The organism is Paractinoplanes tereljensis, from assembly GCF_016862435.1.
GTDB lineage: Bacteria > Actinomycetota > Actinomycetes > Mycobacteriales > Micromonosporaceae > Actinoplanes > Actinoplanes tereljensis.
On sequence record NZ_BOMY01000016.1, the window covers coordinates 171052 to 227876 of the forward strand.

General features: G+C 69.4%; 51 protein-coding genes, 1 pseudogene and 2 riboswitches. Of the genes and pseudogenes, 26 read left to right on the forward strand and 26 right to left on the reverse strand.

Annotated features, from left to right (window positions below; genetic code table 11):
* Positions 1–35 precede the first annotated feature (35 nt).
* The 3 genes from Ate02nite_RS12290 to pseI are packed head-to-tail and all read left to right on the forward strand — an operon-like array spanning position 36 to position 2563.
* The gene (locus tag Ate02nite_RS12290; RefSeq protein ID WP_203804126.1) at positions 36–1082 is read left to right on the forward strand and encodes a glycosyltransferase family 2 protein; all 1047 of its coding nucleotides are present in this window, start codon (positions 36–38) and stop codon (positions 1080–1082) included.
* Between the two features lie 4 nt (positions 1083–1086).
* Positions 1087–1542: a GNAT family N-acetyltransferase gene (locus Ate02nite_RS12295; RefSeq protein ID WP_203804128.1), complete on the forward strand. Its 456-nt coding sequence runs from the start codon at positions 1087–1089 to the stop codon at positions 1540–1542.
* Complete coding sequence (pseI, locus tag Ate02nite_RS12300; RefSeq protein WP_203804154.1) at positions 1535–2563, forward strand: pseudaminic acid synthase; 1029 nt, start codon at positions 1535–1537, stop codon at positions 2561–2563. The genes Ate02nite_RS12295 and pseI overlap by 8 nt, the downstream gene beginning before the upstream one ends.
* A gap of 32 nt (positions 2564–2595) precedes the next feature.
* Here pseI and Ate02nite_RS12305 read toward each other — a convergent pair whose 3' ends face one another.
* From Ate02nite_RS12305 to Ate02nite_RS12345, 9 genes are all read right to left on the reverse strand, one after another.
* Positions 2596–4410 carry a class I SAM-dependent methyltransferase gene (locus Ate02nite_RS12305; protein ID WP_203804157.1) on the reverse strand — a complete coding sequence of 605 codons (1815 nt, stop codon included), beginning with the start codon at positions 4408–4410 and terminating at the stop codon, positions 2596–2598.
* 357 nt (positions 4411–4767) lie between these two features.
* Positions 4768–6912: an MMPL family transporter gene (locus Ate02nite_RS12310; RefSeq protein WP_203804160.1), complete on the reverse strand. Its 2145-nt coding sequence runs from the start codon at positions 6910–6912 to the stop codon at positions 4768–4770.
* A 71-nt stretch (positions 6913–6983) separates the two neighbouring features.
* Entirely contained in the window at positions 6984–7628 is a 645-nt protein-coding gene (locus tag Ate02nite_RS12315) for a LuxR C-terminal-related transcriptional regulator (protein ID WP_203804163.1), read from the reverse strand.
* Between the two features lie 12 nt (positions 7629–7640).
* Positions 7641–8945 (reverse strand): sensor histidine kinase, encoded by a 1305-nt coding sequence (locus Ate02nite_RS12320; protein ID WP_203804166.1) that lies wholly within the window; start codon positions 8943–8945, stop codon positions 7641–7643.
* Positions 8946–9035: 90 nt separating this feature from the next.
* On the reverse strand, positions 9036–10220 hold the full coding sequence (locus Ate02nite_RS12325; RefSeq protein ID WP_203804440.1) for an acyl-CoA reductase: 1185 nt from the start codon (positions 10218–10220) through the stop codon (positions 9036–9038).
* Positions 10220–11254 carry a LuxE/PaaK family acyltransferase gene (locus Ate02nite_RS12330; protein WP_203804169.1) on the reverse strand — a complete coding sequence of 345 codons (1035 nt, stop codon included), beginning with the start codon at positions 11252–11254 and terminating at the stop codon, positions 10220–10222. Before Ate02nite_RS12330 ends, Ate02nite_RS12325 begins: the two co-directional genes overlap by 1 nt.
* A complete protein-coding gene (locus Ate02nite_RS12335; protein ID WP_203804172.1) occupies positions 11251–12477 on the reverse strand; it encodes an AMP-binding protein in 1227 nt (408 codons plus the stop codon). The genes Ate02nite_RS12330 and Ate02nite_RS12335 overlap by 4 nt, the downstream gene beginning before the upstream one ends.
* Positions 12474–13208: an SDR family NAD(P)-dependent oxidoreductase gene (locus Ate02nite_RS12340; protein ID WP_203804174.1), complete on the reverse strand. Its 735-nt coding sequence runs from the start codon at positions 13206–13208 to the stop codon at positions 12474–12476. The genes Ate02nite_RS12335 and Ate02nite_RS12340 overlap by 4 nt, the downstream gene beginning before the upstream one ends.
* Positions 13201–13446, reverse strand: a complete 246-nt coding sequence (locus tag Ate02nite_RS12345; RefSeq protein WP_203804176.1) for an acyl carrier protein — start codon at positions 13444–13446, stop codon at positions 13201–13203. The genes Ate02nite_RS12340 and Ate02nite_RS12345 overlap by 8 nt, the downstream gene beginning before the upstream one ends.
* 187 nt (positions 13447–13633) lie before the next feature.
* Between Ate02nite_RS12345 and pseB the strand changes: the two genes are divergently transcribed.
* From pseB to Ate02nite_RS12365, 4 genes are read left to right on the forward strand one after another with little or no spacing between them, the layout of a single operon-like run.
* Positions 13634–14620 carry a UDP-N-acetylglucosamine 4,6-dehydratase (inverting) gene (gene pseB / locus Ate02nite_RS12350; RefSeq protein WP_239147338.1) on the forward strand — a complete coding sequence of 329 codons (987 nt, stop codon included), beginning with the start codon at positions 13634–13636 and terminating at the stop codon, positions 14618–14620.
* Entirely contained in the window at positions 14620–15744 is a 1125-nt protein-coding gene (locus Ate02nite_RS12355; protein ID WP_203804178.1) for a DegT/DnrJ/EryC1/StrS family aminotransferase, read from the forward strand. The genes pseB and Ate02nite_RS12355 overlap by 1 nt, the downstream gene beginning before the upstream one ends.
* A 3-nt stretch (positions 15745–15747) precedes the next feature.
* Positions 15748–16473 carry a cytidylyltransferase domain-containing protein gene (locus Ate02nite_RS12360; RefSeq protein WP_203804180.1) on the forward strand — a complete coding sequence of 242 codons (726 nt, stop codon included), beginning with the start codon at positions 15748–15750 and terminating at the stop codon, positions 16471–16473.
* Positions 16470–17480: a PseG/SpsG family protein gene (locus Ate02nite_RS12365; protein ID WP_203804182.1), complete on the forward strand. Its 1011-nt coding sequence runs from the start codon at positions 16470–16472 to the stop codon at positions 17478–17480. The genes Ate02nite_RS12360 and Ate02nite_RS12365 overlap by 4 nt, the downstream gene beginning before the upstream one ends.
* Here Ate02nite_RS12365 and Ate02nite_RS12370 read toward each other — a convergent pair.
* The gene (locus Ate02nite_RS12370; protein ID WP_203804184.1) at positions 17467–18480 is read right to left on the reverse strand and encodes an NADPH:quinone reductase; all 1014 of its coding nucleotides are present in this window, start codon (positions 18478–18480) and stop codon (positions 17467–17469) included. The two genes, Ate02nite_RS12365 and Ate02nite_RS12370, sit on opposite strands and share 14 nt — an antisense overlap.
* 88 nt (positions 18481–18568) lie before the next feature.
* On the opposite strand from Ate02nite_RS12370, the gene Ate02nite_RS12375 reads away from it, so the two are divergent.
* The gene (locus Ate02nite_RS12375; RefSeq protein ID WP_203804196.1) at positions 18569–19324 is read left to right on the forward strand and encodes a hypothetical protein; all 756 of its coding nucleotides are present in this window, start codon (positions 18569–18571) and stop codon (positions 19322–19324) included.
* Between the two features lie 91 nt (positions 19325–19415).
* Here the strand turns inward: Ate02nite_RS12375 and Ate02nite_RS12380 are convergent, their stop codons facing one another.
* Complete coding sequence (locus Ate02nite_RS12380) at positions 19416–19679, reverse strand: helix-turn-helix domain-containing protein (RefSeq protein WP_203804198.1); 264 nt, start codon at positions 19677–19679, stop codon at positions 19416–19418.
* Between the two features lie 164 nt (positions 19680–19843).
* On the opposite strand from Ate02nite_RS12380, the gene Ate02nite_RS12385 reads away from it, so the two are divergent.
* Positions 19844–20335 carry a response regulator transcription factor gene (locus tag Ate02nite_RS12385; protein WP_203804200.1) on the forward strand — a complete coding sequence of 164 codons (492 nt, stop codon included), beginning with the start codon at positions 19844–19846 and terminating at the stop codon, positions 20333–20335.
* Positions 20336–20354: 19 nt separating this feature from the next.
* Positions 20355–21833: a DHA2 family efflux MFS transporter permease subunit gene (locus tag Ate02nite_RS12390; protein WP_203804207.1), complete on the forward strand. Its 1479-nt coding sequence runs from the start codon at positions 20355–20357 to the stop codon at positions 21831–21833.
* On the opposite strand, the gene Ate02nite_RS12395 is transcribed toward Ate02nite_RS12390, so the two are convergent.
* On the reverse strand, positions 21817–22848 hold the full coding sequence (locus Ate02nite_RS12395; RefSeq protein WP_203804209.1) for a S66 family peptidase: 1032 nt from the start codon (positions 22846–22848) through the stop codon (positions 21817–21819). The genes Ate02nite_RS12390 and Ate02nite_RS12395 overlap by 17 nt on opposite strands.
* Positions 22849–22855: 7 nt before the next feature.
* Positions 22856–23479, reverse strand: a complete 624-nt coding sequence (locus Ate02nite_RS12400) for a helix-turn-helix transcriptional regulator (protein WP_203804211.1) — start codon at positions 23477–23479, stop codon at positions 22856–22858.
* A gap of 228 nt (positions 23480–23707) precedes the next feature.
* On the opposite strand from Ate02nite_RS12400, the gene Ate02nite_RS12405 reads away from it, so the two are divergent.
* From Ate02nite_RS12405 to Ate02nite_RS12430, 6 genes are all read left to right on the forward strand, one after another.
* Entirely contained in the window at positions 23708–26998 is a 3291-nt protein-coding gene (locus tag Ate02nite_RS12405) for an ATP-binding protein (protein ID WP_203804212.1), read from the forward strand.
* Positions 26999–27114: 116 nt separating this feature from the next.
* Entirely contained in the window at positions 27115–28191 is a 1077-nt protein-coding gene (locus Ate02nite_RS12410) for an ABC transporter substrate-binding protein (protein ID WP_203804214.1), read from the forward strand.
* A 104-nt stretch (positions 28192–28295) separates the two neighbouring features.
* Complete coding sequence (locus tag Ate02nite_RS12415) at positions 28296–31013, forward strand: AbfB domain-containing protein (RefSeq protein WP_203804228.1); 2718 nt, start codon at positions 28296–28298, stop codon at positions 31011–31013.
* A 2-nt stretch (positions 31014–31015) separates the two neighbouring features.
* The gene (locus tag Ate02nite_RS12420; RefSeq protein WP_203804230.1) at positions 31016–32515 is read left to right on the forward strand and encodes a sugar ABC transporter ATP-binding protein; all 1500 of its coding nucleotides are present in this window, start codon (positions 31016–31018) and stop codon (positions 32513–32515) included.
* On the forward strand, positions 32512–33465 hold the full coding sequence (locus Ate02nite_RS12425) for an ABC transporter permease (RefSeq protein ID WP_203804232.1): 954 nt from the start codon (positions 32512–32514) through the stop codon (positions 33463–33465). The genes Ate02nite_RS12420 and Ate02nite_RS12425 overlap by 4 nt, the downstream gene beginning before the upstream one ends.
* Before the next feature lie 2 nt (positions 33466–33467).
* A complete protein-coding gene (locus Ate02nite_RS12430) occupies positions 33468–34463 on the forward strand; it encodes an ABC transporter permease (protein ID WP_203804446.1) in 996 nt (331 codons plus the stop codon).
* On the opposite strand, the gene Ate02nite_RS12435 is transcribed toward Ate02nite_RS12430, so the two are convergent.
* The 3 genes from Ate02nite_RS12435 to Ate02nite_RS12445 all read right to left on the reverse strand — a co-directional run bounded on the left by Ate02nite_RS12435 (position 34460) and on the right by Ate02nite_RS12445 (position 36986).
* On the reverse strand, positions 34460–35173 hold the full coding sequence (locus tag Ate02nite_RS12435) for a zf-HC2 domain-containing protein (protein ID WP_203804234.1): 714 nt from the start codon (positions 35171–35173) through the stop codon (positions 34460–34462). The genes Ate02nite_RS12430 and Ate02nite_RS12435 overlap by 4 nt on opposite strands.
* Positions 35170–35691, reverse strand: coding sequence for a sigma-70 family RNA polymerase sigma factor (locus tag Ate02nite_RS12440; RefSeq protein WP_203804237.1), 522 nt, complete (start codon positions 35689–35691; stop codon positions 35170–35172). Before Ate02nite_RS12440 ends, Ate02nite_RS12435 begins: the two co-directional genes overlap by 4 nt.
* A 143-nt stretch (positions 35692–35834) precedes the next feature.
* Complete coding sequence (locus Ate02nite_RS12445) at positions 35835–36986, reverse strand: neprosin family prolyl endopeptidase (RefSeq protein WP_239147339.1); 1152 nt, start codon at positions 36984–36986, stop codon at positions 35835–35837.
* A gap of 278 nt (positions 36987–37264) precedes the next feature.
* Here Ate02nite_RS12445 and Ate02nite_RS12450 point away from each other — a divergent pair, with 278 nt between their 5' ends.
* The 3 genes from Ate02nite_RS12450 (at position 37265) to Ate02nite_RS12460 (ending at position 39031) form a co-directional block, all read left to right on the forward strand.
* Complete coding sequence (locus tag Ate02nite_RS12450) at positions 37265–37861, forward strand: CorA family divalent cation transporter (protein WP_239147340.1); 597 nt, start codon at positions 37265–37267, stop codon at positions 37859–37861.
* Positions 37862–38171: 310 nt separating this feature from the next.
* Positions 38172–38648: a cysteine dioxygenase gene (locus Ate02nite_RS12455; RefSeq protein ID WP_239147341.1), complete on the forward strand. Its 477-nt coding sequence runs from the start codon at positions 38172–38174 to the stop codon at positions 38646–38648.
* Positions 38642–39031: a rhodanese-like domain-containing protein gene (locus tag Ate02nite_RS12460; protein ID WP_203804243.1), complete on the forward strand. Its 390-nt coding sequence runs from the start codon at positions 38642–38644 to the stop codon at positions 39029–39031. Before Ate02nite_RS12455 ends, Ate02nite_RS12460 begins: the two co-directional genes overlap by 7 nt.
* Here Ate02nite_RS12460 and Ate02nite_RS12465 read toward each other — a convergent pair.
* Positions 39028–40698 carry an MFS transporter gene (locus tag Ate02nite_RS12465; RefSeq protein ID WP_239147343.1) on the reverse strand — a complete coding sequence of 557 codons (1671 nt, stop codon included), beginning with the start codon at positions 40696–40698 and terminating at the stop codon, positions 39028–39030. The two genes, Ate02nite_RS12460 and Ate02nite_RS12465, sit on opposite strands and share 4 nt — an antisense overlap.
* 51 nt (positions 40699–40749) lie before the next feature.
* On the opposite strand from Ate02nite_RS12465, the gene Ate02nite_RS12470 reads away from it, so the two are divergent.
* From Ate02nite_RS12470 to Ate02nite_RS12480, 3 genes and pseudogenes are all read left to right on the forward strand, one after another.
* Complete coding sequence (locus Ate02nite_RS12470; RefSeq protein WP_203804246.1) at positions 40750–41445, forward strand: TetR/AcrR family transcriptional regulator; 696 nt, start codon at positions 40750–40752, stop codon at positions 41443–41445.
* A 70-nt stretch (positions 41446–41515) separates the two neighbouring features.
* Positions 41516–43060: a GGDEF domain-containing protein gene (locus Ate02nite_RS12475; protein WP_203804249.1), complete on the forward strand. Its 1545-nt coding sequence runs from the start codon at positions 41516–41518 to the stop codon at positions 43058–43060.
* A 57-nt stretch (positions 43061–43117) separates the two neighbouring features.
* A pseudogene (locus tag Ate02nite_RS12480) lies at positions 43118–43210 on the forward strand (helix-turn-helix domain-containing protein); the annotation flags it as partial.
* A 268-nt stretch (positions 43211–43478) separates the two neighbouring features.
* On the opposite strand, the gene Ate02nite_RS12485 reads toward Ate02nite_RS12480, so the two are convergent.
* From Ate02nite_RS12485 to Ate02nite_RS12500, 4 genes are read right to left on the reverse strand one after another with little or no spacing between them, the layout of a single operon-like run.
* Complete coding sequence (locus tag Ate02nite_RS12485) at positions 43479–44027, reverse strand: hypothetical protein (RefSeq protein ID WP_203804251.1); 549 nt, start codon at positions 44025–44027, stop codon at positions 43479–43481.
* A gap of 23 nt (positions 44028–44050) precedes the next feature.
* On the reverse strand, positions 44051–45145 hold the full coding sequence (locus tag Ate02nite_RS12490; RefSeq protein WP_203804254.1) for an AAA family ATPase: 1095 nt from the start codon (positions 45143–45145) through the stop codon (positions 44051–44053).
* Entirely contained in the window at positions 45142–45759 is a 618-nt protein-coding gene (gene pnuC, locus Ate02nite_RS12495; protein WP_203804257.1) for a nicotinamide riboside transporter PnuC, read from the reverse strand. The genes Ate02nite_RS12490 and pnuC overlap by 4 nt, the downstream gene beginning before the upstream one ends.
* 19 nt (positions 45760–45778) lie before the next feature.
* A complete protein-coding gene (locus Ate02nite_RS12500) occupies positions 45779–46777 on the reverse strand; it encodes a LacI family DNA-binding transcriptional regulator (protein WP_203804260.1) in 999 nt (332 codons plus the stop codon).
* Between the two features lie 73 nt (positions 46778–46850).
* On the opposite strand from Ate02nite_RS12500, the gene Ate02nite_RS12505 reads away from it, so the two are divergent.
* Entirely contained in the window at positions 46851–48083 is a 1233-nt protein-coding gene (locus tag Ate02nite_RS12505; protein ID WP_203804262.1) for an MFS transporter, read from the forward strand.
* Here the strand turns inward: Ate02nite_RS12505 and Ate02nite_RS12510 are convergent.
* Together Ate02nite_RS12510 and Ate02nite_RS12515 are read right to left on the reverse strand one after the other, a co-directional pair.
* Positions 48080–48409, reverse strand: a complete 330-nt coding sequence (locus Ate02nite_RS12510; RefSeq protein ID WP_203804263.1) for an Atu4866 domain-containing protein — start codon at positions 48407–48409, stop codon at positions 48080–48082. The two genes, Ate02nite_RS12505 and Ate02nite_RS12510, sit on opposite strands and share 4 nt — an antisense overlap.
* An 82-nt stretch (positions 48410–48491) precedes the next feature.
* Positions 48492–49091 (reverse strand): TetR/AcrR family transcriptional regulator, encoded by a 600-nt coding sequence (locus Ate02nite_RS12515; protein WP_203804265.1) that lies wholly within the window; start codon positions 49089–49091, stop codon positions 48492–48494.
* Between the two features lie 181 nt (positions 49092–49272).
* On the opposite strand from Ate02nite_RS12515, the gene Ate02nite_RS12520 reads away from it, so the two are divergent.
* Positions 49273–50169, forward strand: coding sequence for an ABC transporter permease (locus Ate02nite_RS12520; RefSeq protein ID WP_203804268.1), 897 nt, complete (start codon positions 49273–49275; stop codon positions 50167–50169).
* The gene (locus Ate02nite_RS12525; RefSeq protein ID WP_203804270.1) at positions 50162–50938 is read left to right on the forward strand and encodes an ABC transporter ATP-binding protein; all 777 of its coding nucleotides are present in this window, start codon (positions 50162–50164) and stop codon (positions 50936–50938) included. The genes Ate02nite_RS12520 and Ate02nite_RS12525 overlap by 8 nt, the downstream gene beginning before the upstream one ends.
* 104 nt (positions 50939–51042) lie before the next feature.
* On the opposite strand, the gene Ate02nite_RS12530 is transcribed toward Ate02nite_RS12525, so the two are convergent.
* Positions 51043–52014 carry a coiled-coil domain-containing protein gene (locus tag Ate02nite_RS12530; protein ID WP_239147344.1) on the reverse strand — a complete coding sequence of 324 codons (972 nt, stop codon included), beginning with the start codon at positions 52012–52014 and terminating at the stop codon, positions 51043–51045.
* Between the two features lie 34 nt (positions 52015–52048).
* Positions 52049–52184: riboswitch (cyclic di-AMP (ydaO/yuaA leader) on the reverse strand.
* Positions 52185–52388: 204 nt separating this feature from the next.
* Positions 52389–52521, forward strand: a riboswitch (cyclic di-AMP (ydaO/yuaA leader).
* A gap of 5 nt (positions 52522–52526) precedes the next feature.
* Here Ate02nite_RS12530 and Ate02nite_RS12535 point away from each other — a divergent pair.
* Positions 52527–53564 (forward strand): coiled-coil domain-containing protein, encoded by a 1038-nt coding sequence (locus Ate02nite_RS12535; RefSeq protein ID WP_203804274.1) that lies wholly within the window; start codon positions 52527–52529, stop codon positions 53562–53564.
* A 42-nt stretch (positions 53565–53606) separates the two neighbouring features.
* Here the strand turns inward: Ate02nite_RS12535 and Ate02nite_RS12540 are convergent, their stop codons facing one another.
* On the reverse strand, positions 53607–55973 hold the full coding sequence (locus tag Ate02nite_RS12540) for a glycoside hydrolase family 65 protein (protein WP_203804277.1): 2367 nt from the start codon (positions 55971–55973) through the stop codon (positions 53607–53609).
* A gap of 61 nt (positions 55974–56034) precedes the next feature.
* Complete coding sequence (locus Ate02nite_RS12545; RefSeq protein WP_203804294.1) at positions 56035–56775, reverse strand: HAD family hydrolase; 741 nt, start codon at positions 56773–56775, stop codon at positions 56035–56037.
* Positions 56776–56825 lie beyond the last annotated feature (50 nt).

Consider the following 56825-nt stretch of genomic DNA (forward strand, 5'->3'; position numbering starts at 1 on the left):
GCTGGGATTTCACGCGTGTAAACAAACGTGGGCGTATGCCCGCTTCACTGAGCATTGTCGTACCGGTGTACGCGGTCGAGGGCTACCTGCACCAGTGCCTCGACTCCCTGCACGCGGGGTTGACGGCCGACGAACGCGCCCGGGTCGAGGTCATCGCGATCGACGACGCTTCCCCGGACCGCTGCGGCCAGATGCTCGACGACTATGCGAAAACCCATCCGGGCGTACGCGTTGAGCACCTGTCCGCCAACGTGGGCCTGGGCCTGGCCCGCAACGCCGGTCTCGCCGCCGCCACCGGCGACTACGTCTGGTTCGTGGACAGCGACGACTGGCTGCCGCCCGGCTCGGTGCGCGCGGTCCTGACGGCGCTGGACGACGAGAAGCCCGACGTACTGCTCATCGACCACCTGCGGATGCAGGACGGCCGGCCGAAGACCGACACCAGCTCGCACCTGCTGGCCGGGGAGCCGACGCTGGAGCGGATGCTCGGCGTGCAGCACACCGCCTGGAACCGGATCGTCGGGCGGCAGTTCCTGCTGCGCCACGGCCTGCGGTTCGGCCCGGGATGGTACGAGGACGTCTCGTTCAGCCACCCGGTGCTGCTGGCCGCCGATCGGATCGCCGCGCTGAACCGGGTCTGCTACCACTACCGCATCGGCCGCCCGGGCGCGATCACGTCAACCCGCAGCCACCGGCACTTCGAGGCGTTCGAGCAGTACGAACTCCTGCAGGAGTGGATGGACGAGCACCGGGTCGACCCGGCCATCCGCCGGCGCCTGTTCACCCTGATGACCAACCACCTGCTGGTGGTGGCCGGCAACGACGGCCGGATGCACCCGGGTCACCGGCGGCGCTTCTTCCACCGGGCGGCCGCGCTGCACCGGCGGCACCGCCCGGCCGGCTATCACCCGCAAAGCATCAAGCACCGGCTGGTCGCACTCGATGCGTACGGTCTGTACGCGCTGCTCCGGGCCGGTTACCGGCTGGCCGGGCTGCGGACCGGCAACCCCGAACGGACACGCCCGGTTTCCCCGGAAGCTGTCTCTCCGTCATACCGGGCACAGCCCGCGTCCATAATTTGAGGTTGTGCTTCGACCCGCGGCGTACGCCGAACGAGATCTGATCCTCCCCTGGCGTAACCATCCGTCGGTTCGTGCGGTCAGCATGACCACGCACGAGATCCGCCCGGAGGAACACGCGGCCTGGTGGGAGAAGAACTGGCCGGGCGTCCTGATTTACGAGGATGAGGGCGTTCCGGCCGGGGTTGTGATCTTCAATGGGGAAACCTGGTCCTTCTATCTCGACGGCGAAGGCCTCGGCCGGCGGATGCTGCCGGCCTGGATGCGCCTGGAGAAGGAAGCCATCGAGTACGCCTTCGGCACGCTCGGCCTCGAGCGCCTCGACGGCGAAACACTCGAGGAGAACAAGCAGGTCCTGGCACTGCACCGGCGCTTCGGCTTCCGGGAAGTCCGTCGATACGAGCGCTCCGTCGACGGCGTCATGAAGACCGTCGTGGTGACGGAGAGAGGCAAAGATGACTAAGTTCGGGCCCGACAAGCGGCCATACATCGTTGCGGAGATGTCCGGCAACCACAACGGCTCGCTCGACCGGGCGCTGGCGCTGGTCGACGTGGCGGCAGAGGCCGGAGCCGACGCGATCAAGATCCAGACCTATACGGCCGAGACGATGACCGTGGACGTGAAACACCCCCGGTTCCAGATCTCGAAGGGCCACGAGCTCTGGGGCGGCGAATACCTCTACCAGCTGTACGAGCGGGCGCACACGCCGTGGGAGTGGCATCAGCCGATCTTCGAGCGGGCCCGCGAGCACGGCATCGAGGCGTTCTCCAGCCCGTTCGACCGCACCGCGGTGGAGCTGCTGGAGAAGCTGGACGCGCCGATGTACAAGATCGCGTCCTCCGAGATCACCGACCTGCCGCTGATCCGGCTCTGCGCGAGCACCGGCAAGCCGGTGATCATCTCGACCGGCATGGCCTCGGTGCGCGAGATCGCGGCCGCGGTCGAGGCCGCCCAGGGCGCCGGCGCCACCGACGTGACCGTGCTGAGCTGCACCGCTTCCTACCCGGCTCCGCCCGAGGAGACCAACCTGCGCCGCATCCCGGTGCTGGCTCAGATGCTCGAGGTGCCGATCGGTCTCAGCGACCACACGCTGGGCATCGGCGTGCCGGTCGCGGCGGTCGCGTTCGGCGCCTGCCTGATCGAGAAGCACATCACGCTGGACCGCGCGGACGGCGGCGTCGACTCGGCGTTCTCGCTGAACCCGGTCGAGCTGAAGCTGCTCCGCGAGGAGTCGGAGCGGGCCTGGCAGGCGCTCGGCACCACGCACATCGGCCCGACCGAGCACGAGAAGGAGGGCCTGCGTTTCCGCCGTTCGCTCTACGTCGTCGCGGACGTCAAGGCCGGCGACCGGGTCACCCCGGAGAACGTACGCTCGATCCGCCCGACCGGCGGCCTGGAGCCCGACTCGATCGGCCTGGCCCTCGGCCGCGCCTTCACCACCGACGCACCCAAGGGCACGCCGCTGACCTGGGACCTGATCTAGTTGGTAGGAGGGGGGCGTCGCCCCCCTCCTAATTAGCTGCCGGCTTTGCGTTCGCGGCGCTTGCGGAGCAACTTGCGGCCGTCGCGCCCCACCATCCGGTACGCCTCCCGCGCCGCCAGGATGGTCTTGCCGGCCGGGCCGCTCCGATAGAACTGGATCTCCCGGTCCATCTTGCTGAGCGCGTTGTCCCGGGACTGGATGATCTGCTCGGTCCACTCCATCAGCGCGAGCAGGTGACTGGCCTGGTAGCGCTGCCGCCACAGCGCCTCGGACAGCTCCCGGAAACCCTCGATGTCGACCGGCGCGGTGCCCGGCGTGACCGCGAGCAGTTGCAGCCGGAGCGCCTGCTGGGCGGCCAGGCTCAGCTCGAAGTCGGCGGCCTCCCGCAGCACGTGGAGGTCGACCGCGGCCCGAACCTCGGTGTCCGAGATGCCCCGGCCCACCATGCCGAGCATGGTCGCGGTCAGGTCGACGGCGCTCGAACTGATCGGCCACGGGTGCGGCTGCCCCGAGGTGATCAGCTGGACCGCGAACTCCCAGAGCGCCCGGACCAGCGCGGTGTCCAGCGACACCGGCTCGATCGGCTCCCACCGGGTGGGCAGCAGCGTCACCCCTTCCGGGGTGACGAACACGTCGGCGAGACCGGCCAGCGCGACCGGCCCGGACAGCGTGCCGTCGGTGGCCTGTTCGGCCAGCCACGACGCGAATTGGGCCAGCTCGCTGCGCAGCTCGACCAGGTCGGCGGTCGCGCACAGGTGCAGCAGCCGCTCCTCGAGCACGTAACCGGAGTCGGCACCGGGGGCGTTCGGCTCGGCGACGCGGCGCAGGCCGTCGCGTTCGATCGGCTCACCGAGGGCCGCCAGCACCTCGGTGCCGGCGGTGCTCACCTCATAGGCGAAAGTGCCGCGCACGTCGCCCACCAGAAGCTCGCTGCCGGGGATGGCCGGCGCGGCGCTGGCGCCCGGCCGGCGTGCGATGACCAGCCAGGACGGCGCGATCGTGCCTTCGGCCCCGGCCCGCAGGGCCCGCTTGACCAGCCGGCGCGGGTCGCTGAGGACCGCGCGGCCGCGGAAACCGAGGGCGAAGGCCTGGGCGAGGGCCGTGCCCAGCCGCGGGCGCAGCGGCGAACTGACGTTGCCGAGCAGGGCCGGCCCGACCAGGACGGTCGGCGCGGCCGGCTCGGGGAACGCGGCGTAGGTGACGTCGACGATCAGACCGGCGGCGGTCAGGCGGTCGGCCAGCTGCTCGCTCGAGGCCGGGCGGTGCGGGTCGTGTTCGTCCAACGGGTACCACGCCGCGTCGTCGGCCTCGCGGGCGCCGGGCTGGAGCTGGACGGTGTGGTGCACGCCGAGGTGGTTGTCGTGCGCGAGCAGCAGCACCCCGTCGGGGCGAACCGCCTCGGCGAGCCGGTCGAGCAGCTCACCCGCGGACATCTGGTCGCCCTCGGACGAGTTCAGCCGCTCGACGCCGTCGGCCGCCACGACCAGGTTGAACTTCTCCTCCGGGTCGAGCTTCACCAGAGTGCCGGCCAGCACGGTGACCTTCGGGTGCTCGCGGGCCGCGTTTTCGGCGTCGCCGAGCGAGCGGATCAGCCAGGAGACCGTCGCACCGCTGTCGGTCAGCGCCGCGACCAGGTCGTCGGCGTGCGGTCCGGCGACCAGGACCCGGCGGCCGGGGCCGGCGAATTGTCCGGCCAGGTGACGCAGGAGGGCCCCGCGCACGGGGCCCTGGTCCGTCCAGGCGAACATCTCGCCGCCGACGCGCCGCAGGTTGGACACCTGCGGGGCGGCGAGGGCGGCGGCGAAGTCCGTGCCCTGGGTGGGGACCAGAGCAGCGGTGTCCGACATGCTTCTGCCTCTCTGTCTGAAGGGGCGAGACAGCCCCCACATAACAATTACGCTTCCGCCCCGAATGACGCCCGTCAGGTCGACGCGGAAACGTACCACCCAAGGGTTAATTTTGGCCGAACCGCAGATTTAATGGCTTTTGTCGATTGCCGGATCTGTCCGTTTGCCCACCCACTTACAGTGGACGCTCAGCAATATGAATAATCCTCGTAAGCGAGCGCGGGTCGACCCTCCCCCAGGGCCGACCGTCGTTCGGGTCGGGGTCAGACGCCGCCATGCCTGCCCCGATCGCACCAAGCCGACCCGGCGCGGGATATACCCCCATCTCGCGCCGGGTCGGTCTTAGGTCCCTTGGGTTCAGACCCCCGCGAGCGCACGCTCCCGGTCGGGGGTGGCCGCCGGCGGCGGCTCGTGGGCGATCTGCGGCAGCCAGCCCAGCCAGCGCGGCAGCCACCAGTTGCGCTCGCCGAGCAGGGCCATCACGGCCGGCAGCAGCACCGCCCGGATGATCGTCGCGTCCAGCAGGACCGCCGCCGCCAGGCCGATGCCCAGCTGCTTGGTCGAGGCCAGCGGCAGCGTCGCGAACAGTGCGAACACCGCCACCATCACCACCGCCGCGCTGGTGATGACGCCGGCCGTGCGGCCGATGCCCTCGCGCACCGCGTCCCGGGTCGACAGCCCCCGGTCGTGCCCCTCGCGAATCCGGCTCAGCACGAAGACGTGGTAGTCCATCGACAGGCCGAACAAAATGATGAAGAGGAAGAGCGGCATCCAGTTGGTGATCCCCGGCGAGGCCTGGAACTGCAGCTGCTTCTCGAAGTGGCCGTACTGGAAGACCCAGACCAGCATGCCGTACGCGGCCGCCACCGAGAGCAGGTTGAGCACCACGCCGGTGATCGCCACCACCACCGAACGGAACGACACCAGCAAGAGCAGGAAAGCCAGGCCGAGTACGAAGCCGAACACCCACGGCATGCTCTTGTCGAGCCGCGCGTTGAAGTCGGCGTCCCCCGCCCGTTCCCCGGTGACCAGGGCGTCCGGGCCGAAGGTCGCCGGCACCACCTGCTTGCGCAGCACGTCGAGCGCGTCGTCGCCGACCAGCCCGAGCGAGACGACGGTTACCGTGCCGGCCGGGTTGACCCTGGTCTCGACCGGGCCGGTGAGCTTCCCGCCGCTGTTCCCGACCGCCTTGGTGAAGGTCGCCAACTGCGCCTTGGGCACCGCGGCCGGCACCACCACCTCGGCCGGTGACGTCTTGCTCGGGAAGGCCTCGTCGACCGCCTTGAACGCCTGCACGATCGAGGCGTTCGGCGGGAGGTCCTCGATGCCCTCGGCCTTGGTGCGCAGGTCGAGCGCCGGAGCCGCGATCGCGGCCAGCGCGCCGACCGCCACGATCGTCGAGATCAGCGGCTTGGCCAGGACCAGATTGAGGAACGCGGTCCAGAACCGGCCGTCGCTGCGGCGGCGGTAGAGCCCCGGGATCTTGATGGCGTCGACCTTGTCGCCGAGAGCCGACAACATGGCCGGCAGCACGGTGAGCGAGCCGAGCACGGTCGTCGCGACCACCAGGATCGTGCCCACCGCGAAGCTGACGAAGGTGGTGTCGAAGGTCAGGAACATGCCGGCCATCGCCACGATCACGGTGAGACCGGAGATCCAGATCGACCGGCCCGAGGTTTGCGCGGCGATCAGCAGGGCCCGGTGCGGATCGGCGCCGTTACGCCGCTCGTCGCGCTCCCGCCGGATGTAGAACAGGCAGTAGTCGACCCCGACCGCGAGCCCGACCAGCAGCATCACGTGCATCGTGGTGTCGACCGTGGGCGCGAACCGGCTGGCCGCGGCGAGCAGGCCGATCGCCGCCACCACCGCGGTGACCGCCAGCGCGACCGGCAGCAGGGCCGCCACCACCGCGCCGAAGGCGATCAGCAGGATGCCCAGGGTCACCGGGATCGACAGCATGCCCAGCCGGGACAGGCCCTCGTCGAGGTCGTCGCCGATCAGCTTGTCGCCGCTCGCGTCGCCACCCTCGGCGATGTAGAGATCCGGATGCGCGGCCTGCACCTTGGCCACCGTGTCCAGGGCCGGGGAGACCCGGTCCTTGGCGGTGTCGGGGTCGCCGGTGATGCTGAAGGTGATCAGCGACGACTTCTTGTCAGGCGACTCGATCGGCGCCTGCACGCCGGTGACGTTGCTGGTGACCTTGAGCTGCTTGGTCAGATCGGTGAGCGCGGCCGCCCGGTCGCTGCCGGCCCGGTTCTGCACGATGACCATCTCGCCGGCCGCCTGCACCGGGAAACCGGCCGCCGCCACGATCTTGTCGGCCCGGCCCGAGTCGCCGTGCCCCTGGTCGGCGTTGGTCGCCTGGTGGGTGCCGATCTGCCCGCTGAGCACGGTCACGCCGATCACGAAAGCGATCCAGCCGAGGATCGCGAGCGTCCGGTGCCGGGCGCTCCACATCGCGGCCCGAGCCGCGATTCCCTTTACGTTCTCCCCCTGTTTCATGGGGAAAACGCTATGAAAAGCGGAGACCAGTCTCGATGAAGCAGGCTGCCGTCTTCGTGGTAGTGCTGGCACTACCCCTGTAGGTAGGCCAGCACTGCCAGCACCCGGCGGTGCTGCTCCTCGTCCTGGTGCAGGTTGAGTTTGGTGAAGATGTTGCGGACGTGCTTCTCGACCGCACCGTCGGTGACCACCATCTTGCGGGCGATCGCGGTGTTGGACATGCCCTCGGCCATCAGGCCCAGCACCTCCCGCTCGCGCGGGGTGAGGGTCTTCAGCGGGTCGTCCCGGCGCCGGCGGACCAGCAGCTGGCCGACCACCTCGGGGTCGAGCACGGTGCCGCCGGTGGCCACCCGGCGCAGCGCGTCGAGGAACTCGGCGACCTGGGACACCCGGTCCTTGAGCAGATAGCCGACCGCGCCCGCGCGGTCGGCCAGAAGGTCATCGGCGTACGAGACCTCGACGTACTGGGAAAGGACCAGGATCGGGCTCCCCGGGATCTTGGAGCGGGCCTCGACGGCGGCCCGCAGCCCCTCGTCGGTGTGCGAGGGCGGCATCCGCACGTCCACGATGGACACGTCCGGTCGGTGCTCGAGAATCGCCGACACGAGAGCAGGCCCGTCGCCGACGGCCGACACCACGGTGTGGCCGTTCTCTTCGACGAGCCTGATCAGTCCCTCGCGCAACAGCACCGCGTCATCAGCAATAACCACCCGCATGCCGCCATGCTGTCAGATCGGCAGCGCCGCGGTGAGCCGTGTTCCCCCGCCGACCGGGCTGTCCACGTCCAGGACGCCGCCGGCGGCCATCACCCGGTCCTCCAACCCGGCCAGACCGTGCCCCTTGGCCAGGCTGGCCCCACCGACACCGTTGTCGGAGACCTCCACCAGCAGGCCGGAGCTGGCCCGCTGCACGCTGACCTGCACCTCGGTGGCGTTGCTGTGCTTCGCCACGTTGGTCAGCGCCTCGGCCACCACGAAGTAGGCGGTCGACTCGACCGCCGGGTCGAGCCGCTCGAACTGCGGCGCGTCCAGGTCGACCGGGATGGTGCAGCGGCCGGCCAGTGCGGTCAGCGCGGCCTGCAGACCGCGGTCGACCAGGATCGGCGGCGCGATGCCACGGGACAGGGCGCGCAGCTCGTCGAGGGTCTCCCGGGTCTGGGCCAAGGCCTCGGCGACGGTCGCGCGGGCCGCGTCGGGGTCGGTGGCGAACTGCTGCTCGGCTCGGCCGAGGTCCATGGCCAGTCGCACCAGGCGCTGCTGCGGCCCGTCGTGGATGTCGCGTTCGAGCCGGCGCAGCGCGGTCGCCTCGGCCGAGACGGCGGCGGCTTTCTGCTGCTGGGCGACCTCACGGGCGGCGTTGGCCGCGGCGACCTGGTTGCGCAGGTCGTTGACCCCACAGAGCAGACCCTTCGCGAAGTACGCCTCCAGCAGCGCGGACGCCCGCACCACCCAGTACAGCGTGCCGGCGAAGAAGACGCCCAGGGCCAGGTAGAACGCGACCTTGGTGCCGTAGCTGCTGTCGAAGCCGAGCAGCTCGGGCAGGTCCTGGTCGTCCGGGCCGCTCGGCAGCGACCAGCCCCACAGGCCCCAGGTCAGCCCGCCGATGGCGCCCGACCACCAGGTGACCACGAAGACGAACGCGATCGTGCTGGGGATGAACCGGAACACGCCGTGCACCACGTCGAGCCAGCTCTGGCCGTCGGTGAGCGGGGTGAGCATCTTGCCGATCGGGCTCGCGCCCGGACGTTTCTTGTAATAGGGATGCTGGATCTGCCGCTGGAAGATCGGGCCGATCCGGGCGCGTTCGACCGTGGCCAGGCCGCGCGCAAGGTACATGGTCGCCATCAGGATGGGCAGGCCGATCCAGATGATGCTGGTGCCCACGCCGAGCCAGAACAACGGCATGACCAGCGAGATCGCGATGATGCCGAGCGGGAAGCCGAGAAGGACGTATTGGGTATCGAGGCCGATCTGGCGCAGGACCCCGCCGCGGCGGGCAGGTGCGGAAGCGGCTTCGGCGTAGGTCGTCGTCATGTCATTGACGCTAGGCATCGGCAGCCTCCCATCCGATCCCGCTGCCTGCCGGATCCACGGTAGGGCTAACCCTACGGTCGGGGGGCGAGCCTAGGCGATGGTGGTCAGGCGGGTGAACTCGTGGGGCAGGTCGTAGCCGTCCCAGATTGAGCCGAAGGTCAGGGCCTGGCCGAATGGGACTATGCGGTCTACTCCTCGGCCGCCCAGGGCCAGGGCGAACTCGCGCAACTCTTGCTGGGTGAAGCCGAAGTGGCTGAAGGTCTGGTCCTGGCGGTTCATCGCCGGGACCAGGTCCTGCAGGGAGCTGACCTCGGCGAACGGGAACGCGCCGGCTCCGATCCAGCGCCGGGGTGCGTCCGGCACTGCGGTCAGCGACATCTCGGTCACCGAGTTGGCCGGGAACGACATCGCCGAGATCGCGCCGGTGGCGGCCATGCCGTAGGCGTTTACCCGCTTCTCCACCGCCATTGCCGCGTCTACCGCCCAGCCGCGCTGGTCGACCACCTCCAGCAGGAGCTCTACGAACTCGGCTCGGACGTCGTCGGTGTTTTCGCCGACCAGGAAGACCGTTCTTGGCGACGAGCAGGCGGCCTGGTCGAACCAGTACGCGTCGTTGGAGAAGCCGACCACGGCCTCTCGCCTTGCCGCGGGGGTGGCCGTGCGCCAACCTGCGGCCGAGAGCGCGGCCCAGGACGTACGGTCCGGGAAGGTCAGGTCGCGGGCCGATGGGCGCAGCGGGTGTTTGCGGATGGCCTCGACCGCGGTGTCGCCGCCCCAGATCACCCGCAGGTCGCACCACTGGCTCAGGGCCGCGGTGATCGCGTCGTCCCGGCCGTAGGTGATCATGCGCTGGGTGCGGCCGATCACCGGGTCGGCGTCGGCCAGTACCTCGTTGAGGGCGTCCAGGATGGTGTCGGCGGCCGCCGCCGAGCGTTCCGAGATGCGTACGACGTTGTGGTTTCCGGCCAGGGCGGACAGCGCCCACGAGTACACGAAGATGGTGTCCACGTTCGCCGGGGGCACGTGGAAGACGTTGCCGCGCGGGAAGGTGATCGCGTCGTCGCGCTGCATCCGGGCGACCGCCCGGTGCAGTTCGGCGGGGCGCAGGAAGTAACCGAGCGAGCCCAGCTCGGGGTGCCGTCGGGCCACCGCGGGCGCGAGCAGCTTGCGGGCCACCTTGGCCAGGAAGTCGATAATCCGCTGGTCACCGACGGTGAGGCGGTCGTCGACCGGGGCCGTCAGATCGGCCGAAGCATCGCCGAACCGGAACTTGATCACGCCGCCTCCCGGTACGTGTCGGAGCAACCGCGCGCCTCGGCCCGGGGCAGTCGCCCGAGCACCGAGAAGCGTTTGCCGGGCCAGTCGCCGTCGTCGATGCCGTGCACCACGCCCAGGTCTTCGGTCAGCAGCACGTGGCCGGGGTACGAGGTGGGCAGCGTGCTCAGCACCTCGAGCAGGCCGGGCTCGCCGGGTGGAAGTTCCCGCCAGGTCTGCGGGTCGCGGACCACCACGTCGGCGAAGTCGGGGCAGTACAGCGAGCCGCCGGACGGGCCCTCCAGGAAGACCGTGCCGATCTGCTCGACCATGCCGTAGTAGTTGTGCACGTTGGTCAGGCCGACCCCGGCCAGCCGGGCCCGGAACTCGTCGGGCGAGACGGCCTGGTCGATCAGCTTCTTCCAGCCGCCGGAGTGGATCAGGATGCCGTTCGAGAGGTCCAGGCCGTTGTCCCGGGCGACCTCGTAGAGGTGCAGCCAGACCAGGAAGGTGAAGCCGAAGATCAGGAAGGGCGCGTCGCCGTGCTTCTCCAGGAAACCGCGGATCGCGGCCAGGTCGACCTGGCCCTCGTTGTCGAGCGCCCACACGTGGTCGCGCCCGAAGGTCGACATGCCGAGCACCCCGGCACCGCGGGCCGAGAACGACTTGCGGTCCTTGAGCATGGCCTTGGTGTCGACAAGCAGCATCGGCAGGCGCTTGGGGCCGAGCACGCTCTGCACGGTGGCGCCCAGCCGGCGGGTCTGTTCGGCGGCCGCGTGCTTGTCCAGGTAGATCTTGCTGACCTCACCGGTGGTGCCGCTCGAGGTCAGCACCTTGAACACCTCGTCGTCCGGGATGCTCTTGAGCTCGAGGTTCTTGAACAGCCGGACCGGCAGCCAGGGCAGGTCGGCGACCGTCGACGCTCCGGAATACCCGTTCGCCGCCAAAATCCGGGCATAGGGCTCGGAGCGGGCACGGTGGTGCTCGGTCAACGCGGACAGCTCTTTGACCAGCACCGCTTCCTTGGCAGCTTGCGGAAGGGTGAAGACACTCACAGCGACGCCTCCAGGGCGCGGTAATCGACCTTGCCGTTGGGGAGCAGCGGCAGCGCCTCGATGCTACGTACGACGACGCCGGAGAAGTGTGTCCCGAGCCACTCGGCGATCTTCGTGCGCAGTTCGCGGGCCTCGTCATCGGTGGCGTCGAGGGCGAAGACGGTCAGCTTGTCGTCGCCGGCCACCGCGGTGACCGGGAAGTTCTTCTCCACGTCATCCAGGTTGATCCGGACGCCGAAGACCTTGCCCATCCGCTTGATCCGGCCGGTGATGAACAGGAAGCCCTCGTCGTCGACGCGACCGAGATCACCGGTGTGCAGTACGCCACCTAGCTCGTCACCCTTGGCCAGGTCGGCGGCGGTGTCGGCGTACCCCATCATGACGTTCGGGCCGTGATAGACGACCTCGCCGTCCGGCGAGATCGCGAAGCGGCCGCCCGGCAGCGCGAGCCCCACCGAGCCCTGCTTCTCGGCCAGGCGGGCCGGCGGCAGGGTCGCCATCCGCGGCGCGGCCTCGGTCTGGCCGTACATCACGTAGAGCGAACCGTCGACCGTCGCCATCCGCTCGGCGAAGTCGGTGACCAGGTCGGTGCGCAGCCGGCCGCCGGCCTGGGTGAGCTTGCGCAGCGCCGGGTACTTCGCCGGGTCGAAACGCAGCCGGCGCAGCATCTCGTACTGATAGGGCACGAAGGCCATCGACGTCACGTGGTACTCGACCGCCGCGGTCCAGAAGTCGCGCTGCATGAGGCCGGTGCGTTCGAGGACGACCGTGGCGCCGCGCAGCAGATGCGAATTCAGGACCGACATGCCGTACGAGTAGAAGAGCGGCAGCGTCGTGATCGCCACGTCGTCGGCGGTGATGTCGAGAACGTCGGCGATCTGCCCGGCGTTGGCCAGCACCGCGTCGGCGGAGAGCCGCACCAGCTTGGGGTTGCCGGTCGAACCGCTGGTGGTGAGCAGCAGCGCCAGGTCGGGGTGCACGTCGCCGGTCGCGAAGCGCTCGGCCCAGTGCGTGTTGTCGCCGTCCGGGTCGAGCAGCACGATCGGCCGGCCCAGCTGCAGCGCCGCGAGATAGCGGGCGATATCCGGAACCGTCGTCGAGAACGGGTGAAAGACCACCGCTCCCGGCCCGAGCTCGGTGGCCGCCTCGGCGACGGTCGACGCGGTGAGTGTTTCGCCGGTCGCGGCGTCGAGCACGCGCGCGCCGGGGTGGAGCAGGTTCACAGCGTCAATCCTCCGTCCACGCCGAGCACCTGGCCGGTCACGAACCGGGCCTGCTCGGAGAGGAGGAAGACGATCACGTCGGCGACCTCGTCGGCCTCGCCCAGGCGGCCCAGCGCGGTGTCGCCGATCCGCTCCGCGCGCCCGGGCTCGTCGAGCGAGTCCAGCATGTCGGTGGCGATGAAACCCGGTTCGACGGCGTTGACCCGGATCCCCTGCGGGCCGAGTTCCTTGGCCGCCGACTTGGCCAGGGCCGCCACGGCGGCCTTCGACGCGGCGTAGACGGCCTGGCCGGCGATGCCGCGCGTCGCGGTGATCGACGAGACCAGGACCACCGCGGGGGTACGCCCACGGGCGAGCAGCCGGGCCGCACCACGCAGGGTGTACGCCGCCCCGGCCGAGTTGACCGCGAACAGGCGCTGGATGGTGGCGTCGTCGGTCATCCCGAGAAGCCCGGCGGCATGTGTGCCGGCGTTGACCACGAGCGCGTCGAGCCGCTTGAAGTTGGCGAACGCCAACTGCATGAGCGCCTTGCTGGTGGCCGGATCACCGATGTCGCCGCTGCCGGTGAACGTCGTCACACCGAATTTCTCGGCGAGCTCTTTGCCCACCTCGACGACCGCTTCGCCATGGCCGTGCAGCACTAGGTCGTACCCACGCTCGGCGAGCTTCGTAGCGGTGGCACGACCGATTCCGCGGGAGGCCCCGGTCACCAAGGCCACCCGATCACTCATTGATGTCTACCCCGTATTTACCAAGAATTCGCACAGCTTCACTGAAGCTAGACAGGTTGATCACGTCATCGGTATCGATCATGACGGAGAACTCGTCCTCGATAGTCGCAATCAGCGACATGTGCGCAAGGGAATCCCACTTCTCATTGTCCTGGTACTGCAGGTCATCCACGGGCGCATCCGCCGGAAGATCGAGGGCGGTGCGGAAGGCTTCCCGCAGTTTCTGCAGCTCACTCACAGGTGCTCCAAGGTAGGGGTGGACAGAGGACTCCTACTTTCTTACAGCCTCTTGGTCCTCATGACCAATCTCGTCTTAACTCAAGTTGAACGAGTGTTGTCCTTTTGCATCTGCCCTGGAAATGGCCACGATCGTGGTTATGCTTCCGCCTCGTACGGCCTTCATGCCCACCCCCGGGAGCTCAATCGTGTCTGAAATCAGCGGGTCTTCGATCCTCATCACCGGTGGTACCGGATCGTTCGGGAAGGCGTTTCTCGAACACGCCCTCACCCATCTGGACCCGGCCCGCATCGTCGTCTTCTCCCGGGACGAGCTGAAGCAGTACGAGGTCCGCCAGCGGTTCGGCGACGACAAGCGCATCCGCTTCTTCCTCGGCGACATCCGCGACCGCGACCGCCTGGCCCGCGCCATGCACGGCGTCGACTACGTCGTGCACGCGGCCGCGCTCAAGCAGGTCGACACCGCCGAGTACAACCCGTCCGAGTTCGTGAACACGAACATCAACGGGTCGCAGAACGTGATCGACGCCGCGATCAACGCCGGCGTCAAGAAGGTCGTCGCGCTCTCCACCGACAAGGCGTCCAGCCCGATCAACCTGTACGGCGCTACCAAGCTGGTTGCCGACAAGCTGTTCATCGCCGGCAACCACTACGCCGCCACCCACCCGACCCGCCTGGCCGTGGTCCGCTACGGCAACGTGATGGGCAGCCGCGGCTCGGTCGTGCCGCTGTTCCGCAAGCTGGCCGCCAACAGCCAGAGCCTGCCGATCACCGACAAGCGGATGACCCGCTTCTGGATCACGCTGCCGGCCGCGGTGAAGTTCGTGGTCGACTCGTTCGACCGGATGGAGGGCGGCGAGCTGTTCGTGCCGCGCATCCCGAGCATGCGCATCATGGACCTGGTCGAGGCGGTCGCGCCCGGCTCGCCCACGCACGAGACCGGCATCCGCCCCGGCGAGAAGCTGCACGAGGAAATGATCGCCTCCGACGACAGCCGCCGCACCCTGCGCTTCCCGGACCGCTATGTCGTGCAGCCGGTCGCCGCGAGCTGGGGCTACCAGGCCCCGGTCGGCGGCGAGGAGGTCGCCGACGGCTTCAACTACCGGTCCGACAACAACGACCTGTGGCTCTCCGTCGACGACATGCGTGCGCTGATCGAGGCCGAGGAGAAGTGATGCTGCCGTACGGGCGGCAGTCGATCGACCAGTCCGACGTCGACGCGGTGCTCGCCGCGCTCGGCAGCGACTGGTTGACCACCGGCCCGCGGGTGGCCCGGTTCGAGGCGGACATCGAGGCCGTGGCCGGCGCCCCGGCCGTGACGGTCACCAACGGCACCACCGCGCTGCAGACCGCGTACGCCGCGGCCGGGGTCGGAGCCGGCGACGAGGTCGTCACCACCCCGATGACGTTCGTGGCCACCGCGTCCTGTGCCAACCTGCTCGGCGCCAAGGTGATCTTCGCCGACATCGAGGACGAGACCGCCAACCTGGACCCGGCCGCGGTCGAGGCGGTAGCGACGTCGCGCACCCGGGCGATCGCGGCGGTCGACTACGCCGGCCACCCGGCCGAGTACGACGCGCTCCGCAAGATCGCCGAGCGGGTGGACGCCGTGCTGGTCGGCGACGCCGCGCACGCGATCGGCTCGACCTACCACGGCCGTCCGGTCGGCACCCTCGCCGACCTGACCACGTTCTCCTTCTTCCCGACCAAGAACCTGACCACCGCCGAGGGCGGCGCGGTCGCCGCCACCCGGCCCGACCTGCTGGCCCGGGCCCGCACGTTCCGCAACATCGGGATGGTCCGCGAACCCGATCAGCTCCGGAACCCGGACGAGGGCGGCTGGTACTACGAGGTGCAGTCGTTCGGGCTGAACTTCCGGCTGCCCGACGTGCTCTGCGCCCTGGGCAGCTCGCAGCTGGCCCGGCTGGCCGACTTCAAGGCCACCCGGCAGCGGCTGACCGCCCGTTACGACGAACTGCTCGCCGACGTGCCCGGCCTGCGCCTGCCGATCCAGCGGGCGGGCGTCGACCCGATGCGCCACCTCTACCCGGTGCGCATTCTCGACGGACGCCGCCGCGAGGTGTACGACCGGCTGCGCGCGGCCGGGATCGGCGTGCAGGTGAACTACATTCCGGTCTACTGGCACCCGGTCTACCAGGACCTGGGCTACCGCCGGGGGATGTGCCCGGTGGCCGAGACCTTCTACGCCGAACAGCTGTCGCTGCCGCTGTTCGTGGACCTCACCGACGCCGATCAGGATCGCGTCGTGGAGTCCCTGCGCCATATTCTTGGGAGCTGACGAATGACCACGCTCGGCATTGTTCAGGCTCGGATGGACTCCTCTCGTCTGCCGGGCAAGGTTCTCCTGAAGCTGGGCGAGCGCACCGTGCTCGAGCGCTGCGTGCGCGGCGCCCAGCTCAGCGGGGTCGTCGACGAGGTGGTCGTGGCCACCACCGTCGAGGAGACCGACGACGTGATCGTCGAGGAATGCGCCCGGATCGGGGTGTCCTGCCACCGCGGGCCGGTCGACGACGTGCTGGCCCGGTTCCTGGGCGTGCTCGACGAGTACGACAGCGACATCGTCCTGCGGTTCACCGCCGACAACCCGCTGATCGACCCGGCCCTGATCGCCCGCGCCTACCGGGTCTTCGTGGCGGCCGGCGCCGATTACCTGACCACGTCGATCGCGCACACCCTGCCGCGCGGTATGGACGTCGAGATGGTCCGCACCCCGGTGCTGCGGTCGATCGACGCACTCGCCACCGACCACCACCGGGTGCACGTCACGTCGTACCTCTACACGCACGCCGACGACTTCGACGTGATCGGCCTGACCCTCCAGCCCGACCGGTCCCACCTGCGGCTGACCGTGGACACCGAGGACGACTGGAAGGTGGTCTCGGCGATCGTCGACCAGTTCGGCGACGAGCCGGTGCCGCTCCGCGAGGTCACCACCTGGCTGGCTTCCCGGCCCGACCTGGTCGAGCTGAACGCCCACGTACTGCAGAAGGCACTCGTGCAGGCGTGACGATCGTCGGGATTCGCTGCGACGCCGGTCCGCGCACCGGCGTCGGGCACCTGGTGCGGTGCGTCGCCCTGGCCGAGGAGCTGGTCGCCCGGGACGTCGGGGTGCGCTTCCTGGCCGACCTCGGCGGCGTCGGTTGGGCCGAGGCCCAGCTCACCCAGCGCGGACTGCCCTGGCACCCGCCGCCGTTCGACCCGGTCGGCCTGGTGGCGGCGGTCGAGCGGCTGGAACTCGACGCGCTGGTGATCGACTCGTACACCCTGCCGCCGCTGCACAGCGTGGCCGTCCGCAAGACCGGGCGGCCGGTGCTGGCCATCGTGGACGGGGCCTTCCGGGGCCAGTCCGCCGACATCTACGTCGACCAGAACCTGGACTCGGTGATCACGGCCGAGGGCGTGGTCGGGCTGGCCGGGATCGACTATGCACTGTTACGCGGATCGGTGCGGCAGCTGCGGCCGCTCTCTGCGCCGGTGCACAGCTCCGTCCGTACGCCCAAGGTGGTGGCTTTTTTCGGCGGAACCGACGCCTATCGGGCGGCGCCGCAGGCAGCCGCCCTGCTCGCCGCGACCGGCGTGCCCTTCGACGCGACGATCATCGGCGCGAACGAGGAACTGCGGGCCGAGCTGTCGGCCGTGCCGGCCGGGCCCGGCCAACGCTTCGAGATCATCCCGCCCACCGACGACCTGCCGAAACTCCTGGCCGGCGCCGACCTGGCGGTCAGCGCCAGCGGCACCTCGACCTGGGAACTGCTGTGCCTCGGCCTGCCGTCCGCGCTGGTCTGGGTGGTCGACAATCAAATTCTTGGGTACGACCGGACGATCGCGCGCGGCTTCGCGGCCGGGCTCGGGCAGCTCGGCCATTTCGACCAGGACTCGGTGGCGACGCTGCGAGCCCTGCTCACCGGCGCCGAGGCACGCACCGCCCTGGCCGCCCGGGCGTGGGCGGCCGTGGACGGGCGCGGCGTCGAACGGGTGGCCGACGCGCTGCTGGCAGCGGTTACGGCTGGGTGACCTCGACGACGACCTTGCCGATCGCGTTCTGCTCGACCGCCTCGTGCGCGTCACTGACCCGCTCGAACGGGAACCGCAGGATCGGCAGGCCGGCCTCCTCGCCAACCTTGACCGCCCCGGAGTTGACCGCCTCGGCGACCGCCGCGACCGCGTTGTCCTTCTCCTCGGTCGTGGTGGTGTAGGTCAGCACGAAGTCGAGGCTGACGTTCTTGAGCATCGCCTTGAAGCTCGGGACCGTCACCTCGCCGGCCACGTAGATGCCGATGTTGCCGCCCGGCGCGATCACGCTGAGGTCGGTGCGCAGGTTTTCGGTGTTGACCTCGACCACCACCTGCACCCCACCCGGCGCCAGCTCCTTGACCCGCGCGACCACGTCCTCCTCGCGGTAATTGATCACCGCATCGGCTCCGGCCGCGACCGCGAGGTCGGCTTTCTCCTTGGAACTGACCGTGGTCAGCACGGTCGCGCCGGCCCACTTGGCCAGCTGGATGGCCGCGTTGCCGACCGCACCGGCACCACCCGCCACCAGCACCGTCCGCCCGTCGAGGGCGCCCGGCGCGAGGCGGGCGGGCCCATCGCTGGCCAGCGTGAGACAGCGGTGCGCGGTGAGCGCCGGAATGCCCAGGGCGGCCCCGACCTCGAACGGCACGTCCTCGTTCATCCGGACCACCTGCCGGCGCGGCAGCACCACGTATTCCTGGGCGGTCCCGTTCTCCCGGCCGTAACCGGCGTCCCACACCCAGACCGGATCGCCCGGCTCAAGCCCGTGAACGCCCTCCCCCACGGCGTCGACGACGCCGGAGCCGTCCTGGTTGGGCACCCGAGGCGGGCTCACCCCGTCGGGAACACCACGCCCGGCGCGGGTCCCGGTATCGGTCGGATTGACGGCGGACAGCACGATCCGAACCCGGACCTCACCGGCCCCGACCGCCGGCATCTCCCGCTCGACAATCCGCAGGACGGCAGCAGGCCCAGGCTCTTCAAAGACAGCAGCACGCATAGACCCCACCATAAGACTTGCGTTGTAACTACTGGCGGTTGTAGATCGCTATTGCGACGAGGCCGCGGATGGTCAGGTCGGCGAGGTCGTGTCTACAACCGTTACCGCTCCTGCTGCGAGGACCCGGGGTAAGTCGAAGCAGCGGAACTGGCGGCGCGACGCTGAGGCTGCGGTCGCGGTGATCCGGCTCGAGTTGGATCTGTCGGACCCGGCGATCCGGTCGCGGATGTTCACCATGTTCGGTGCGATCTGGCAGCTGCGGCGCGCGTTGCAGCGCCGGGCTGTCAATCGGGTGGGCGCGTACTGGCGGTCGCCGCACCTGCGGGCGATCGATGCGAAGGCGGCCCGGGACGCCTTCGGCCTGTCGCGCAGGGCGTTTGAGCAGGTAGCGGCCGGGCATGTGGACCGGTCGGGGTGGCTTCGCCGGCACCTGACCAGAGCCGTCGCCATGCACTTGGCGGACGAGGTGTGGCAGAGCGTCGATCGGCATCTGTTCGCCGACGAGTCCGGCAACCGTCACGGCCGGCCGCGGGTCGCAACGTGGTGGACGTCGAACCGGATCCCGGGCCGGGCCCGCTCGCACACGAAACCAAGAACGTGGGAGACCTTCCAGCTCGTCGGGTCGCTCGCCGCGCACCGTGCCGCCGGCGGGCATCACCGCCGGACGCCGGTCAAGCCGGGCGACCGGTCGACATGGTGGGACTACACCGGCCCGCTGGCCGTCGTGTTCACCGGCGCCGGGGACGATCTCGTCCTGCCGGTGAAACTCGCAGCCGGGCCTGGCCAGCAGGCGCGGCTGGATCACTTCCTCGAGACCGGAATGGCGTCGGCGGCCTCGCGATAGGCGGAGTCGTAGGTGAGGATCAACGCTCCGCCTTCGCCCTGGATGAGCCGCCCCGCGACTCGGCCGCCGAGCAGCACCGCCAGCTCGCGAGTCATGCCGGGCCGCCGAGCGAGTCGAGGTAGGCGTCGAGATCAACCGCCGGTGTGGGCTCGGGGCGACAGTCAAGGTAAAGACCCAGAGCGCTGACGATCTTGAAGACCAGGCCGATCTCAGCAGTGGGCTTGCCCGCCTCGAGGTCGGAGAGCCAGCGTCGGCTGACCGTGGCTCGGACGGCCAGGTCGACCTGACTCAGGCCGGCTGCTCGTCGGCGGTCACGCACGTAGAGCCCGAGGTCCCGGACGTTGCTGACACGCATGACACCTCCCGCTGTGCGCGTACGTGCACATCCTAGTCGTTGTGCACGTACGCGCACAATCGCGTTGATGTGCACGTACGTGCGCATCCGGGGAAACGGCTCAGTGGGTTTGGGCGGGGTGCCGAACATCAGGATGTTCGAGTTGAACGTTTCTGGAGGCCCTCGTGTCAACCGTGCTCATCGCCGACGACGACGCCGATCACCGCGAGCTGCTTACCCTTGCCCTCCGGCGCGCCGGGCACGACGTGGTCACCGCCGAGAACGCCGGCGCCGCGATGACCGCCCTGCGCGGTGGGGGCATCGACGCCGCCCTGATCGACGTGCGGATGCCCGGTGAATCCGGCATCGAGCTGTGCCGCCGGCTGCGCGCCGAGCCGGCCACCGCGCTCCTGCCGGTGATGCTGATCAGCGCCGACGTCAACGACCAGCGGATCCTCGCCGCGCTCGACGCCGGCGCCGACGACTACCTGACCAAGCCGTTCCACCGGGCTGAGCTCTGCGCCCGGCTGGACACCCTGATCCTGCGCAAGCCGTACGCGGCCGGCCAGGCGAGCGTGTCCGCGGCCGTGGCGAGCGCGGCCTTCCGGGCCGCCACCCGGGCCGTCCGCGGCGCCGCCACGCAGGCTTCGGAGCCGCGTAGCCGCACCGTCGCCTGACCACGCGTAGCCTCGGCGCATGGCCGAGCCTGAGTTGATCAAATACCGCAGCGCTACCGGCCGCTGGGTCCTGCTGGCCACCGTGCTCGGCACCAGCCTGGCCTTCATCGACGCCACCGTGGTGAACATCGCGCTGCCCGAGATCGGGCGCGGCCTGTCGGCCGAGGCGGCCGGCTTGCAGTGGACCGTCAACGGGTACGCGTTGAGCCTGGCCTCGCTGATCCTGCTGGGCGGGTCGCTGGGTGACCGGTTCGGCCGCAAACGCGTGTTCATGATCGGTATCGGGTGGTTCGCGGTCGCCTCGCTGCTCTGCGGACTGGCGCCGAACATCGAGCTGCTGATCGGCGCCCGGGTACTGCAGGGAATCGGCGGCGCCCTGCTCACCCCGGGAGCGCTGGCGATCCTGGAAGCGTCCTTCGTCCGCGACGACCGGGCCCGCGCGATCGGCGCCTGGTCGGGGCTGGGCGGGATCGGCGGTGCGCTCGGGCCGTTCCTCGGTGGCTGGCTCGTCGAGGCCGGCAGCTGGCGGTACATCTTCCTGATCAACGTGCCGGTGGCCGCGTTCGTGCTGTGGGTCGCGGCCAAGCACGTGCCCGAGTCGCGCAACCCGTCGGCCGCCCGCCGGATCGACGTGGCCGGGGTGCTGACCGGCGCGGTCGGTCTGGGCGGGCTCACCTACGGCTTCACCGCGTGGCCGATGCGCGGGCCCGGCGATCCGGTGGTGCTGATCTCGCTGGCCGTCGGGGTGGTCGGCCTGGTGGCGTTCGTGCTGGTCGAGCGAAGCTCCCCGCAGCCGATGGTGCCCCTGCGGATCTTCCGGACCGTGGCGTTCGCCGGTGCCAACCTGGTGACCCTGCTGGTGTACGCGGCGAACGGCGGCGTCTTCTTCCTGGTCGTGATCAATCTGCAGGTGGTGGCCGGGTTCACGCCGCTGGCCAGCGGGATCGCAATGCTTCCGGTGACCGTCCTGATGCTGTTGCTGTCGTCCCGTTCGGGCGCGCTCGGGCAGCGGATCGGGCCGCGGATCCCGATGACGGCCGGGCCGCTGGTCTGCGCCGTGGCTCTGGTGCTGATGTCGATGATCGGGCCGGACGCGTCCTACCTGACCGACGTACTCCCCGGGGTGGTGATCTTCGGTTTGGGGTTGTCGTTGCTTGTCGCGCCGCTGACCTCGACGGCGCTGGGTTCGCTGGACGACGCGTACGCCGGCATCGCCTCCGGGGTGAACAACGCGGTGGCCCGGGCCGCCGGCCTGCTGTCGGTGGCGATCCTGCCGCTCGCCGCCGGGCTCGGGGCCGGCAGCCTGACCGTGTCCGATCAGCTGCACCCGGTCTACCGGCACGCGCTGCTGATCTGCGCCGGGCTGATGGCGGCGGGCAGCGTGATCGCGTTCTTCCTGATCCCGAATCGGCTGGCCGCGCACGCTCCGGCCGACACGTTCTGCGACCCGTGCTCGCCGCCGCTGCGCCCGGCCGACACCGTCAGAAGTGCGCGGTGATCCGGCGCGCCGGGCCGTCGACGGTCATCCGGCCGCCGTACGGCAGGATCCACTGCGGGGCCGTATGTCCGAAATCGACACCGAAGACGGCCATCGCCGCCGGGCTATAGGTGTGCAGCGCGCGCAGGACCGCCTCACGCTGGTCATCGCGGAACTTCGCGCGCTCCGACTGCGGTGGCCGGTTCTCGATGTTGCTGGCCTTGGCGGTGGCGACCAGGACCGCCGGGAACTGTTGCAACAGGCCACGCTCGCCGGCGTTGCGCAGCACCCGGAACACCTGCTCGGCTGACGGCATCTCCTCCGAGGTCTCCAGCAGCAGGATCGAGCCGGCATAGGAGTCGACCGGGCCGATCCAGCGGTTCGCGGCCAGGTTCCAGCTCACGATCTCCAGGCTGCCGCCCCAGGTCGGCGCGGTGACCACCCGGTCGGCTCGGTGCCAGAAGAAACCCGGGCTCTTGACCCGCGGCGACGAGGTGCTGAGGGAGGCCGGATCGGTCCAGCTCAGCTCCTCGTCGGTGAACCCGGCGACCGGCGTGATCTCCAGATCGGTCGTCTCGAACAGCGCGGCCCGCAGTGAGGCCAGGTGCTCGGGGTCGACCGCGCCGCCGCGCGCGAGGTGCACCAGGGTGGAGCCGCCGTGGTAGCCGGCCACGCCGTGCAACCACAGCCAGTTGAGCACGTTGGTGTTGTCGGAGTAGCCGAAGTAGGGCTTCGGGTCGGCCCGGAACGGCGCCGGGTCGAGGTGCGGCAGCACGGTGATCTGGTCGTCGCCGCCGATGGTGGCGAAGACGGCCCGGATGCTGGGGTCCCGGTAAGCGGCCATCAGGTCGGCGGCCCGCTCGGCCGGCGTTCCCTGCAGCCTGGTGGTCGGAAACTCCACCGGCTCGAGGTCGAGCAGGTCACGGATGCGGCTCAGGGCCTGGTCCTGAAGGGCCGGAAAGATGCCCGGGCCGGCCCAGGACGGCGAGACCACCGCGACCTTGTCGCCACGCTTCAGTTTTGGGGGGTTTTCCACCCCGACATCAGATCATCCCGGCGCGCAGCGCGTAGGCCACCGCGTGCGAGCGATTGCGCAGTTTGAGCCGGTGGGTCACGCCGTAGATGACGTTCTTCACGGTCCGCTCCGAGTAGCAGAGCTTCCCGGCGATCTCGTTGGTGTCGAAGCCGTCCGCCATCAGCCGCAGCACGTCGATCTCGCGCGGGGTCAGCCCGGACGCGTTCAGCCCGTTCGGCGCCAGCACGTCCCGCTGCATCCGCTCGACCTGCTTGAGCAACTCGCCGACCAGATTCGGCGGCATCACCCCGCCACCGCACGCGGCCGCCCGCACGCTGTGCGCCAACCGCTCGGCGGTGACCGCCGTGCGCGGCAGGATGCCCACCACCCGGCACTCCACCGCGGTCATCAGCTCGGCTTCGAGGATCTCCTGGCAGACCAGCACGATCGGCGCGCTCACGTCGGCACCGGTGCGGCGCAGCGCCGCCACCACGTCCGGGGTGAGCCGCTCGGCCGCCGCGACCAGCACGTCGGCGTCGTGCCGCTGGTTGCTGCGTAGTACCACCATGTCGTTCCGGAATTGGAGTAACGCGGCCAACCCGGCATGACTGACCGGATCCATCGCCTGCAGCGCGACCTTCACCTGTTCCACGGCCCGCTCCTCCCACGAGTAGGTGTGGGAGCAAGTGTCGGAAAAGGTTCTTCAGAGAACCTTCAGAGATTCTTCAGGGCGTGATAGAGGCCGATAGGCCAGTTCACCAGGGGGTCATCGGGCGGGGAAGGGCTACGGCGGAGGACTGCCCGTAAGGACGGTTTCTGTTATCCATTGACACCCGGCCCGTCTCCCTCGAAGTTGAGGACACCCGAACCGGGAGGACACGTGCCGGAAGTCTTGCGCGTCAGCGTGCTCGGGCCGGTCCGCGCCTGGATCGCCGACCGGGAGGTCGACCTGGGCGCGGCCCGGCAGCGCGCGGTGTTCGCGGTGCTCGCCGCGCACGCCGGCCGGCTGGTCGGCCGGGACGAGCTGATCACCGCGATCTGGGGGGACTCGCCGCCGGCCACCGCGGCCGGCAGCGTCTACACGTACGTCTCGGGCCTGCGCCGGGCTCTGCCGCCGGGCCTGCTGACCACCGCCTCGGGTGGTTACCTGCTCCGGGTCGAGCCGGCCGACCTGGACGCGGCCCGTTTCCAGCAGCTGCGCTCGGCCGCGGCCGAGTTCATGCACGCGGGCGACGGCCGGTCCGCCGCCGACCGGCTGGACGAGGCGCTCGATCTGTGGCGCGGCGACGCGTACGCGACGCTGGCCGGCCCGTTCCTCGAGCTGGACCGGCAGCGCCTGGCCGAGCTGCGGCTGGCCACCGCCGAGCAGCGGGCCCGCATCCTGCTCGACCGCGGCGGCGACGACGGCCTGATCGCCGAGCTCACCGGCCTGGTCAAGGACAACCCGCTGCACGAACCACTGCACGAGTTGCTGATGCGCGCGCTGCACCGGGCCGGCCGGCACGCCGAGGCCCTCGAGGTGTTCCGGGCGGCCCGCCGCACCCTGGTCGCCGAGCTGGGCATCGAGCCGGGCCCGGCTCTGCAGGAATTGCAGCGGCAGGTGCTGGCCGGCTCGGCCGAACAGCCGGCCGCGCTGCCGGTGCCCGAGCCACTGCGCACGGTGGTGCCGACCGCGGTGGCGAAGGCGCTGCGGGACGGCCTCACCAACCGGGACTGGTTCGGCCGGGAGGCCGAAATCGATCACCTGCGCGGGCTGGTACGGCAGGTGGCGGCCGGCACCGGCGGGTCGATCTGGATCGAGGGCGAGCCGGGCATCGGCAAGACCGAGCTGCTGACCCAGGCGTTCGCCGACGCCGCCCGCTGCGGCTGCCGGGTGGCCTGGGGTGCGGCCGATCAACTCGGCTCCCGGGTGCCCCTGCAGGTGCTGTCCCGAGCCCTCGGCCTGGAATCCGCCTCCCGCCGCCCGCGCAGTCCGGTCGCCGAGCCGGACGTGGCCGAGGACCAGATCGTCGCCTCGGTCCGGGCCGCCTGCGCCGCGACGCCGCTGATCCTGATCGTCGACGACATGCAGTGGGCGGACAGCGCCACCGTCCGGGTCTGGGAACGCCTGCAGGGTCTGGTCGGCCGGCTGCCGTTGCTGCTGGTCGCGGCCGCGCGGGCAACCGACCGCCCGCGGCACACGCCGGGTCTGCGGCTCGGCCCGCTCCCGGCCACCGACCTCGATCGCCTGGTGGCCGCGCAGGTCGGCGCGCCGCCCGGCCCCAACCTGCGGGCGCTGGTGAGCCGCTCCGGTGGCAACCCGCTGTTCGCCCGGGAACTGGTCGGCGCGCTGCGGCAGCGGGACGTCATCGAGGTCGCGGGCGGGCGCGCCGACATCGGCCCGGACGTCACCGTGGCCCCGCCGCGCACCCTGCTCGCCGCCGTGCACTCCACTCTGGACCTGCTCTCCGGGCCGACCCGCGAGGTGCTGCGGCTGGCCGCGCTGCTCGGGGCCGAGTTCTCGGTGAGCGAGGTGGTGGCGGTGACCGGCCGGTCGGCGCTCGACCTGGTCGGCGCGCTGGAGGAGGCGCTGACCGCGAACGTGCTGGTGGACAGCGGCACCGACCTCGCGTTCCGGCACGGATACCTGCGCCAGGCGCTGGTGCAGAGCGTGCCGCCGGCGTTGCGGGCCGGGCTGCACCGGCACGCGGCCGAGGTGCTCGCGGCCGGCGGCAGTTCGGTCACCCGGGTCGCCGAGCAGCTCAACGCGGAGACCCCGGCGGTCGACACCTGGGTGTTGAACTGGCTGCTCGCGCACCACGCCGAGGTGATCCGGCGTACCCCGCAGATCGCGGCCGACCTGATCCGCCGCACGCTGCGCACCGACCTGCCGTCGGCGGCGCAGCGCGGCGTGCTGCTTGTCGCCCTGGTCCGGCTCGATTTCCGCCGCGACCGGTACCCGATGACCGAGGCCGAGGAGGCGATGAGCCTCGCCACCGATCCGGCCGACCGGGCCGAGATGCGGCACCTGCTGGCGACCATGCGCTACCGCCGGGGCGAGACGGTCGAGGCGGTGACCATGCTGCGGGACGCGGTGGACGATCCGCGGGTGCCGACCATCTGGCAGACCCGGCACCGGGTGCTGCTGGCCAACTTCCGCCGCGGCGACCTCGACGACCTGGACCAGGCCGAACAGCGGGCGCAGACGGTCCGCGCCGAGGCGGAGGCGGCCGGCCAGCCGTACGAGACGGCGTTCGCGCTGCAGACCATCTGGCTGACCAGCTCGATCCGCCGGGACCACGAGCGCGCGCTGGAACACGTCGACCGCGCGCTGGCCGTGGTCAAGGGCCGCGACGACCTCACCGGGACGTACTTCGACCTGCTCGACAACCGGCTCTTCTCGCTGCAGAACCTGGACCGGCTGGACGAAGCGCAGCGCACCCTGCGGACCGCCGCCGAGTTCGCCGCGTCGCACCGGCTGACCGCGAACATGCAGGTGGCGACCGCGGTGCAGGACTACTGGCTGGGCCGGTGGGACGACGCGTTGTCCGAGGTGTCGGCGGTGACCGAGGACGGTCCGGGGATCCTGTTCCACGGCCTGCGCGAGCCGGGCGCGGTGACCATGCTGCTGCACGGGGTGGCCGCGCTGATCGCGCTGCACCGGGACGCCCGCGACCTGGCCGCCGCGCACCTCGACGCGGCCGACGCGGTGCCGGCCAGCGAGGCGGAACGGGAGAACTGCGACTTCCTGCTGGTGGCCCGGGCACTCGCGGCCGAGCAAGAGGGCCGGCCGGCGCTGGAGCTGCTGACGCCGCTGCTCCAACCGTCGTACGCGCCGATGATGCTGCGCCACCAGTGGCTGCCCGACGTGCTGCGGCTGGCAGTGCGGGAGTCCCGAATGGACATTGCCGAGCGGGCCGCCGAGATCTGCGCGACCGAGGCCGCCAAGGAGGTGCGGCCGGCCCGTGCGCACGCCGCCCACCTGCGCTGCCAGGCCCTGCGCACCGGCGATCCGGCCCTCGCGCGGGAGGCCGCCGAGCACTACCGCAAGGTGGGCCGCCGCTTCGAGTTGGCCGGTGCGCTGGAGGACGCGGCGGTGCTCAGCGGCGAACGGCCGGACGAGGCGCTGCGCCTTTACACCTCGATGTCGGCGCGCTGGGACATGGCGCGCACATCGAGGGCTGTCGTTTAATTTCCGGACCGCACGGCCGACGCGTGCGTCCTTGACAGGAAAAGTTCGATAGTGCGTGAATGTGTTTCCAGGCGGTTACTCCCCGATGTCTCATCACCGCTAAGGAGCACAAAATCATGGGCTTTTTGCGCCCTGCGGCCGCTACTCTCGGTGCGGCCCTACTCATTCTCAGTGCCGGAGCCTGCGCGAAGTCCGAGGACGACGGTTCCTCGGCGGGCTCCGGAACGCCGGCCTCGGCCGGCGCTCAGGTCGTCGCGTCGGCCTCGTCCGGGGCTGCTACCTGCACCATTGACCAGTACGGCGGCACCAAACTCGACCTCAAGACGGCGAAGGTCGGCTTCTCCCAGTCGGAGAAGGAGGCCAACCCGTTCCGGATTGCCGAGACCCAGTCCATCAAGGACGAAGCGGCCAAGCTCGGCATCACGAACCTCACGACAACGAACGCAAACTCCCAGTTCAACAAGCAGATCTCCGATGTCGAGCAGATGATCGACTCGGGTGTGCAGCTGCTGGTGATCGCGCCGCTCAACTCGGACGGCTGGGATTCGGTGTTCGCCAAGGCGTCGGCCAAGAAGGTTCCGATCATCACGATCGACCGGAAGATCAACGCCACACCCTGCAAGGACTACCTGACCTTCATCGGGTCGGACTTCGCTGAACAGGGCAAACGCGCCGCCGACGAGATGGCCAAGTCGCTGGGCAACAAGGGCAAGGTGGCCATCCTGCTCGGCGCGCCCGGCAACAACGTCACCACGCTGCGCACCAGCGGCTTCAAGGACGAGATCGCCAAGGTGGCGCCGGACATCAAGATCGTCTTTGAACAGACGGGCAACTTCGCCCGCGAGGACGGGCAGAAAGTCACCGAGCAGCTGCTCCAGTCCAACCCGGACATCAACGGGATCTACGGCGAGAACGACGAGATGGCTCTCGGCGCCATCACGGCGCTGAAGGGCGCCGGCAAGAAGGCCGGCGACGTCAAGGTGGTGTCGATCGACGGCACCAAGGGCGCTGTGCAGGCCATTGTGGACGGCTGGGCATCGGCCGTCATCGAATCCAACCCGCGCTTCGGGCCACTCTCCTTCGCCACGGCGCAGAAGTTCTTCGGCGGTGAGCCGGTCGACCAGGACGTGATCATCTCCGACCGGCAGTACGGCCAGGACAACGCCAAGGCGGACCTCGCCAGCGCGTACTGAGATCGCGGCGGCGGTGTCGGGTTTTCCCGAAAAAACCCGCACCGCCGCCGGTAAATGTTCGTTTGTGTTGCCCATCGTCGGCTCCATCCCCGAAGGAGCGGAACGTGACCGCACATCCCCGACGACTTCTCGCACTCGTGCTGGCCGCCACGGCCGGCACCCTGGTCGCCACCACCGGCCCGGCCGAGGCGTTCGCCCCCAAGACGCCGCCGCTGAGCACCCCGTGGACCAGCCAGGTCTCCACCACCAACCCGCTGCCCGAATATCCGCGGCCGCAGCTCACCCGCACCGACTGGCAGAGCCTCAACGGCATCTGGCAGTTCGTCGGCGCCTCGAACATCAACACTCCACCCACCGGGCAGACCCTCGGTGAGGAGATCCTGGTGCCGTACCCGATCGAGAGCGCGCTCTCCGGGATCATGCGACGCCAGGACTACTCGTACTACCGCCGCACGTTCACCGTCCCGACCGGCTGGACCGGCAAGAACGTGCAGCTCAACTTCGGTGCCGTGATGTGGCAGTCGAAGGTCTGGGTCAACGGCACGCTGCTCGGCACGCACGAGGGCGGCTACGACAAGTTCTCGTACGACATCACGAGTGCCCTCAAAGCGGGCGCGAACGAGATCATCGTCGGCGCCTGGAACCCGGTCGAGACCCAGGACATCCCGGTCGGCAAGCAGCGGATCAGCCGGGGCGGCATCTTCTACACGCCGTCGAGCGGCATCTGGCAGACCGTCTGGCTGGAGCCGACCAACTCGGCCCGGATCACCCGGCTCGACACCACACCCAACGTCGCGGCCGGCGGCCTCGACCTGATCGTGCAGGCAGCCAACGCGAGCGGCCAATCCGTGACGGCCCAGGTCCTTAGCGGCGGCACGGTGGTCGGCACGGCCACCGGGACGGTCGGCGCATCATTCCGGGTAAATATCCCCAATGCCCGGCTCTGGTCACCCGACGATCCTTTCCTGTACGACCTGAAAGTCACGCTGGGCAGCGGCGACACCGTAGGCGGCTACGCCGGGATGCGCTCGCTCGGCAAGGCGATGCTCGGCGGGGTGCTCCGACCCACCCTCAACGGCAAGTTCGTCTACCAGCTCGGCACCCTCGACCAGGGCTACTGGCCGGACGGCATCTACACCGCGCCGACCGACACCGCCTTGCGCTTCGACCTCGAACAGCAGAAGGCCATGGGCTTCAACATGGTCCGCAAGCACATCAAGGTGGAGAGCGACCGCTGGTTCTACTGGGCCGACCGGCTCGGCCTGATGGTCTGGCAGGACATGCCCGCCCTGGCCAGCGGCAAGGAACCGTCGACGGCTGGGCGCACCCGGTTCGAGAAGGAACTCAAGGAGATGGTCGACGAGCACAAGGGCATCACGTCGATCGTCCAGTGGGTGCCGTTCAACGAGGGCTGGGGCGAGTACGACGCCGGCCGGATCACCGACCTGGTGAAAAGCTGGGACCCGATCCGGATGGTCAACCACGACTCCGGCTCGAACTGCTGCGACTCCGACCCGGATCCGGGCAACGGCGACGTGATCGACGACCACGTCTACGTCGGTCCCGGCATCGGCCGCGCGCCGACCGCTACCCGGTTCGCGGTCAACGGCGAGTACGGCGGCCTCGGCCTGCGAACCACCCACGAGTGGCCGACCAGCGGCAAGTTCGCCTACGAGTGGCTCGCCGACTCGAACGCACTGACCAGCCGATACGTCCAGATCACCGGCCGGCTGATCGACCTGATCAACGGCAGCGGGCTGTCCGGAAGCGTCTACACCGAGCCGACCGACGTGGAGGAAGAGCTCAACGGCTTCTACACGTACGACCGGCAGGTCGCGAAGATGGACCTGGCCCGGGTTCGTGAGGTCAACCTGCGGGTCCTGGGCGCGGCGACCGGTGCCACCCTCTCCACCGGCAAGCTGGCCTCGCTGCGGGTGACCACACCCGGCTACACCAACCGCTACCTGCGGCATTCCGCCGGCGCGGCCCGTACCGACGTGATCGGCACCGCTTCGGCTGACCGCCAGGACGCCACCTATTGGGTGCGTCCCGGACTGTCGAACACCACCTGCTACTCGTTCGAGTCGCGCAACTTCCCCGGCCAGTACCTGCGGCATCGCAGTTACCGGGTCTACCGCGAAGCGAACACGGGTGGCACCTTCGCCGCCGACGCCACCTTCTGTGCCCGGCCCGGCCTCTCCGGCGGTGGCACCTCGCTGGAAGCGTCCAACATGGCCGGTTACTACCTGCGGCATCGCAGCGACGAGGTCTGGATGGACGCCAACACCGGCGGCTCGTTCACCGACGACGCGACCTGGCAGGTGACCACGCCGCTGTGGCGCAGCGGCGCCGATCTGACCGTCGGGGCGAACCGCTCGTTCCGGGTCACCACGGCCGGCTACGACACCCGCTACCTGCGGCATCAAAACAGCCTGGCCCGCACCGACGTGATCACCACGGGCAGCTCGCTCGCCGACCGGCAGGACGCCACCTTCACGGTCCGCGCCGGGCTGGCCGACAACAGTTGCTACACGTTCGAGTCGGTCAACTACCCGGGGCGCTACCTCCGGCATGCGGCCTACCGGCTGCAAACGGCGACCAACGACGGGACGACGACGTTCCAGCAGGACGCCACGTTCTGCGCGCAGCCCGGCCTGAGCGGGGCGAACCTCTCGCTCGAGTCGGTCAACTATCCCGGCTACTTCTGGCGGCACTACGCCGAAGCGGTCTACATCGCCACCAATGGCGGCGGCAACACCTGGGACTCGTCGAGCAGCTACAACGCCGACGCGACCTGGAACAACGCGAATCCACTGGGGTAAAGATGCTGGAAGTCCTCGACGTCTCCAAGATATTTCCGGGTGTGCGTGCCCTCGACCGAGTCTCGTTCCGGCTGGCGGCCGGCGAGGTGCACGCTCTTGTCGGTGAGAACGGTGCCGGCAAGTCCACTTTGATCAAGGTGCTCACCGGTGTCTACCAACCGGATGAGGGCGAGCTGCGCTATCAGGGAGAGAAGGCGCAGTTCGGGACGCCGATGGACGCTCAGCACGCCGGAATTTCCACGATTTATCAGGAAGTCAATCTGATTCCGCAGATGAGCGTGGCTCACAACCTGTTCCTCGGCCGCGAGCCGAGGAACAGGTTCGGCCTGCTCGACGAGAAGCGGATGCACCACGAGGCCCGGGAGATCCTGGCCGGCTACGGCGTCACCGCCGACGTGAAACGGCAGCTCGGCACGCTCGCCCTCGGTGCGCAGCAGATGGTCGCGCTGGCCCGGGCCGTGATGATCGACGCCAAGGTCGTCATCATGGACGAGCCCACCTCGTCGCTCGAACCGCGCGAGGTGGAAACCCTCTTCGGCATCATCCGCGACCTGCACCGCCGGGGCATCGGCATCATCTACGTCAGCCACCGGCTCGACGAGCTCTACCAGATCTGCGACGCCGTCACGATCCTGCGCGACGGCCGGGTGGTGCACACCGGAAAGCTCGCCGAGCTGGAACGGATCAAGCTCGTCTCGCTGATGCTGGGCCGGGAGATGTCCGGATCGTTCTCCGCGTTCAAGGAGTCCGACCCGGAGGTCAGCGACGCCCCGCCGGTGCTCCGGGCACGCGGCCTGACCAGCCGGCGGAAACTGCACGACATCAGCTTCGAGGTGCGGCCCGGCGAGGTGGTCGGCCTCGGTGGCCTGCTCGGCGCCGGCCGCAGCGAGACCATCAAGGCGATCGGCGGCGCCTATCCGCTGGACAGCGGCGACGTTCAGGTCGACGGCGTCGACCTGAAGAAACCCACGACCGTGCGAGCCGTCAAGGCCGGCATCGCGGTACAACCCGAGGACCGCAAGGCCGAGGGCATCATCGCCGGTCTTTCGGTACGGGAGAACATCGCGCTCGCCGTCCTCCCCCAGCTGTCCCGCTTCGGCCTGGTCTCGGACGCCAAGATCGACGCGATCGTCGAGAAGTACATGACCCGGCTGCGGATCAAGGCGTCCGGCCCGGGCCAGCTCGTCGGCGACCTCTCCGGCGGCAACCAGCAGAAGGTGCTGCTCGCCCGGCTGCTCGCCACCGGGCCCCGGGTGCTGCTGCTCGACGAGCCGACCCGGGGCATCGACGTCGGCGCCAAGGCCGAGGTGCAGTCGCTGATCGACGAGCTCGCGGCCGAGGGGCTCGGCGTCGTGCTGGTCTCCTCGGACGCCGAGGAGCTGATCGAGGGCGCCGACCGGGTGGTGGTGCTGCGCGACGGGGTCGTCGTCGGCACCCTCACCGGCGCCGAGGTGACCACCGAGGACCTGATGGCCACGATCGCCGCCGGAGGCAACCAGTGACGACCCAGGTCGCGGCCCGGCCGGCCGTCAATCTCAAGGGGCTCTCGCAGTACGGCGTCTACCTGGCCATCCTGCTGCTGGTCCTCTACAACATCTTCTTCACGCCGTACTTCCTGACCTGGAGCAATCTGCGCATCCAGCTCATCCAGGTCGCGCCGATCGTGATCGTCGCGCTCGGCATGGCGCTGGTCATCGGCACCGAGGGCATCGACCTGTCGGTTGGCTCGGTGATGGCCCTGGCCGCGGCGCTCATCCCGCTCTACCTGGGGTACGGCGTGGTCGCCGCGATCCTGGCGTCGCTGGTGGCCGGCGTGGTCGTCGGGCTGATCAACGGCGTACTCGTGGCCCGGGTCGGATTGCAGCCGATCGTCGCCACCCTGGCCCTCTTCGTCGGCGGCCGCGGCCTGGCCGTGGTGATCAGCGAGGGCAAGCTCAAGGACGTCCGCAACCCCGACCTGATCTACCTCGGCTCGGGTGACCTGCTCGGCATCCCGGTGCTGGTCTGGATCGCCGCCGCCCTGGTGGTGGTCGTGGCGTTCCTGGTGCGGCGCACCGTTTTCGGCCGCCGGCTGCTCGCCATCGGCGGCAACCGGCCGGCCACCGAGCTGGCCGGTTTACCGGTCAAGCGGGTGCTGATCACCGTGTACGTGCTGTGCGCGGTGCTCGCCTCGATCGCCGGCCTGCTGAGCGTGGCCCGCATCCAGTCCAGTGACGCCTCGGCGGTCGGCCTGCTCATCGAGCTCTCCGCGATCACCGCGGTGGTGGTCGGCGGCACCCCGCTCACCGGCGGCAAGGTGCGCGTCCTCGGCACGGTGGCCGGCGCCCTGCTCATGCAGCTGGTGATCGCCACCATGATCAAACACAACCTGCAGCCGTCCACGACCGAGATGGTGCAGGCCGTCATCATCCTGATCGCGGTCTACGTGGCGCGAGAGAGGAAGACCCGGTGACCATGACGCTTCCGGTGGCCACGCCCGAGGACACCCGCCGGACCGATCGCACCGACCGGATTGTCGAGATCGTCCAGCGGCAGGGTGCCCTCGCCGTCCTGGTCGTGGTCGTGCTGATCTCGTTCGCCACGTTCCCGAACTTCCGCAGCTTCGACAACACCGCGACGATCCTGGTCGCGGCGGCGCCACCGATGCTTATCGCGCTCGGCATGACGTTCGTGATCCTGACCGGCGGCATCGACCTGTCGGTCGGCTCGCTCTACGTGCTCGGTGGGGTCCTCGCGGCCTGGGCCTCGCAGTTCGGCTTCGTCACGGCGTTCGCGGTGCCGCTGCTCGTGTGCGGGGCGATCGGGGTCGCGAATGGACTGCTCATCGCGTACACCCGAATGGCTCCTTTTATTGTGACTTTGGCGGCGCTCCTCGGAGCGCGCGGGCTCATGCGGGCCATCAGTTCCGAGGGTTCCGCGACCTTTCTGGTCCAGAGCGACGCGTTCCGGCGGCTGGGCAACGGCTCGTTCCTCGACATCGGCTACCAGGTCTGGCTGGTCGCCGGGTTGGTGGTGCTGGGCATCGTGCTGCTGGCCCGCACCCGATTCGGGCACGCGGTCTACGCGGTGGGCGGCAGCGAGGACGCGGCCGCGCTGATGGGCATCGCGGTACGGCGTACCAAGATCTGGGTCTATGTGATGTCGGGTTTGCTGGCCGGCCTGGCCGGCGCGATCAACGCGGCCAAGCTCGGCTCCGGGGTGACCGTGCTGGGCACCGGCATGGAGCTGGACGCGATCGCCGCGGTGGTGATCGGCGGGACGCTGCTGACCGGCGGCGCCGGCACGATCGCCGGAACCATCGCGGGCGTGCTGCTGCTCGGCGTCATCCAGAACCTGATCAACCAGGTCGGCAACGTGAACAGCAACTGGCAGCAGGTGATCAGCGGAACGTTCCTGGCCCTGGTCGTGGTCGCACAGACCTACCTGGTGAAACTCCGAAGAGTGTCCTAATCGAGCAGGGCGGTGCCGAGCACGTGGCCGTCGGTGTCGGCGATGTTGATCGAGCTGACGTTGCGCAACTGGAACGAGCTGGCTCCGATCACCTTCGCGCTGCCGCTCGCCGTCGGTCCCCACACCGCCGCCTGCTCGACCTTGCCCTCGGCGTTGTGCACCTCGCACAGGAACGGGCCCTCGCCGCGCAGCTTCGTCACGTCCAGCGCCACCGACACCCCCCACATCTTCGGGGTGAGCACGGCCTGGCCGGTCAGCCCGCTGCCCTCGGCCGGCTCGAACCGCGCGGTCACCAGCTCGGCACTGGGCAGCGACGACGTCGGCGGGGTGTTGCTGCGGTTGCTGCGGATCACCCCGGCGCCGACCACGACCGCGATCAGCACCGCGGCCGCCGCGGCCAGCCAGCGCACGCGCGCGGCCCGTTTCTCCCGGTTGCGCGCCGATCGCATCCGGCGCAGCAGGCCCTCGATGTTTTCCGCCGACGGCCGGGCGGACAGGCTGATCGGTGGGTCGGCCTCGACTCCGGCCGCCCGCTGGGCGTCCGGCAGGCGCTGCAGAAGTTCTGGTACGGGCGCCAAGCGCTCCAACTCGTCGCGGCACTCGTCGCAGTCCCGCAGGTGCGCGTCGAGCCGGTCGGTGTCGGTGTCGTCCAGGCCGCCGAGAAGATAGCCACCGAGCAGCCGCCGCAGTTCATCGTGTTCCGCGCTCATCGGAGAACCCCCATCTCCTCGAACGCCGTCCGTAACGCCCGAACCGCGTAATAGGCCCGGGATTTTACGGTTCCTTCGGGTACGGACAGCTGGCGAGCCGCCTCGGCCACGCTTCGGCCCTCGTAGTACATGGCTTTGACCACGGCCTGATGGTCGTCGGACAGCCGTTCCAGCGCCTCGGCCACCAACCAGCCCTCCACCATCTGGTCGACGTTGTCCTCGACCGGCATGGCGTTGACCGCGGTCTCGTCACCCACCAGGTGCGGCCGGCGCTGCTCGGCCCGCCACGCGTTGGTGACCACGTTGCGCGCGATGGTGAGCAGGTAGGAGCGGGTGCGGCCCTGGTCGGTGTCGAGGTGGTCGATGTGCTTCCAGGCCCGCAGCAGGGTTTCCTGCACCATGTCCTCGGCGCGATGCCGGTCGTGCACATAACGCAGGACGAAGCTGAGCAGGACCGCGTAGTGCTCGGTGTAGAGCGCGGTCATCAGCTCCTCGTCGGGGCTCACCCGTCGCCTCATCCCCGTGCCCCTCGCCTCCGGCTACGTCCCGTCGCCAACAACTTGTACACCGTCGAGTTGAAGTTGGTTCGACAGGAACGTGCCGGAAACGGGACGATGCCCGGTCCCCCTCGCCGGGACCGGGCATCGCGTCACGTGGAACTTCAGCAGACGGCGTCCTCATCGGGAAGTTTGCCGTCCCCGCCGTACCGGAAGGACCTGGGCGGCGCGGGCTTGATGCCGTACTTGCCCAACTCCTTTGCCGTCTTCCCGCCCTTCGCTTCTTCCTCGAGAGCCGGGTAGGTGAAGCTCAGCGCCGGACCGTTGATGTACGACGTGGTGGTGAAGAAGGCGGACGCGGACGTTTCCTTCTCATCGACCGGGTTGTTCCCGTTACCCATGAGCGTGCAGGTGTTGTCCTTGTCGAGGACGGCGATCTCGCCGAAGAGCTGGATCAGACCGGACTGGCTGAAACTCGTGCCCTTCTCGTTCCAGAGCGACTCGGGGAAGTAACCGATCCACTCGGAGTCGAACGCGACCCACCAGGAACCGTTCGAGTACTGGATGCCGAACTTCTTGGCCGCACCGTAGGCCAGGGTGTCACCGGGCTTGAGGTTCTTGCTGAACTGCACCCAGCCGCAGCCGTTGTAACAGGTTTCTTCACCGTTGACCCAGTGATAGACGAAGAAGTGCGGGTCGTAGCTGCCCTTGTTGGTCAGGGGGTCGACCGTCCAGCCGACCTCGACGACCTGATCGCTGTCGGCCGACTGCAGCGCGATCTCGGCGAGGCTGTGGTAATCCTTCTCACCCAGCGTCGGCTTGGCCACGGTCAGGGTGGAGTAGACGCCGTCAGTTACGGCATCCTGCCGGGCGGTGCTGTAGATGTAGTCGACGTTGTACTCGCCGTCGGCCTTGGCCGACGGCGGCAGCGGCGGCGGCACGTCGGTCTTCTCGTTGAGCAGCGACTCGCTCTCGGTCTCGGCGGTGCGGCCCTTCGGCGCGTATCGACCGCGCGGCAGGATCGAGCCGGTCGTGTCGGCGGAAGCGGCAGCGACACCGGCTGCACGTAGCGTCTTGCTGTCAGCGCCCGCGCGACCCTTGCGGATCCTCGTCGGGCGCTCGCCCCACGGCAGGAGAGCCGGCGGCGTCGCCGTATCGGCGATCGCTCCGGTCGGGGAGTCGGCAACCGGGACCGTCTGGTCGGGGGCGCCCGTGATCTGCTCCGCACCTGCGTTGAGCGTCGAGGCGACGCCGATGGCGCCGACTACGGCTACGGCAAGGCCGGCGGCGAGTAGACCGCGGCGTGACTTCAACACGTGTCCGTCCTCGTTGATCGGGGGGTCGGAGGTTGGGGGCGAGGCGACCTCCGGCACCGGTTCTCGGCGGCGCACGTCACCATATAGCTTCCTCGATTCCAGATGCTGTGGCCGAGCGGTTTTCCGCCTTAACGGCTGAGGGGGCCAGCCGATCCGGTGATGCAACTCGCAATTTCCGCGACTGAGCGTGTTCACGCGATCGCGGAGTGCGCCTTTTTACCCATTGTTAGGAAAGAGGCAAAGTCCGACGAGCTTCTTTCAGGTCTAGCGTAAAAGTCATGGCCGGGATCCGGGTCCTGACGCTCACCGCCGACGGGGTGCAGACCCACGCCGTCGCCGAGGTGGGAGCGCTCCTGGCACCCCCGGGAGCACTGGTGTGGGTGGACATTCCGGAGTGCACGGAAGAAGCGATCTCGCTGCTCACCGATGTTCTCGGGTGTCATCCGCCGGCGGTCCGCGACTGTATGCAACGGAACCGGGTGCCTCGTGTCCGGATTTATCCGCATCAGCAGCTATTGATCATGCACGGTCCGGAGCGGGGTCCGTCGGGTCATGTCCACTATCTCGAACTCGATCAGATAATCGGCGATAAGTACGTCGTCACCGTGCACGGCCCGATCAATCCCGCCCTTTCCCCGGAAGTCGCACTCCGGGAGACCGACGGGGCGCGCCGGCGACTGGAGAGCGGCCGGCTGAAACCCGATTCACCGTACGAACTGGCATACGCGATCACGTCATCATTGATCCACCGACTCGAAACCTTCATCGAGGAGGTGACCACCGACGTCTGGCACCTGGAGCAACGGGTCACCGGCGGGCACATGGGCAACCCGGAGGAGTTCCTGGAGGAGCTGTTCCAGGCCCGGCACGGCTGACGTGGGCCAAGCGTCGTGGCTGGTGGTGACGAGTTCCTCCCATATCTCGGAACCGGGTTGACCACTGATCTCCAACCGGGTCACGATGATCGGCATGCAGCGGACGGGTATCCCTCTCGTCGCCGACTTGGCGACCGATCTGGCGCACTGCGCCAGCGCATGCTGTCCCAGCTGAGCAGCGTATTCCGCTTTTTCACCTCGCTTAGCTGATTTTTCCGCCCACAAGACCGCGCTTACCGCTATCCTTGGCCGCAGTCGGGCGTTAAACCTATAGGACTGATAGGCAATGTATGCAAACCGAGGAGCTCCCGTGACCGCCGTCGACACACGCCTCGACCACCTCGCGATCGCCACCCGCTTTGCGGCCACCTCCGACGAGTGGCCCGTGGCACCCCGGTTCAACCCGGCCAACCGCTGGTACGAGCGCCTGGAGGTGGCAGACGACCACGAGGTCTGGCTGCTGACCTGGCTTCCCGGCCAGTGCACCGAGCTGCACGACCACGGCGGCTCGGCCGGCGCGTTCCACGTCTTCGCCGGCACCCTGACCGAGGACACCGTGTCGCTGCCGGCCGGCGGGCCGGCCCGGATCACCGGCCGCGAGCTGGGCGAAGGCGCCGGCCGCCGGTTCGGCACCCGGCACATCCACCGGATCACCAACCGGTCCTCCCGCCCGGCGGTAAGCATCCACGTGTACGGCCCGGCGCTCACCACGATGACCAAGTACCGGATCGGTGCCGCCGGCGGACTCGAGGTGCTCACCGTCGAGAAGGCCGGTGCGCAATGGTGACCGCGCCCCCGATGAGCATCGACGAGATCCTGGCGAAGGCCCGCACGCGGCTGACCCGGCTCGACCCGTTCGAGACGGCCGCCGCCCTGGGTCGCGGTGCCGTGCTTGTCGACATCCGGCCGGCCGCCCAGCGGGCCGAGTTCGGCGAGATCCCGGGCGCCGTGATCATCGAGCGCAACGTGCTGGAGTGGCGGCTCGACCCGCGCAGCGACGCCCGGCTGCCGTTCGCCGGCTCGTACGACCTGGAGGTCATCGTGACCTGCCAGGAGGGTTACACCAGCAGCCTGGCCGCGGCCTCGCTGCAGGACCTGGGCCTGGCGAAGGCGACCGACCTGGCCGGCGGCTTCGCCGCATGGCGAGACGCCGGCCTGCCGACGATCTAGTGGTCCATCTCGTCCTCGGGCCTGGCCTTCTTCGGAAGCAGGAAGGCCAGCCCGAAGGCGAGCATCAGCAACAGCACGGTGACCCCGGTGGTCCGCACCGTGGTGGCCTGGAACCCGGCCCGCACCTGCTCCTGCGCGTACGCCGCGATCTCCGGACTCTCGCCGGACGACGATGAGCAGCTGGCCGGCACCACGTCGGGGTCGTCCTCGGCGGTGCGGTCCCGCAGGCAGTCCCGGATCCCGCTGATCACCGCGGGCTGGGTGTCGGACGGGACCCCGGCCGTGGTCAGCACCGCACGCAGTTCGGCCGACGAGTCGTCGACGTGCGACGCCACCTGGCCGGGCAGCAGCGCGAAGAAGATGGTGCCGAGCACCGCGATGCCGAACGCCCCGCCGAGCTGCTGCACCGAGGTGAGCGCGCCGGAGGCCGAACCGGTCTCCTCGTTGTCGACGCCGGCCAGCACGATGTTGAAGAACGGCGCCATGGCCAGGCCCATCCCGGCGCCGACCAGCACCATCGACGGAACCATGTGCCACGGCGTGATGTCCGCCCCGGCCAGCTGCACCGTCAGCGCGAACGCGGCCACCCCCACGGTCATCACGACCGTGCCGAGCAGCAGCAGCTTGCGCCCGAGCTTCTCGGTGAGACCGGCACCGGCCGCGATGAACCCGGCCACCGTGCCGAGTGCCTGCGGCAGCGTGGTGAGACCGGCCTTGAGCGGCGAGTAGCCGAGACCGATCTGCAGGTAGAACGTCATCACCAGGCCGGTGCCGATGAGCGCGCCGAAGAAGACCAGACCGAGCGCGAGCCCGCCGGAGAACGCCCGCTTGCGGAACAGACTGGGCGTGACCAGCGGATCGAGGTGGTTGCGCTCGCGCCGGGCCTCGAACATCGCGAACAGGCCGAACACGATGACGCCGGCCGCCAGCATCACGAAGCACCAGACCGGCCAGTCCAGCTCGCGGCCCTGCACCAGCGGGTAGAGCAGCAGGAACGCGCCGACCGCGGCCAGCACCACGCCGAGCCCGTCGAGGCGCGGCGCCTTCTCACTCTTGAACTCGGGCAGGAACTTGATCGCACCGAGCACCGCGAACAGGCCGAGCGGCAGGTTGATGAAGAAGATCATCCGCCAGCCGGAGCCGAAGTAGTCGGCGTCGACCAGCCAGCCGGCCAGGATCGGGCCACCGACCGAGGACAGGCCCATCACCGGGCCGAACGCACCGAACGCCTTGGCCTGTTCGGCCGGGGTGAACAGCTGCTTGATCATGCCGAGGCCCTGCGGCAGCATCACCGCGCCGAACAGACCCTGCACCGCCCGGCCGACGATCAGCTGGGTGGGGGTCTGGGCCAGGCCGCAGGCGAGCGAGGCGAGGGTGAAGCCGATCGCGCCGATCAGGAACATCCGCCGTCGCCCGTAGATGTCGCCGAGCCGCCCGCCGGTGAGCAGGCCGATCGCCATCGCCAGGGTGTAGGCCGCGCCGAGCCACTGGATCAGGCTGTACGACCCGCCGAGCTCGGTGCGGATCGACGGGCCGGCGATGTTGGTGACCAGGGCGTCGAGGAGATCCATCACCTCGACGGCGAGGATCACGAAGAGCGCGACCCACCGATGTCGGTAGGTGCCGGGTGCGTTTGGCGCCGGCTTTTGAACAGTGTTCGTCGTCACGAACACTGTTCTACTGGCGAACACCGTTCGCGTCAAGTAAATTGGCCGACGATGAGAGATTCCCCGTGGCGCCGGCCGGTGAAGCCCGAACGCCCCACCAAGATCCCCCTGAGTCAGGCGCAGATCGTCGAGGCCGCCCTGCGCATCGTGCAGACCGAGGGCGTCGACGGGGTGAGCATGCGGCGCATCGCGGCCGAGTTCGACACCGGCCCGTCCAGCCTCTACGCCCACGTGACCAGCAAGGACGAGTTGCTCCAGCTGATGTTCGAAGAGGTGTGCGGCCTGGTCGAGGTGCCGCCGTTCGACGTTTCCCGCTGGCAGGAGCAGGTGCGCGAGATCGCCCGCAACGGCCACCGGGTGCTGGCCGATCATTACGACCTGGCCCGCACCGCGCTGGGCACCATCCCCAGCGGACCGAACGCGATGCGCATCTCCGAGGCGATGCTCACCCTGATGCTGGCCGGTGGCGTGCCGCCGCGGGTCGCCTCCTGGGCGATGGACCGGATCTTCCTCTACATCACCGCCGATGCGTACGAGATGTCGATCTGGCGCGGCAAGGCCACCACCCCCACCGAGATCGTGGAGCTCGGCGAGGACCTGGTGGCGTACTTCGAAGAGCTCCCCGAGGACACCTATCCCAACCTGCGCAAGCACGCGCGGGACATGATCGGCGGCGGCACCGACGAGCGATTCGAGCTGGGTCTCGACCTGCTGGTGGGCGGCCTCGACAAATTTGTTACGAAATAACCGATCAACGACGTCTTCAACATCGACAACACCGGCTGTTGATCTGAATCGTTTTGTTGATACTGGTCGGATGGAAGGTGACCCACCGCTGCCGGTGCCGGTGACTGCGTTCGGCCCACTTCATCTTCTGGCGATCCGGGTGCACCGGCTGGCCAACTCCGGCCGGTGCCGCGAAGCGATCGAGGCCGCCGACGCCTACCTCGCGATCGCCCGGCAATGCGGCGACCACCGCACCGAGCATTTCCTGCTGCAGGGCAAGATGTACGCCAACCTCCACATGGGTCGGTACCGCGAAGGTGCCGAGCTCGGCGACCGGTTGCTGCGCGCGCACCGAGCCGCCGGGTCGGCCCTCGGCGAGGCCAAGACCCTCTGCGACCTGGCCCAGTTCGACGTGTTGCGGTCCCGCTACGTCGACGGCATGCGCAACCTGGCCCGCGCCGCCGTCCTGCTCGACGTCCCGCACCCCGGCCGCGACCGGCGCATCTCCGCCCTCTGCTCGTTCGCCGAGGCCGCCACGGCCGCCGAGATGTACGAGACCGCGTCCGCCACCTACGAGCAGATCAGCGAGGCCACCAACACCTTCGACCTGGTGCACGCGATGACGCTGCTCTACTGGGGACTCCGGCTGGGCCACATCGGACGCCACGACGAGGGCGCCACCCGCCTGCGCCGCTGCGTCGCGATCACCCGGCCGCACGTCGACGAGCGCCCCGACGATGTGCGGGCCGCCGCCATGCTGGCCCTGGCGCTGGCCAAGCTGGGCGACCTGATCCCGGCCGAGAAACTCGCCCGCGAGGCGATCATGCCGCTGCGGAAGGCCGAGAACTACGAGCCGGCCCGGCTGGCCCACCTGGCGCTGGGCCTGGTGCTGCGCGCGCAGGGCGCGCTGGTCGAGGCCCGCCGCGAGTTCCTCGCAGCCCGCGAACTGTGCGACTTCGGCAGCCGACCCGACGAGAAATCCATCATCCGGTACGAATCCGCCCGCACCGCCCTGGAGGCCGACGACAGCCAGCCGGCCCGCGATTTGTTCGACGCGGTCGAGGGCCAGGCGCGCGAGTTGTGGCGGGTCCGCCTGCAGCGCCTGGCCATGCTCCGGCAGGCCCGCCAGCAGGAGGAAGCCGAGGCGGCCCGGGCCCGCGCCGAACGCGAGGTGCTCCGCGACCCGCTGACCGGCCTGGGCAACCGCCGCCGCTTCGACCTGCTCCTGGACCGCATCGACACCGGCCACCTGGCCGGCCCGCTGGTGCTGCTGCTGGTCGACGTAGACCACTTCAAGGCGGTGAACGACGCCTACTCCCACTCGGTCGGCGACCGCGCGCTACGCGAGGTGGCCAAGATCCTGCGAGCGCACTGCCGAACCGAGGACGTCCCGGTCCGGTATGCAGGCGACGAGTTCACCGTCTTCCTACGCGGCGACCTGACGGTAGGCCGCGAGGTAGCCGAACGAATCCGAGCAGCGGTGGCCGGCTCCGACATCATCCCCGGCGTAGACCTGACAGTAAGCGTAGGCCTGTCGGCCCTGACCCCAGGAACGTCGGGCGAGGCCCTCTTCCGCCAGGCCGACGAACGGCTGTACGCCGCCAAATTCAGCGGCCGAAACACCATCGCCTCCTGACGCGCCCACTACGCTTGCTCAGCGACTAGAGAAACGCACCGCGCAGGAGGACGAGGCATGAACGGCTACTCGCGCTGGCAGGACATCCGGGCCGAGTACGTCGAGCGGGCCGGTGGCGAGGAAGCGGTCGAGGCCGGGAAGCAGGAACTGCCGAAGAAAGCCGAAAGAGCAAGACCCTTTCCGCGTACGCGCTGATTCACTCCCGTGGCACTCGGTCCCGGCAGCTGCAACTCACCCCCCGTGCGCCCGCTTCGGGCGGGCCCGGCCCCCGCGCCGGGCGGGTTTGGTGTGGGTGTCCGGTTGCGCGAGAGTCGCTACGCGTGCCGGTGTTGCACGCCGGCCGCGTGGTGTGTGCGGTCGGGTGAGGTTGCGGTTGTGGACGTTGCTGCCCGTACGGGAAAAGGCCCCGACCAGGTTTCTAAAGCGGGCGGACGACGTTGGATTTTCCGGTGTAGAGGCTTCGGTTGCCGTCTACGTCTCTTGGGGTGTTGGGGGCGTCCAGCCAGATGATGTAGGGGTTGCCGGCGGTCAGGCCGGTCAGGGTGGCGGAGACCGTGCAGTTGTCGCCGGCCTGGACGGTCTGCCAGGACGGCTCGGGCTGGGCGCCCAGCACCAAGCCCTGGGGCACCGCGGTGATCCGGTAGGTCGAGCCGTACCGGGACGGCCACTGGACCGTGAAACCGCCGGTTATCGGGGTGATGACCATCGGGATCAGGACCAGGCCCACGGTGTCCGGCCAGGCCACCGCGCAGGCCGAGCTGGTCGGCAGGTAGGAGATCGGCGGCAGGCCGCTCTTCGGCGAGAAGGTGCTGTTGGTGCCGGGGGTGGTGGTGGGGCTTCCGGAGGTGACCCGCACCCAGGGAGTGCTGGTCGGGGTGACGGACGCCGAGGCGGTGGGTGTGGCGCTGCCACTACAACCGCTCAGCGCGAGCGGCAACACCGCCAGCGTGAGGACGATCCGCCGCATACGTACCCCTTAATCACTTCCCCTCACCTTCCGATCGGCGTGTGCGCCGCCGCGCTTAGCGGCGTGGCAAAGATCCAACCCCGCGCGAGCAGGTCGTCGGTCGCCGCCACCGCGGCGCGCAGGCGCTGCCGATAGCTTCCGGTCAACACCAGGTGGGGTACGGGCTGGGAGTCGAGTTCGGCGCGGAAGCGGCCGGTCATCCAGGTACGCAGGTGTTCGCCGTCGCGCAGGCCGTCGTCCTGGAACGGGACGTCCCGGTCGTCGGTGAGCAGGTACAGGTCGGGGGCACGGACCCGGGCCCGCACCTCGTCCGACGTGCTGCCCAGGTAGCGCTCCTCCCAGATGGTGGTGGCGAAGGCGTCGGTGTCGCCGAACAGCACCGGCGAGCCGGCCCGGGCGGCCCGGTCCTCGGCCCGGTTCTGCTCGTCGGCGACCGTGACGAAGTCGGCCCGGTCCCAGGTGACGTCGAAGACCGTGGCGGCCGGCCGGGTGGTGCGCAGCGCGGCCAGCTTGCGTTCGGTCAGCTCCCGGCCGAACTCGGGCACCCAGCGGGTGTCCCGCCACGGGCCGCCGCGCAGCCGGTAGTGCCGGGCCAGCGCGCGGGCCATGGTGGTGGTGCCGGTCGACTCGGCGCCGACGACCACGACCCGTTTCGCCAGCCAGCCGCGCACCCCGGGGCCGAGCAGGTGCCAGTGCGCCGGCGGGTCGTCCCGGACGGCGGTGCCGGACACCGGCACGGCGAGGCGGTCCAGGTCGACGGTCACCGCTTCGGCGCCGAAGCGTTCGGCGAGCTCCGACCCGTACGCCTCGGAGGAGAAGACCGCATCCACCCGGTCGTCGCCGACCGCCGTCCGGAAGACGGCCATGTGCAGTTCCCAGACGTCCGGGTCGTCGTAGTCGACCGGGTGGTCGTCGTACACGCCGACGAACCGGACGGCCGGGCCGTGCGCCTCGCGCAGCCAGGCCAGGCGCGCCTCGAGCGGCACCGATTCCCGGGTCGACGGCGCGACCACCACGGTGACCCGTTCGCAGGCGGCCTCGGCCGCGGCGATCAGCGCGTGGTGGCCGGCGTGCGGTGGATAGAACTTGCCCACGATCAGGCCGTGCCGGTACGTCACGCGGTGATCATCTCGCGCCGGGCCGCCTGCCAGGAGCGCAGGCCGAGGATGCACAGGGCGAGGAACGCGACGTAGAGGATCGCGGTGAGCCAGAGATCCTTGTAGCCGTAGAGCGGGATGTAGATCAGGTCGGCGGCGATCCACAGCCACCAGTTCTCGATCAGCTTGCGGGTCTGGCCGTACGTCGCGAGCAGCGACAACGCGGTGGTGACGGCGTCGGCCAGCGGGACCGTCGACTCGGTGAGCCGGTCCAGGAAGAGCCAGAGGCCGGCGGTGAGCAGCACGCCCGCGACGGCCAGGCCGAGCCATTCGGGCCGGCTGGTGCGGCGAACCACCAGCCGGCTGCGCCGGGCACCGCCGTACAGCCAGGCCCACCAGCCGACGAAGCCGAGGATCACATAGACGATCTGCAGGGTGGCGTCGGCGTACAGCCCGACCGACCAGAAGACCACCATGAGCAGCAGGACGTTGAGGATGCCGAGCGGCCAGTTGAGGATGTGCTGCCGCACCAGCAGGGCCACGTTCACCAGGCCGGTGCCGAAGCCGAGCAGTTCGGCCCAGGTGGTCGGGGCGCCGAACGCGTGGAACGCGGTGCTCGTCAACCAATCGATCATGGTGCGAGCATGCCGTGCCTCAGCGCGGTGGGCCAGTCGTGCCGCGGATGACCATGCGGGGTGCGATCACCGTCTCGCGGTGGACGACCTGGGCGCCGGCGACGCGCTCGACCGCGCGGGAGACGGCCAGTGTGGCCATCGTGTCGATGTCCTGGGCGACGGTGGTGAGGTCGATGTGCGCGAGCGCGCTGAAGCTGCTGTCGTCGTAACCGACCACGCTGATGTCACCGGGCACGTCCAGGTTGTGCCGGCGCAGCACGTCCAGCAGGCCGGTGGCGGCCAGGTCGTTGAAGACGGCGACCGCGGTCGGCGGGTCGTCCAGCAGCAGCCGGGCGGCCCGGGCGCCGTCCTCCTCGCCGGAGCCGCCCGGGATGATCCGGACGAACTCCTCGAGGCCGTGCCGGCGCATCGCGTCCCGGTAGCCCTGGCGGCGGTCGGCGGAGGCCACCCAGCGGGCGCCGTCGACGTGCGCGATCCGGCGGTGGCCCAGCTCCACCAGATGGTCGACGGCCAGCTGGAGGCCGCGGGAGTCGTCGGTGCGCACCACGTCGACCGCCCGGTGCCGGACGGCCCGGGTCATCACCACCACCGGCAGCCGGTCGGCCAGGGTGGCCAACTCGGCGGTGGGCGCCAGCGGCCCGAGCAGAATCAGCGCCGCGCAGCGGTCCTGGAGCAGGCCGGCGATGGCGGTGCGCTCGTCGCGGCGCGGGGTGACCGCGCTGAGCGTCAGCTCGTAGCCCTGCTTGTCGGCCGCGTCGTAGAGGCCGGTCAGCAGGTCGTCGTGGAACGGGTGCCGCACGCTGAACACCACGCCGAGCAGCCGGCTCTCGCCGCTGCGCAGCAGGCGGGCGCGGCTGTCGGGTTGATAGTCGAGGCGGCGGGCAACCTCGAGGACGCGCTGCCGGGTGGCGGCGCTGGCGCCGGGCGCCTCGCGCATCACGATCGACACCAGCGCGACGCTCACGCCGGCCTCGGCGGCCACGTCGGCCAGGGTGGGACGTCGCTCACCGGTTCGCATGTACCAAGATTTTACGTGTGATCACTAGAACGTTCTACTACGCCACGTTCTAGAACGTTCTAGAGTCGTTGACGTGGACAAACTCACCGCCGGTCGCCGCTGGGCGGCCCTGCTCGCACTCGCCCTGGGCGGCTTCGGTCTCGGCCTCACCGAGTTCGCGGCCATGGGCCTGCTGCCCGAGGTCGCCCGGGATCTGCTGCCCGAGGCGTACGCCCGGTCGTCCTCGGACGCGGTGGCCACGGCCGGCTGGATCATCACGGTCTACGCGCTGGGCGTGGTGGCGGGCGCACCGACGATCGCGGCCCTGACCGCCCGGGTCCCCCGCCGGCGGCTGGTGCTCGGGCTGCTCGCGATGTTCACCATCGGCACGGTGGCCTCAGCGCTGGCGCCCACCTTCGGGCTGATCCTGGCCGGCCGGTTCGTGGCCGGGCTGGCCCACGGGGCGTACTTCGGGGCGGCCGGGCTGCTCGCCGCGTCCATGCTCGGCGCCGGCAACCAGGGCAAGGGGTTCGCGGTGGTGCTGAGCGGGCTGACCGCGGCCAACGTGTTCGGCGTACCGCTGATCACCGGGCTCGGGCAGGCGGCCGGCTGGCGCATCGCGTACCTGGCGGTGGCCTGCGTCTTCGCCCTCACCCTGCTCGCCGTGCTCGCGGTCGTGCCCGAGGTGGCGGCCGCCCCGGGCGGCTCGCCCCGGGCCGAGCTGGCCGCCTTCCGGTCGCCCCAGGTCTGGCTGGTGGCCCTGGTCGCGGCGGTCGGCTTCGGCGGCTTCTTCGCGGTGAACAGCTACATCGCGCCGGTCACCACGCACGTGGCCGGATTGTCGGAGTCGACGGTTCCCTGGGTGCTGGCCGTGATGGGCCTCGGCATGACCATCGGCAACGTGGTCGGCGGCATCGCCGCGGACCGCAACCTGCGGCGCAGCGTGCTGTACGGGTTCACCGGCATGATCGCCACGACCGCCCTGTTCGGGCTGATCGCCAACCACCCGATCGGCCTGTTCGCGGGCGCGTTCCTGATCGGCGCGGCCAGCCTGTTCATGGGCCCGGCCCTGCAGTCCCTGCTGATCTCGGTGGCCCCGGGTGCCCAACTGATGGGCGCCGCGATCAACCAGTCGGCCACCAACCTGGCGAACAGCCTCGGGGCGGCGCTGGGCGGCCTGGTCATCGCGGCCGGCTGGGGTTACCTCTCGTCGGCCTGGCTCGGCGTCGGGCTGGCCATCGCGGGCCTGCTGCTGGCGGTGGCCAGCAACCGGCTGGCCACCCGGCAGACGGCGGCTCAAGCGGCCCGGGAGCCAGCGCTGGTCTAGTGCACCGGCTCCAGGCGGTGGCCGGCCATCTCCAGCTCACCCTCGCGCAGGGTGACCGGGGTGTTCAGGCCCGAGTCGTCGCTCAGGGTCATCAGCGAGCCGTCGATGTGGTAGGTGCCGTGCGCGCGACGCTTGCGCCCGGCCACCTGCCCGTCGTACGTGCCGTCGGTCTTGATGTCGAGCCGGACCGTGCCGTCCTCGCTGAACCAGAGTCCTACCGGCGCCGAAGGCGTGATGCGGGCGGGCTTCGGCCCGCGCTCCTCGGGCTGCCCGCTCATCATGAGGGTGAACAGCGCGGTGGCGTCGAGGTCGAGATGCTGGCGCATGGCGGCTCCTGGCGTCGGGGTGGCCCCTAACATCGGCCCGCGCGCCGCCACCGAAAATGCATCCCGGTTGCAGTTCGGTAGTTCAGTTCGCGGCCTTCAGCGCCGCGGTCACCGCCACGATCATCTTGTCCAGGTAGTCGTCCGGCAGCGGGGTGCGGGCCACCGCGAGCCGCCAGTAGAGCGGGCCCAGGAGCAGGTCGACGGCCAGGTCAGGATCGGTGCCGGCGGGCAGCTCGCCACGCGCCACGGCCTGGCCGATCAGCTTGTCGCCGACCGCCTGCTGGTGGGTGCGCAGCGCCTTCTGGAGAGTTTCGGCGATCTGCGGGTTGCGGGACGCCTCGGCCATCAGGTCCGGAATGATCTGCGAAGCGATCCGATGCTGGAGTGCCTTGCCTACGATCATCAGCAGCAGTTGGAGGTCACCGGCGAAACTGCCGGTGTCGGGCAGCGGGACACTCCGGCCGGCCACGTCCGAAACGATCTCGAGGACCATCTCGAGCTTGTTGCTCCAGCGACGGTAGATCGCGGTTTTGCCGACCCCGGCCCGCCGGGCCACGGCTTCGATCGAGAGCCGGCCGTAACCCACCTCGGCCAGCTCGGTCATGACCGCGTCGCGGATCGCCTTGGTGATGTCGCCTCGGAGAACTGCTGCTCCGGCGGGTGCCCGCTTCGCTGTCGCCACGGTCTCACTATACGCCAGGACGTAACGGTTGCGTTCCGCCGTTCGGTCGGTTAATCTCACGGCACGTCGATACGACAGCGTTCCATCGGTAGCGACACAGGCATGCTTGCTAGTTGTGTTCTCGCGGAAAGTACCAGGACCCGACTCTCCCCTCGGGCCGACGAGATCGGAGCACCACCCCATGGCTCAGACGACCGTCGTCGAGTCCTACACCGGGCCCTCTCCCAAGGAGTTGGCCCGGAAGTACGGGCTGGGCACCGCCGGGCGACTGCCCAGTCTGCCGGAATACACCCGGCTGCTCTGGGCCTACCGGCACTTCATCTGGGAATTCGCCAGCGCCAAGGTCTCCGCGTCGCTGGGTAACACCCGGCTGGGGATGATCTGGCAGGTTCTGACCCCGCTGATCAACGCCGGCGTCTACTACGTGATCTTCGGCGTGCTGCTGAACACCAGTCGTGACACGCACAACTTCATCGCGTACCTCTGTGCCGGGGTTTTCATCTTCGGCTACACGCAGTCCGTGGTGCAGACCGGCGTCCAGGCGGTCAGCGGCAACCTGGGGTTGATCCGGGCCCTGCACTTCCCGCGAGCCAGCCTGCCCATCTCGATCACCCTGGTCGAGGCGCGCAACATGATCGCCTCGATGGCCGTGCTGCTCGCGATCGTGCTGATCTCCGGCGAGCCGATCACCTGGCAGTGGTTGCTGATCTTCCCGGCCCTGGTGCTCCAGACGATCTTCAACGCGGGCGCCGCCATGCTGGTCTCCCGGCTCGGCTCCAAGCTGCACGACCTGCGGCAGCTGATCCCGTTCATCATGCGCGTCTGGCTGTACGGCTCGGCCGTGCTCTACCCGGTCACCCGGTACACCGAGCACCTGCACGGCTGGAAGCTGGCGGTGATCGAGGCCAACCCGATCCTGGTGTACATCGAGCTGATCCGGCACGCGCTGATGGAGAACGTCGAACTGGCCGGCACCCCGACGCTGCTCTGGATCGAAGCGTCCGTCTGGGCACTGGTCGTCGGCATCGGCGGGTACGCGTACTTCTGGCGTGGAGAGAAGGGCTACGGCCGTGGCTGACACCGAACTGGTCCCCACCGTCATCGCGGACAACGCGCACATCATCTACCGCATCCACGGCTCGATCGGGCCGCACCAGTCGTCCCCGCTGAGCAGCTTCAAGCGGCTGGTCACCCGGCAGAAGAGCACCGCGGTCCGCGAGGTGCACGCGGTCAAGGGCGCCAGCTTCGTGGCCTACAAGGGCGAGGCCATCGGCCTGATCGGCACCAACGGCTCGGGCAAGTCGACCCTGCTGCGGGCGATCGCCGGGCTGCTGCCGGTCGAGAGCGGCGGCGCGATCTACGCGTCCGGCCAGCCCTCGCTGCTGGGCGTGAACGCGGCCCTGATGAACGACCTGTCCGGCGAGCGCAACGTGACGCTCGGCTGCCTGGCCATGGGCATGACCCCGGCCGAGGTCAAGGACAAGGTCGCCGACATCATCGATTTCTCCGGCATCAACGAGCGCGGCGACTTCAGCTCACTGCCGATGCGCACCTACTCGTCCGGCATGGGCGCCCGGCTGCGCTTCGCGATCGCCGCGGCCAAGAAGCACGACGTGCTGCTCATCGACGAGGCCCTGGCCACCGGCGACGCCAAGTTCCGCAAGCGCAGCGAGCAGCGGGTCCGCGACCTGCGGGCCGAGGCGGGCACGGTGTTCCTGGTCAGCCACAGCGAGCAGTCGATCCGGGACACCTGCGAGCGCAGCATCTGGCTCGAGGGCGGCGTGATCAAGGCCGACGGCCCGACCGACGACGTGATGAAGGAGTACGAGACCTTCGTCAAGAAGTGAGCATTGTTCGCGACCGACCTTGAGTTCCGCCCGGCGCAAGTCAGGGCAGATGATCTCCACCGTCGCGAACAATGCTCATCAGGTCTCGCACTCCCCTTGGCTGTCTATTTCACCGACAGGTGCACGTGGTTGGTGTGATCGCTGGATGGATCACCGTTGCCACCGCTGTACGACTTCCAGCCGCTGCTGGGTAGCCAGATGCGCCGGAACCAGATGACGTAGAGCACGCCCAGCTTGCTGGAGTTGTTGATGAAGTAGTTCGCCAGGTTGGTGCCGTACGTCTTGCTGCTGCCGGTCGCGACCCCGCCGAAGCCGTCCGTGTCGGCCGCGAAGTCGCAGGCCCGGCCCTTGGGATGCTCGCCGCTGTTCTGCTCGCGGAAGCAGTGGACGTAGTGGGTGAAGCCGGCCGCCCGGGCCTGGTTGTAGGCGAACAGCAGCCGCTGGGTGATCCGGCCACCGCTGGTCGGGTCGTTGACCATGCCGCTGCCGCCGGTGAACGTGCCGGACGACGCACTGCTTCCACCGTCGGTCGACTGCGGGTCGTCCTTGCCCTGGTTGGCCGCCTTGAGCGCGCCCTCCGCCTGGGCCTTGCGCTTGGCCATCACGTTGACCTGCTTCTGCTGGTCCCGGACGGTCGCGTCGATGGCCAGCTTCGCCTGCTGCTGCTGGTCGCGGGTCTGCTTCAGGTCCTTGATCACGGCCTGTTGCTTGACCGCCACCGTCTCGAGCGTCTCGGCCCGGTCCAGGAAACCGCTCGACGAGTCGGCGGTGAGCAGCGCGCTCATCGGGCCGAGCCGGCCGGTCCGGTAGGCCTGCGCGGCGATCAGGTCGACCGCCTTCTGCTGCGGGCCCATCTGGGCGTCGAGCTCCTTGACCTTGGCGGTCAGCTCGGTCTGCCGTTTCTTGGACGCGGCCAGCGCTTCCTTGGCCTCCACATAGCCCTTGGACGCGTCCTCGACCTGCTCGATCAGCGTCTTCGAGCTGCCCTCGCCGTCGTCCCCGGTGTCTCCCGGCGCCGCGTTCGCCGGCGCGGCGACCAGCACCGCGCTCGCCGCGAAAAGGGCAACAAGTGCCACTAATCGACGGCGGACAGTTTTCTGCCGCACAAACATTTCCTTCCGTCGGCCGCCGACCGAGTTAGCTGACGGGTTCGGGGTGGAAGTGACCCCTACCGCTTGCGCGGATTCACCCCAAGGAACATTGGTTCCCCGGCTCGCCCTCGCGGGCGATTAAGCGGCGATCCCGTGGGGATCGCGACCGACGATACCCATGACATCGACTGATCGATAGTTCTCGTACTCTGCGCGCCAGAGCCATGACCTTGCGTGACAACTTCACAGAAAGTGGCGGGAACGTCACGGCATTCGCGTTTCCTGGGCCCTGCTCTATAGCAGAGGCTCGGGTAAACTGGCGCCGGTTCTGCCGCCGAAGGCACCGCCCCCGAGGTGCCGGCAGACCACCGCCTAATCGTCCGCAAGGACGTGCCGGGGAACCAAGTCAGTGGGGTGAATCCGCGCAAGCGGTAGGGATCGCTTCCATCCCGAACCCGTCAGCTAACTCGGTCGGCGGTCAACTGGAAGGAACGTGAATGTCCGTACGCCCCGGCCGGTGGCTGACACTAGCCCTGGCGCCGCTCGTTGCCGTCTCCATTTTGGCGGCACCCGCATCGCCGGCGAGCGCTGACCCCGACGACGGATCGTCGTCCTCGTCGGCCGAGCCCGACGAAAAGGGCGATGACAAGGCAGACCCGACCCTCGACGAGGTGCTGGAGTCGTCCAACCGCAAGTTCGTCCAGGCCAAGGCCGCGGTCGCCAAGTCGACCACGACCCAGAAAGCCCTGGGCGTCAAGATCACGATCGCCGAAGCCAAGCGCGACGTGCTGATTCCCGAGGTCAACGCGATCGCGGCCCAGCAGTACCGCACCGGACACCTGGGCGCCGCGAGCTTCCTGCTCGGCAGCAACGGCTCGGATGACTTCCTGAAGAAGGCGGTCTCCCTCGAGGAGATCAACACGCTGCACGACCGGAAGCTGCGCGAGCTGAACGCCGCAATCGACGAGGTCGAGTCGACCAAGGCCGCGCTCGACTCCGAGGTCAAGGCACAGCAGACCGCGCTGACCGCGATGTCGAAGCAGAAGGACGCGGCCGACAAGGCACTCAAGCTGATCGGCGGCGAGGGCCTGACCGCCGGTTTCGTGGACGCCACGTCGAAGGTCGCGGCACCCGCGCCGCGCAATTCCGACGGCGGTTTCTCGGCGCAGAAATGCACCGTGAACGATCCGACGACCAGCGGCTGCATCACCGCGCGTACATTGCACATGTACCAAGAGGTGAAGAAAGCCGGCTTCGACAACTTCGTCGGGTGCCATCGCGACGGCGGGCCATTCGAGCATCCCAAGGGCCGGGCCTGCGACTGGTCGTTGCAGAAGAGCGGCTTCTCGGAGTCGCACAACGCCACCATGAAGAAGTACGGCAACGACCTGATGGCGTTCCTCGTGCGCAACGCCGACCGGCTCGGGATCTACTACGTCATCTGGTACGCACAGATCTGGTTCCCAGCGACCGGCTGGCATGCTTACCACGGTGTCAGTAATCACAAGGACCACGTACACGTATCAATGCTTTAAGGCCCTACGGAAAAGCCCCCGCCGGATCGGCGGGGGCTTTTTTCATTCCTGTGGAGCTCGGCGCACCGGGGCGCGCCCGGCCGGCTGGGTCGGCGGCGGGCCGACCGGTCCGGCCGGCGGGATCGGCACGGTCACCGGCTTGACCTGGGTGACCTCGACGTCCTTGCCGTGGTGGTGGATCACCAGGCGAGCCGCCCCGCCGCCGTTGCGCAGCGAGTAGGTCACCTCGTCGGCGGTCACGCTCACCCGAAGCCGCAGTCCCCGCCAGAGCAGCGAGAACTCCAGGTTGTTGATCCGGCTGGGCAGCCGCGGCGCGAACGTCAGCTGGCCATTGAAGTCCCGCATGCCGCCCAGGCCGGCGACCAGCGAGATCCAGGTGCCGGCCAGCGACGCCACATGCACGCCGTCCCGCGAGTTCTGGTGCAGGTCGTGCAGGTCCATCAGGGCGGCCTCGCCCAGGTAGTCGTGGGCCAGCTCGAGGTGCCCGACCTCGGCCGCCACCACCGCCTGGATGCACGACGACAGCGACGAGTCCCGGACGGTACGCGCGTCGTAGTAGGCGAAGTTGCGCTGCTTCTCCTCCGGCGTGAACGCGTCACCCCGGACGTACATCGCCATCACCAGGTCGGCCTGCTTGACCACCTGCTTGCGGTACAGATCGAAGTACGGGTAGTTCAGCAGCAGCGGGTACGCCTCCGGCGGAGTGTTCTCGAAGTCCCACTCCTGCAGCCGGGTAAAGCCCTCCGACTGCTGGTGCACCTGCAGCTCCCGGTCGTACGGGATGTGCATGGCCGCCGCCGCGTCCCGCCACGAGGCCATCTCCTCGTCGTCCACGTTCAGCTGGCGGGCCAGATCGGGGTGCCGCTTGGCCGCCTCGACCGCGCTGAACATGTTCTGCTGGGCCATCAGGTTGGTGTAGATGTTGTCGTCCACCACGGCCGTGTACTCGTCGGGGCCGGTGACCCCGTCGATGTGGAAGCGGCCGTGCCGGTCGTGGTGGCCGAGTGAGCGCCACAGCCGGGCCGTCTCCACCAGCAGTTCGAGGCCGACCTCGCGCTCGAAGTCGTAGTCGCCGGTGGCCTGCACGTACCGGCGGACCGCGTCGGCGATGTCCGCGCCGATGTGGAAGCCGGCGGTGCCGGCCGGCCAGTACGCCGAGCACTCCTGCCCGCGGATGGTGCGCCACGGGAAGGCCGCGCCCTGCAGACCCAGCGTCTGCGCCCGCTCCCGGGCCAGATCCAGCGTCGAGTGCCGCCAGCGCAGCACGTCAGCCGCCGCGGCCGGTTGGGTGTAGGTGAGGGCGGGCAGCACGAACGTCTCGGCGTCCCAGAACGTGTGGCCGTCGTAGCCGGGGCCGGACAGGCCCTTGGAGCCGATCGGCCGCTTCTCGGCCCGGGCGCCGGCCTGCAGCGTGTGGAACAGCCCGAAGCGGACCGCCTGCTGCACCTCGGGGTCGCCCTCGATCTTGACGTCGGAGTGGTCCCAGAACGCGTCCAGGTACTCCCGCTGGGCCTCGAGCAGACCCTCCCAGCCGTCCAGCCGGGCGCTGGCCAGAGCCGCACCGACCTGGTCGCGCAGGGCGGGCAGCGAGCGGCTGCCGGACCAGCCGTAGGCCGCGAGCTTCACCACCCGCAGCTTCTGACCGGGGCCGACCTTGGCGGCGACCGTGGTGCGCAGCCAGTCGGGGTGGCCCTCGGTGGTGATCTCGTGCTTGCCGGGCGCATCGACGAAGTGCTCCATGGCCGCGGCCATCCGCAGATCGCTGGCCTTGGTGCGGTGCACCATGAGGCCGCCGGCACGCTGCTCGAGGATCTCCTCGGACTGCAGCGGGTGGTCGAGCACGGCGGCGACGCGCGGGTCCTTGCTCATCGGCGGCAGCTGCTCGTTCGCCACCAGCTCGGACTGCAGGATCAGCCGGCAGGAGGCGTCGAGCGGCTCCACCTCGTACAGGAACGCCACGACGGCGCGCTGGGTGAAGGACACCAGTCGCACGGTGCGGACCCGAATGGCCTGGCCGGACGGGGAGACCCATTCGACGGTGCGCTCGAGCGTGCCGGCTCGCAGGTCGAGGATCCGCTCGTGGGAGCGGAGCTCGCCGTACCGCACGTCGAACGGCTCGTCATCGACCAGCAGCCGCATCAGCTTGGCGTTGGTCACATTGATCATCGTCTGGCCGGACTCGGGGAAGCCGTAGCCGGCTTCCGCGTACGGCAGCGGGCGCAGCTCGTAGAACGAGTTCAGGTACGTGCCCGGCAGACCGTGGGGCTCGCCCTCGTCCAGGTTTCCGCGTATCCCGATGTGCCCGTTGCCCAACGCGAACACCGACTCCGACTGGGCCAGCAGGTCCAGATCGAGCCGGGTCTCCCGGATGTGCCAGGGGTCCACGGGATAAGCCCGTTCACGGATCACGGTGGTGCCTCTCGTGAATGAGTAAAGAGAAAGTCGTGAAGATATAAGCGCTGATACGGGTTCAGCGCGTCAGGAGTTCGGACAGGTCTGTGACAACGATGTCGGCCCCGTGCTCCAACAAAGCGTCTGCCTGTCCGACGCGGTCCACACCGACCACAATCCCGAACTTGCCCGCCCGACCGGCTGCAACGCCGGCTTGGGCGTCCTCGAAGACGGCGCAGCTCTCCGGGGGCAACCCGAGCAGCTTCGCGCCGTAGAGGAAGGTGTCCGGCGCCGGCTTGCCCGGCAGTCCCAGCTCGCGGGCGGTGACACCGTCCACGCGATCCTCGAGGAGGTCGGCGATTCCCGCGGCCTCCAGTACGTCCTTGCAGTTGGCGCTCGCCGAGACGACCACCCGGCGCAGTCCCGCCTCACGGGCGGCCTTGAGGTACTCCACAGAGCCCTCGTAGACCTGGACCGCGCCCTCTTTGATCTTCTGCAGGACGAGGAGGTTTTTCTTGTTGCCGATGCCGTTCACGGTCAGCTGGTCGGGACCGTCATCCGGCGTCCCCTCGGGCAGGGTGATCCCCCGGGAGGCCAGGAACGTGCGGACGCCATCGGCGCGCTGCCGGCCGTCGACATATTCGTGATAGTCGGCGCCGGAGTCGAACGGCACGAACTGGAGTTCGTGCTGTGCCGACCACGTCTTGAGGAACGTGTCGAACGTTTGTTTCCACGCAGCATTGTGCACAAGGGCGGTCTGCGTGAGCACGCCGTCAAGATCAAAAAGGCATGCCGTCACATGCGGAGGTAGTCCGAGCACGCGCCCAATGTAGTCGCATCCCGCGCGTGGTGAGTCCCGAAGGGCGGCTT

Excerpts from the sequence above, each read along its gene's own strand:
- Ate02nite_RS12475 (WP_203804249.1), top strand. The coding sequence starts at position 41,516 with ATGGAAGGTGACCCACCGCTGCCGGTGCCGGTGACTGCGTTCGGCCCA.
- Ate02nite_RS12290 (WP_203804126.1), top strand. The coding sequence starts at position 36 with ATGCCCGCTTCACTGAGCATTGTCGTACCGGTGTACGCGGTCGAGGGC.
- Ate02nite_RS12440 (WP_203804237.1), bottom strand. The coding sequence starts at position 35,691 with ATGAGGCGACGGGTGAGCCCCGACGAGGAGCTGATGACCGCGCTCTAC.
- Ate02nite_RS12380 (WP_203804198.1), bottom strand. The coding sequence starts at position 19,679 with ATGCGTGTCAGCAACGTCCGGGACCTCGGGCTCTACGTGCGTGACCGC.
- Ate02nite_RS12510 (WP_203804263.1), bottom strand. The coding sequence starts at position 48,409 with ATGCGCCAGCATCTCGACCTCGACGCCACCGCGCTGTTCACCCTCATG.
- Ate02nite_RS12355 (WP_203804178.1), top strand. The coding sequence starts at position 14,620 with ATGCTGCCGTACGGGCGGCAGTCGATCGACCAGTCCGACGTCGACGCG.
- Ate02nite_RS12500 (WP_203804260.1), bottom strand. The coding sequence starts at position 46,777 with ATGCGAACCGGTGAGCGACGTCCCACCCTGGCCGACGTGGCCGCCGAG.
- Ate02nite_RS12460 (WP_203804243.1), top strand. The coding sequence starts at position 38,642 with ATGGTGACCGCGCCCCCGATGAGCATCGACGAGATCCTGGCGAAGGCC.
- Ate02nite_RS12470 (WP_203804246.1), top strand. The coding sequence starts at position 40,750 with ATGAGAGATTCCCCGTGGCGCCGGCCGGTGAAGCCCGAACGCCCCACC.
- Ate02nite_RS12410 (WP_203804214.1), top strand. The coding sequence starts at position 27,115 with ATGGGCTTTTTGCGCCCTGCGGCCGCTACTCTCGGTGCGGCCCTACTC.
- Ate02nite_RS12485 (WP_203804251.1), bottom strand. The coding sequence starts at position 44,027 with ATGCGGCGGATCGTCCTCACGCTGGCGGTGTTGCCGCTCGCGCTGAGC.
- Ate02nite_RS12430 (WP_203804446.1), top strand. The coding sequence starts at position 33,468 with ATGACGCTTCCGGTGGCCACGCCCGAGGACACCCGCCGGACCGATCGC.
- pnuC (WP_203804257.1), bottom strand. The coding sequence starts at position 45,759 with ATGATCGATTGGTTGACGAGCACCGCGTTCCACGCGTTCGGCGCCCCG.
- Ate02nite_RS12305 (WP_203804157.1), bottom strand. The coding sequence starts at position 4,410 with ATGTCGGACACCGCTGCTCTGGTCCCCACCCAGGGCACGGACTTCGCC.
- Ate02nite_RS12370 (WP_203804184.1), bottom strand. The coding sequence starts at position 18,480 with ATGCGTGCTGCTGTCTTTGAAGAGCCTGGGCCTGCTGCCGTCCTGCGG.
- Ate02nite_RS12390 (WP_203804207.1), top strand. The coding sequence starts at position 20,355 with ATGGCCGAGCCTGAGTTGATCAAATACCGCAGCGCTACCGGCCGCTGG.
- pseI (WP_203804154.1), top strand. The coding sequence starts at position 1,535 with ATGACTAAGTTCGGGCCCGACAAGCGGCCATACATCGTTGCGGAGATG.
- Ate02nite_RS12340 (WP_203804174.1), bottom strand. The coding sequence starts at position 13,208 with ATGAGTGATCGGGTGGCCTTGGTGACCGGGGCCTCCCGCGGAATCGGT.
- Ate02nite_RS12535 (WP_203804274.1), top strand. The coding sequence starts at position 52,527 with ATGTCCGTACGCCCCGGCCGGTGGCTGACACTAGCCCTGGCGCCGCTC.
- Ate02nite_RS12320 (WP_203804166.1), bottom strand. The coding sequence starts at position 8,945 with ATGACGACGACCTACGCCGAAGCCGCTTCCGCACCTGCCCGCCGCGGC.
- Ate02nite_RS12360 (WP_203804180.1), top strand. The coding sequence starts at position 15,748 with ATGACCACGCTCGGCATTGTTCAGGCTCGGATGGACTCCTCTCGTCTG.
- Ate02nite_RS12520 (WP_203804268.1), top strand. The coding sequence starts at position 49,273 with ATGGCTCAGACGACCGTCGTCGAGTCCTACACCGGGCCCTCTCCCAAG.
- Ate02nite_RS12315 (WP_203804163.1), bottom strand. The coding sequence starts at position 7,628 with ATGCGGGTGGTTATTGCTGATGACGCGGTGCTGTTGCGCGAGGGACTG.
- Ate02nite_RS12310 (WP_203804160.1), bottom strand. The coding sequence starts at position 6,912 with ATGAAACAGGGGGAGAACGTAAAGGGAATCGCGGCTCGGGCCGCGATG.
- Ate02nite_RS12435 (WP_203804234.1), bottom strand. The coding sequence starts at position 35,173 with ATGAGCGCGGAACACGATGAACTGCGGCGGCTGCTCGGTGGCTATCTT.
- Ate02nite_RS12450 (WP_239147340.1), top strand. The coding sequence starts at position 37,265 with ATGGCCGGGATCCGGGTCCTGACGCTCACCGCCGACGGGGTGCAGACC.
- Ate02nite_RS12420 (WP_203804230.1), top strand. The coding sequence starts at position 31,016 with ATGCTGGAAGTCCTCGACGTCTCCAAGATATTTCCGGGTGTGCGTGCC.